The 57671-nt window shown below is 68.1% G+C and carries 53 protein-coding genes and 1 tRNA gene (2 of these 54 cut by a window edge); 33 read left to right on the top strand and 21 right to left on the bottom strand.

Annotated features, from left to right (window positions below):
- The 3 genes from A5624_RS23830 to A5624_RS23820 all read left to right on the top strand — a co-directional run.
- On the top strand, positions 1-86 hold the end of the coding sequence (locus A5624_RS23830) for an ATP-binding protein (RefSeq protein WP_066871985.1). It extends 1309 nt beyond the left edge of the window; 86 of the gene's 1395 nt are visible here — the last part of the coding sequence; its start codon lies beyond the left edge, outside the window; its stop codon occupies positions 84-86.
- Positions 79-2115: a VWA domain-containing protein gene (locus A5624_RS23825; protein ID WP_082990645.1), complete on the top strand. Its 2037-nt coding sequence runs from the start codon at positions 79-81 to the stop codon at positions 2113-2115. Before A5624_RS23830 ends, A5624_RS23825 begins: the two co-directional genes overlap by 8 nt.
- An 82-nt stretch (positions 2116-2197) precedes the next feature.
- Positions 2198-3046, top strand: a complete 849-nt coding sequence (locus tag A5624_RS23820; RefSeq protein WP_066871979.1) for an aldo/keto reductase — start codon at positions 2198-2200, stop codon at positions 3044-3046.
- 9 nt (positions 3047-3055) lie between these two features.
- Here the strand turns inward: A5624_RS23820 and A5624_RS23815 are convergent, their stop codons facing one another.
- The 7 genes from A5624_RS23815 to A5624_RS23785 all read right to left on the bottom strand — a co-directional run bounded on the left by A5624_RS23815 (position 3056) and on the right by A5624_RS23785 (position 12186).
- On the bottom strand, positions 3056-3658 hold the full coding sequence (locus A5624_RS23815; RefSeq protein ID WP_066871977.1) for a DUF1707 domain-containing protein: 603 nt from the start codon (positions 3656-3658) through the stop codon (positions 3056-3058).
- A gap of 133 nt (positions 3659-3791) precedes the next feature.
- Positions 3792-4571, bottom strand: coding sequence for an enoyl-CoA hydratase family protein (locus A5624_RS23810; protein WP_066871975.1), 780 nt, complete (start codon positions 4569-4571; stop codon positions 3792-3794).
- Positions 4571-5737, bottom strand: coding sequence for an acyl-CoA dehydrogenase family protein (locus A5624_RS23805; protein ID WP_066871971.1), 1167 nt, complete (start codon positions 5735-5737; stop codon positions 4571-4573). Before A5624_RS23805 ends, A5624_RS23810 begins: the two co-directional genes overlap by 1 nt.
- Positions 5734-7713, bottom strand: coding sequence for a biotin carboxylase N-terminal domain-containing protein (locus A5624_RS23800; protein WP_066871968.1), 1980 nt, complete (start codon positions 7711-7713; stop codon positions 5734-5736). The genes A5624_RS23805 and A5624_RS23800 overlap by 4 nt, the downstream gene beginning before the upstream one ends.
- Positions 7714-7718: 5 nt before the next feature.
- Positions 7719-9308, bottom strand: a complete 1590-nt coding sequence (locus tag A5624_RS23795; protein ID WP_156749163.1) for an acyl-CoA carboxylase subunit beta — start codon at positions 9306-9308, stop codon at positions 7719-7721.
- A 2-nt stretch (positions 9309-9310) separates the two neighbouring features.
- Positions 9311-10459, bottom strand: a complete 1149-nt coding sequence (locus A5624_RS23790) for an acyl-CoA dehydrogenase family protein (protein ID WP_066871962.1) — start codon at positions 10457-10459, stop codon at positions 9311-9313.
- Positions 10456-12186, bottom strand: coding sequence for an acyclic terpene utilization AtuA family protein (locus A5624_RS23785; protein WP_066871959.1), 1731 nt, complete (start codon positions 12184-12186; stop codon positions 10456-10458). The genes A5624_RS23790 and A5624_RS23785 overlap by 4 nt, the downstream gene beginning before the upstream one ends.
- Before the next feature lie 286 nt (positions 12187-12472).
- Here A5624_RS23785 and rpmF point away from each other — a divergent pair, with 286 nt between their 5' ends.
- The 5 genes from rpmF to A5624_RS23760 all read left to right on the top strand — a co-directional run bounded on the left by rpmF (position 12473) and on the right by A5624_RS23760 (position 17248).
- Positions 12473-12646, top strand: coding sequence for a 50S ribosomal protein L32 (gene rpmF, locus A5624_RS23780; protein ID WP_003872812.1), 174 nt, complete (start codon positions 12473-12475; stop codon positions 12644-12646).
- A 169-nt stretch (positions 12647-12815) separates the two neighbouring features.
- A complete protein-coding gene (mprA, locus tag A5624_RS23775; protein WP_066871956.1) occupies positions 12816-13502 on the top strand; it encodes a two-component system response regulator MprA in 687 nt (228 codons plus the stop codon).
- Between the two features lie 16 nt (positions 13503-13518).
- On the top strand, positions 13519-15087 hold the full coding sequence (locus tag A5624_RS23770) for a HAMP domain-containing sensor histidine kinase (protein WP_066871953.1): 1569 nt from the start codon (positions 13519-13521) through the stop codon (positions 15085-15087).
- Between the two features lie 71 nt (positions 15088-15158).
- Complete coding sequence (locus tag A5624_RS23765) at positions 15159-16691, top strand: S1C family serine protease (protein ID WP_066871949.1); 1533 nt, start codon at positions 15159-15161, stop codon at positions 16689-16691.
- 59 nt (positions 16692-16750) lie between these two features.
- A complete protein-coding gene (locus A5624_RS23760) occupies positions 16751-17248 on the top strand; it encodes a molybdenum cofactor biosynthesis protein B (RefSeq protein WP_044487196.1) in 498 nt (165 codons plus the stop codon).
- A 34-nt stretch (positions 17249-17282) separates the two neighbouring features.
- Here the strand turns inward: A5624_RS23760 and mscL are convergent, their stop codons facing one another.
- From mscL to A5624_RS23740, 4 genes are all read right to left on the bottom strand, one after another.
- Entirely contained in the window at positions 17283-17741 is a 459-nt protein-coding gene (gene mscL / locus A5624_RS23755; RefSeq protein ID WP_066871946.1) for a large-conductance mechanosensitive channel protein MscL, read from the bottom strand.
- Between the two features lie 66 nt (positions 17742-17807).
- Positions 17808-18488: an SAF domain-containing protein gene (locus A5624_RS23750; protein WP_066871944.1), complete on the bottom strand. Its 681-nt coding sequence runs from the start codon at positions 18486-18488 to the stop codon at positions 17808-17810.
- Between the two features lie 64 nt (positions 18489-18552).
- Positions 18553-18894, bottom strand: a complete 342-nt coding sequence (locus tag A5624_RS27745; protein ID WP_082990644.1) for an FmdB family zinc ribbon protein — start codon at positions 18892-18894, stop codon at positions 18553-18555.
- Positions 18895-18982: 88 nt separating this feature from the next.
- Complete coding sequence (locus A5624_RS23740; RefSeq protein ID WP_066871938.1) at positions 18983-19582, bottom strand: 5-formyltetrahydrofolate cyclo-ligase; 600 nt, start codon at positions 19580-19582, stop codon at positions 18983-18985.
- A 76-nt stretch (positions 19583-19658) separates the two neighbouring features.
- Here A5624_RS23740 and A5624_RS23735 point away from each other — a divergent pair, with 76 nt between their 5' ends.
- The 5 genes from A5624_RS23735 (at position 19659) to A5624_RS23715 (ending at position 24070) form a co-directional block, all read left to right on the top strand.
- Positions 19659-20570 carry a UTP--glucose-1-phosphate uridylyltransferase gene (locus tag A5624_RS23735; protein WP_066871935.1) on the top strand — a complete coding sequence of 304 codons (912 nt, stop codon included), beginning with the start codon at positions 19659-19661 and terminating at the stop codon, positions 20568-20570.
- Positions 20571-20704: 134 nt separating this feature from the next.
- Positions 20705-21994 (top strand): gephyrin-like molybdotransferase Glp, encoded by a 1290-nt coding sequence (glp, locus tag A5624_RS23730; protein WP_066871932.1) that lies wholly within the window; start codon positions 20705-20707, stop codon positions 21992-21994.
- Between the two features lie 20 nt (positions 21995-22014).
- Positions 22015-22668, top strand: coding sequence for a GNAT family N-acetyltransferase (locus A5624_RS23725; protein ID WP_197498223.1), 654 nt, complete (start codon positions 22015-22017; stop codon positions 22666-22668).
- 216 nt (positions 22669-22884) lie between these two features.
- Positions 22885-23946 carry a gephyrin-like molybdotransferase receptor GlpR gene (gene glpR, locus A5624_RS23720; protein WP_066871927.1) on the top strand — a complete coding sequence of 354 codons (1062 nt, stop codon included), beginning with the start codon at positions 22885-22887 and terminating at the stop codon, positions 23944-23946.
- Positions 23947-23997: 51 nt separating this feature from the next.
- Positions 23998-24070 (top strand) — tRNA-Ala (locus A5624_RS23715).
- 163 nt (positions 24071-24233) lie between these two features.
- Here the strand turns inward: A5624_RS23715 and A5624_RS23710 are convergent.
- Positions 24234-24836: a TetR/AcrR family transcriptional regulator gene (locus A5624_RS23710; protein ID WP_066871925.1), complete on the bottom strand. Its 603-nt coding sequence runs from the start codon at positions 24834-24836 to the stop codon at positions 24234-24236.
- Between the two features lie 189 nt (positions 24837-25025).
- Here A5624_RS23710 and A5624_RS23705 point away from each other — a divergent pair, with 189 nt between their 5' ends.
- Both A5624_RS23705 and A5624_RS23700 read left to right on the top strand, forming a co-directional pair.
- Positions 25026-25787 carry a hypothetical protein gene (locus A5624_RS23705; RefSeq protein ID WP_066871922.1) on the top strand — a complete coding sequence of 254 codons (762 nt, stop codon included), beginning with the start codon at positions 25026-25028 and terminating at the stop codon, positions 25785-25787.
- A 113-nt stretch (positions 25788-25900) separates the two neighbouring features.
- Positions 25901-26710 carry a DUF1906 domain-containing protein gene (locus A5624_RS23700; RefSeq protein WP_066871919.1) on the top strand — a complete coding sequence of 270 codons (810 nt, stop codon included), beginning with the start codon at positions 25901-25903 and terminating at the stop codon, positions 26708-26710.
- Positions 26711-27123: 413 nt separating this feature from the next.
- Here the strand turns inward: A5624_RS23700 and A5624_RS23695 are convergent, their stop codons facing one another.
- Positions 27124-27732: a TetR/AcrR family transcriptional regulator gene (locus A5624_RS23695; RefSeq protein WP_066872020.1), complete on the bottom strand. Its 609-nt coding sequence runs from the start codon at positions 27730-27732 to the stop codon at positions 27124-27126.
- Between the two features lie 58 nt (positions 27733-27790).
- Between A5624_RS23695 and A5624_RS23690 the strand changes: the two genes are divergently transcribed.
- From A5624_RS23690 to A5624_RS23655, 8 genes are all read left to right on the top strand, one after another.
- Positions 27791-28993, top strand: a complete 1203-nt coding sequence (locus tag A5624_RS23690; RefSeq protein ID WP_066871916.1) for an aromatic ring-hydroxylating dioxygenase subunit alpha — start codon at positions 27791-27793, stop codon at positions 28991-28993.
- A gap of 74 nt (positions 28994-29067) precedes the next feature.
- Positions 29068-30201 carry a M42 family metallopeptidase gene (locus A5624_RS23685; protein WP_066871912.1) on the top strand — a complete coding sequence of 378 codons (1134 nt, stop codon included), beginning with the start codon at positions 29068-29070 and terminating at the stop codon, positions 30199-30201.
- 141 nt (positions 30202-30342) lie between these two features.
- Positions 30343-31359: a GHMP kinase gene (locus A5624_RS23680; RefSeq protein ID WP_066871909.1), complete on the top strand. Its 1017-nt coding sequence runs from the start codon at positions 30343-30345 to the stop codon at positions 31357-31359.
- Positions 31347-31964 (top strand): SIS domain-containing protein, encoded by a 618-nt coding sequence (locus A5624_RS23675; protein WP_197519022.1) that lies wholly within the window; start codon positions 31347-31349, stop codon positions 31962-31964. The genes A5624_RS23680 and A5624_RS23675 overlap by 13 nt, the downstream gene beginning before the upstream one ends.
- An 8-nt stretch (positions 31965-31972) precedes the next feature.
- The gene (locus tag A5624_RS23670; protein ID WP_066871907.1) at positions 31973-32527 is read left to right on the top strand and encodes an HAD-IIIA family hydrolase; all 555 of its coding nucleotides are present in this window, start codon (positions 31973-31975) and stop codon (positions 32525-32527) included.
- 227 nt (positions 32528-32754) lie between these two features.
- Positions 32755-33705: a GNAT family N-acetyltransferase gene (locus A5624_RS23665; RefSeq protein ID WP_112710124.1), complete on the top strand. Its 951-nt coding sequence runs from the start codon at positions 32755-32757 to the stop codon at positions 33703-33705.
- A 155-nt stretch (positions 33706-33860) separates the two neighbouring features.
- Entirely contained in the window at positions 33861-34550 is a 690-nt protein-coding gene (locus A5624_RS23660; protein ID WP_066871901.1) for a DUF5642 family protein, read from the top strand.
- Positions 34551-34577: 27 nt separating this feature from the next.
- Positions 34578-35228, top strand: a complete 651-nt coding sequence (locus A5624_RS23655) for a DUF5642 family protein (RefSeq protein WP_066871898.1) — start codon at positions 34578-34580, stop codon at positions 35226-35228.
- A gap of 61 nt (positions 35229-35289) precedes the next feature.
- Here A5624_RS23655 and A5624_RS23650 read toward each other — a convergent pair whose 3' ends face one another.
- The gene (locus tag A5624_RS23650) at positions 35290-35886 is read right to left on the bottom strand and encodes an alpha-ketoglutarate-dependent dioxygenase AlkB (RefSeq protein WP_197498220.1); all 597 of its coding nucleotides are present in this window, start codon (positions 35884-35886) and stop codon (positions 35290-35292) included.
- Between the two features lie 93 nt (positions 35887-35979).
- Here A5624_RS23650 and arcA point away from each other — a divergent pair, with 93 nt between their 5' ends.
- Positions 35980-37191, top strand: a complete 1212-nt coding sequence (gene arcA / locus A5624_RS23645; RefSeq protein WP_066871891.1) for an arginine deiminase — start codon at positions 35980-35982, stop codon at positions 37189-37191.
- Positions 37192-37199: 8 nt separating this feature from the next.
- On the opposite strand, the gene A5624_RS23640 is transcribed toward arcA, so the two are convergent.
- Positions 37200-38744, bottom strand: coding sequence for a dolichyl-phosphate-mannose--protein mannosyltransferase (locus A5624_RS23640; RefSeq protein WP_197499557.1), 1545 nt, complete (start codon positions 38742-38744; stop codon positions 37200-37202).
- Between the two features lie 82 nt (positions 38745-38826).
- Between A5624_RS23640 and rsmI the strand changes: the two genes are divergently transcribed.
- The gene (gene rsmI / locus A5624_RS23635; RefSeq protein WP_066872014.1) at positions 38827-39663 is read left to right on the top strand and encodes a 16S rRNA (cytidine(1402)-2'-O)-methyltransferase; all 837 of its coding nucleotides are present in this window, start codon (positions 38827-38829) and stop codon (positions 39661-39663) included.
- Here rsmI and A5624_RS23630 read toward each other — a convergent pair.
- The 3 genes from A5624_RS23630 to A5624_RS23620 are packed head-to-tail and all read right to left on the bottom strand — an operon-like array spanning position 39660 to position 43059.
- Positions 39660-40910: an aminodeoxychorismate synthase component I gene (locus A5624_RS23630; protein WP_066871885.1), complete on the bottom strand. Its 1251-nt coding sequence runs from the start codon at positions 40908-40910 to the stop codon at positions 39660-39662. The two genes, rsmI and A5624_RS23630, sit on opposite strands and share 4 nt — an antisense overlap.
- 59 nt (positions 40911-40969) lie before the next feature.
- Positions 40970-41881 carry an RNA polymerase sigma-70 factor gene (locus A5624_RS23625; RefSeq protein WP_066871882.1) on the bottom strand — a complete coding sequence of 304 codons (912 nt, stop codon included), beginning with the start codon at positions 41879-41881 and terminating at the stop codon, positions 40970-40972.
- Positions 41878-43059, bottom strand: a complete 1182-nt coding sequence (locus A5624_RS23620) for an NAD(P)/FAD-dependent oxidoreductase (protein WP_066871879.1) — start codon at positions 43057-43059, stop codon at positions 41878-41880. Before A5624_RS23620 ends, A5624_RS23625 begins: the two co-directional genes overlap by 4 nt.
- Before the next feature lie 391 nt (positions 43060-43450).
- Here A5624_RS23620 and A5624_RS23615 point away from each other — a divergent pair, with 391 nt between their 5' ends.
- Together A5624_RS23615 and A5624_RS23610 are read left to right on the top strand one after the other, a co-directional pair.
- Positions 43451-45127: a hypothetical protein gene (locus tag A5624_RS23615; RefSeq protein WP_066872012.1), complete on the top strand. Its 1677-nt coding sequence runs from the start codon at positions 43451-43453 to the stop codon at positions 45125-45127.
- A 205-nt stretch (positions 45128-45332) separates the two neighbouring features.
- The gene (locus A5624_RS23610) at positions 45333-47198 is read left to right on the top strand and encodes a bifunctional diguanylate cyclase/phosphodiesterase (RefSeq protein ID WP_066871875.1); all 1866 of its coding nucleotides are present in this window, start codon (positions 45333-45335) and stop codon (positions 47196-47198) included.
- 7 nt (positions 47199-47205) lie between these two features.
- Here the strand turns inward: A5624_RS23610 and A5624_RS23605 are convergent, their stop codons facing one another.
- A complete protein-coding gene (locus A5624_RS23605; protein WP_066871873.1) occupies positions 47206-48000 on the bottom strand; it encodes an FkbM family methyltransferase in 795 nt (264 codons plus the stop codon).
- 318 nt (positions 48001-48318) lie between these two features.
- Between A5624_RS23605 and A5624_RS23600 the strand changes: the two genes are divergently transcribed.
- The 6 genes from A5624_RS23600 to A5624_RS23575 all read left to right on the top strand — a co-directional run bounded on the left by A5624_RS23600 (position 48319) and on the right by A5624_RS23575 (position 56779).
- Positions 48319-49998: a hypothetical protein gene (locus tag A5624_RS23600; RefSeq protein WP_231998334.1), complete on the top strand. Its 1680-nt coding sequence runs from the start codon at positions 48319-48321 to the stop codon at positions 49996-49998.
- 140 nt (positions 49999-50138) lie between these two features.
- On the top strand, positions 50139-51602 hold the full coding sequence (locus A5624_RS23595; protein WP_066871867.1) for a polysaccharide biosynthesis tyrosine autokinase: 1464 nt from the start codon (positions 50139-50141) through the stop codon (positions 51600-51602).
- Positions 51603-51655: 53 nt separating this feature from the next.
- Positions 51656-53095, top strand: a complete 1440-nt coding sequence (locus tag A5624_RS23590; protein WP_231998335.1) for an O-antigen ligase — start codon at positions 51656-51658, stop codon at positions 53093-53095.
- Between the two features lie 21 nt (positions 53096-53116).
- On the top strand, positions 53117-54133 hold the full coding sequence (locus A5624_RS23585; RefSeq protein WP_066871861.1) for a glycosyltransferase family 4 protein: 1017 nt from the start codon (positions 53117-53119) through the stop codon (positions 54131-54133).
- 16 nt (positions 54134-54149) lie between these two features.
- Positions 54150-55076, top strand: coding sequence for an aldo/keto reductase (locus A5624_RS23580; protein ID WP_066872009.1), 927 nt, complete (start codon positions 54150-54152; stop codon positions 55074-55076).
- Complete coding sequence (locus A5624_RS23575; protein ID WP_066871858.1) at positions 55073-56779, top strand: FAD-dependent oxidoreductase; 1707 nt, start codon at positions 55073-55075, stop codon at positions 56777-56779. Before A5624_RS23580 ends, A5624_RS23575 begins: the two co-directional genes overlap by 4 nt.
- On the opposite strand, the gene A5624_RS23570 is transcribed toward A5624_RS23575, so the two are convergent.
- Complete coding sequence (locus tag A5624_RS23570) at positions 56748-57623, bottom strand: hypothetical protein (protein ID WP_066871856.1); 876 nt, start codon at positions 57621-57623, stop codon at positions 56748-56750. The genes A5624_RS23575 and A5624_RS23570 overlap by 32 nt on opposite strands.
- Positions 57620-57671, bottom strand: partial view of a Gfo/Idh/MocA family protein gene (locus A5624_RS23565; protein WP_066871852.1) — the 3' end only. Its footprint extends 1064 nt past the window's final position; only the last 52 of its 1116 coding nucleotides appear in the window; its start codon lies off the right edge, out of view; it ends in the stop codon at positions 57620-57622. The genes A5624_RS23570 and A5624_RS23565 overlap by 4 nt, the downstream gene beginning before the upstream one ends.

Below are 57671 nucleotides of genomic sequence, written 5' to 3'. Positions count from 1 at the left end.
CGGCGCTGGAACTGGCGCTCGAGGCGCTGTATCTGGCCAAGCGCATCGACAAGGTATCCGGGGAGGGTCAAACCGTCTATGGCTAGGTCTGATGGTGACGACCCGCAGCGCCCGGCTACGCCGCGCTCGCGATCGTCACGAGGGCATTCCTCGCGCTACTCGGCGTACACCGGCGGGCCGGACCCGCTGGCCCCGCCGGTGGATCTGCGCGAGGCGCTCGAACAGATCGGCCAGGATGTCATGGCCGGCACGTCGCCGCGGCGCGCACTGTCCGAGCTGCTGCGCCGCGGCACCAAGAACCTGCCGGGCGCGGACCGGCTGGCCGCCGAGGCCAACCGGCGGCGACGGGAGTTGTTGCGGCGCAACAACTTAGACGGGACTCTGCAGGAGATCAAGAAGCTGCTGGATGAGGCCGTGCTGGCCGAACGCAAGGAGTTGGCCCGCGCGCTCGACGACGACGCCCGCTTCGGTGAACTGCAGCTCGATGCGTTGCCGTCATCGCCGGCCAAGGCCGTCCAGGAGCTCTCCGACTACAACTGGCGCAGCGCCGAGGCCCGCCAAAAGTACGACCAGATCAAGGATCTGCTCGGCCGCGAGATGCTCGATCAGCGCTTCGCGGGTATGAAGCAGGCGCTCGAAGGCGCCACCGACGAGGATCGTCAGCGGGTCAATGACATGGTCAATGACCTCAACGAGCTGCTGGACAAGCACGCCCGCGGCGAGGACACCCAGCAGGACTTCGAAGACTTCATGGACAAGCACGGCGAGTTCTTTCCGGAGAACCCGCGCAACGTCGACGAGTTGCTGGACTCGCTGGCCAAGCGCGCCGCCGCCGCGCAGCGGTTCCGCAACAGCCTGAGCGCCGAGCAGCGCGCGGAGCTGGATGCCCTGGCGCAGCAGGCTTTTGGCTCGCCCGCTTTGATGCAGGCGCTGAACCGGCTCGATGCGCACCTGCAGGCGGCGCGACCGGGCGAGGACTGGAGCGGCTCCGAGCAGTTCTCCGGTGACAACCCGTTCGGGATGGGCGAGGGCACCCAGGCGCTGTCCGACATCGCCGAGCTGGAGCAACTGGCCGAGCAGCTCTCGCAGAGCTATCCGGGCGCGACCATGGACGACGTCGACCTCGACGCGCTGGCCCGTCAGCTCGGCGACCAGGCGGCCGTCGACGCCCGCACGCTCGCCGAATTGGAACGCGCACTGGTCAATCAGGGCTTCTTGGACCGCGGTTCCGACGGGCAGTGGCGGCTGTCGCCGAAGGCGATGCGCCGGCTCGGTGAGACGGCGCTACGCGATGTGGCGCAACAGCTTTCCGGGCGACGCGGTGAGCGCGACCACCGGCGCGCGGGCGCGGCGGGCGAACTCACCGGGGCCACTCGGCCCTGGCAGTTCGGTGACACCGAGCCGTGGAACATCTCCCGCACATTGACCAATGCCGTTCTGCGGCAATCGGGAACCGCCACCCTGGACGGACCCGACGGGCGGTTGAAAATCACCGTCGACGACGTCGAAGTCTCCGAGACCGAGACGCGGACCCAGGCCGCGGTCGCGCTGCTGGTCGACACCTCGTTCTCCATGGTGATGGAGAATCGCTGGCTGCCCATGAAGCAAACGGCGCTGGCACTCAACCACCTGGTGTGCACGCGATTTCGTTCGGATGCCTTGCAGATCATCGCCTTTGGCCGCTACGCGCGGACGGTGACCGCCGCCGAGCTCACCGGCCTGGAAGGGGTCTACGAGCAGGGCACCAACCTGCACCACGCGTTGGCGTTGGCGGGGCGCCATCTGCGTCGGCATCCCAACGCGCAGCCCGTCGTGCTGGTGGTGACCGACGGGGAGCCGACCGCGCACCTGGAGGACTTCGACGGTGACGGCGGTTCTGCTGTGTTTTTTGATTACCCACCGCACCCTCGGACCATCGCCCATACCGTGCGCGGCTTCGACGAGATGGCCCGCCTGGGCGCCCAGATCACCATCTTCCGGCTGGGCAGCGACCCGGGCCTGGCCCGGTTCATCGACCAGGTCGCCCGACGTGTCGAGGGACGGGTCGTGGTGCCCGATCTCGACGGACTGGGAGCGGCCGTGGTCGGCGACTACCTGCGGTCGCGCCGCCGTTAGCCGTCGCGCCTGCGCGGTGGCGCCGGTCGGGGGATTGGTGTTTTCTCGACGGGGTACAGGATTTGGAGAAGGAGGAGACGTAATGAGCCAGGTTCCCACGATCGAACTCAACGACGGCGTCAGCATTCCGCAGCTGGGTTTCGGGGTGTTCCAGATCAAGCCCGACGAGACCGCCGCGGCGGTGAAGACGGCGCTCGAGATCGGATACCGTCACATCGACACGGCCGAAATGTACGGCAACGAAAAGGAAGTGGCGCAGGGCATCCGCGACGCGGGCCTGGACCGCGGTGAGGTCTTCGTCACCAGCAAGCTCAACAATGGATTTCACAAACCCGACGACGCGCGCCGCGCCTTCGACGAGACGCTGAAGAAGCTGGATTCGGACTACGTCGACCTGTTCCTCATCCACTGGCCGCTGCCCACCCTCTACGACGGCGACTTCGTGTCGACGTGGAAGGTCTTCGAAGAGTTCGCGCGGGACGGACGCGCCCGCAGCATCGGTGTGTCCAATTTCCAAGTCGCACATCTGGATCGGCTCGCAGCCGAAACCGACACCGTGCCGTCGGTCAACCAGATCGAGGTGCATCCGTACTTCGGCAACGAACAGGTCCGGGCGTACGGACGCGAGCATGGCATCGCCACCGAGGCATGGGCGCCCATCGCGCAGGGCAAGGTGCTCGACGATCCGGTGATCAACCGCGTCGCGCAGGCCCGCGGCAAGTCGGCGGCGCAGGTGGTGCTGCGCTGGCACATCCAGCGCGGCGACATCGTCTTCCCGAAGTCGGTGACACCGGAGCGGGTCAAGGAGAATTTCCAGTTGTTCGACTTCGAACTGGACGACTCCGACATGGACGCGATCTCGACGCTGGACCAGGGCGAGGCCGGACGCAACGGGCCCAACCCCGACACGTTCGATTACGTGCCCGGCTGAGGGCTACGGCTAGCCGCGTGGCCGTCGGGGCTTGCGGATGATCCCCACACCGCCCCACAGGGAGAAGCCGCGAATGTGCACGGTCGGCGCGCCGGGCGTGCCCTGTCCGTCCACCACGCGGTCGAAGTTTCCCATCACGCCGCGGCCGTGCACCTCGACGTTGACTTCGGGCGGCAGCAAAATGTTTTGCACGCCCATGATCGACATCGCATGGATGTCGACCTCGGTCGAGGTGAAGTCGGCGTAGCGCAGATCGACCACCCCGCTGCCCCACAGGGTGAAGGTGGTGAGCTTCTTCGGAACGTTCCACCGGCCGCGGCGCTCGAAGCCGCTCATCAAGGCCAGCAGTAGCGTCGAGGGCGCCGGATTGGGCTTGCCGCCGCGGCGCGGGCTGATCGGAGCCCCCGGCAGATCGGCCCGCAATTGATCCAGTTCCTCGTACGTCGTGGCCGCATAGGCCCTGGTCAAACGGTCTTCGTAGTCGTTGAGCTGCAGGCGCCCCTGTTCGGCCGCATACGCAAGCAACTGGGCAATCTGGATGCGGTCGGTATCAGCCGCGCGCGACGGCTCGCCGCGCGTGTCCTCCGCATCCCGTTGCGTTGAGTTGCTCATCACCCACGAGCCTACGACGTACAGCTTTTGCTGCAAGAGGATTGGCTAAACTGCAACCTTGCGCCGGCCCGCGCCGCACTGCCGACCGTTCGGCCGGACCCTTTGTTTGACATCTGGCTAACTTCCCGGCTGGCTAACTCGTCCAGTTGGGCGCGCGCTTCTCCAGAAACGCCAGCATGCCTTCGCGGGCCTCGTCGGACACGAACAGCCGCGCGGACTCCTCGGCGAGCCGTTCGGCGTCGCGGTCGAACCCTTCCAGCACCGCGGTCGTGGTCAGCGCCTTGGATGCCGCGAGGCCCTGGGGCGAACCACAGCCGATATCGGAGACCAGTTCGTCGACCGCGGCGTCGACGTCGTCGGCGGCAACGGTGATCAGTCCGATCTCGGCCGCCTGGGCGGCGCCGAACTTCTCGCCGGTCAGGTAGTAGCGCGCCGCGGCCCGCGCCGACAGCTTCGGCAGCAGCGTCAACGAGATGATCGCCGGGGCGACGCCGATGCGGGCCTCGGTGAGCGCGAAGGTACTGCGCGGACCCGCGACCGCGATATCGCAGGCGCCCACCAGGCCGAAGCCGCCCGCGCGGACGTGCCCGTCGATGGCGGCGATCACCGGCAGCGGCGAGGAGACGATGGCCCGCATCAAGGCGACCATCTCCCGGGCGCGGGCCACCGCCATGCTGAAGGGATCGCCCCCGCCGGACTCACTCAAATCCGCACCGGCACAGAAGGTTCCACCGGTGTGGCCCAGCACCACGGTCCGTACCGCCGGGTCTGCCGAGGCGTCGCGCAACCCCTGGTGCAACTGGTTGACCAGTGTGGTGGACAGCGCGTTGCGGTTGTGCGGTGAATTCAGGGTCAGCCGCGCGTAAGGTCCGCCCGTGTCGGCGGGTCCGGCGTATTCGACGACGGGGTCCATCAGTAGCTTCGGGGCAGGCCCAGCGATGTCTGCGCGACGAAGTTCAGCACCATCTCACGGCTGACCGGGGCGATGCGGCCCAGCCGGGCCGAGGCCAGCATGGCGGCCAGGCCGTACTCCTTGGTCAGTCCGTTGCCGCCCAGTGACTGCACCGCCTGATCCACCGAGCGCGTGGCGGCTTCGGCCGCAGCGTATTTGGCCATGTTCGCGGCCTCGGCCGCGCCCATGTCATTGCCGGAGTCATAGAGGGTGGCGGCCTTCTGCAGCATCAGCTTGGCCAGTTCGACCTCGATGTGGCACTGCGCCAACGGGTGGGACAGCCCCTGGTGCGCACCGATCGGCGTGCCCCACACCTGCCGGGTTTTGACGTATTCGGCGGCCCGGCCCAGCGCGTACCGTCCCATCCCGACGGAGCTCGCCGCGCCCATGATCCGTTCGGGGTTCAGGCCGGCGAAAAGCTGTGCAATGGCGGCATCTTCGGCGCCGACGAGTGCGTCGCTAGGCAGCCGCACGTCGTCGAGGAAGACCTGGAACTGCCGTTCGGGGCTGATCAGTTCCATTTCGATCGGGGTGTAGGTGAAGCCGGGCGCGTCGGTGGGCACCACGAACAGTGCGGGGCGCAGCTTGCCGGTCTTGGCCTCCTCGGTGCGGGCCACCACCAGCACCGCCTGCGCCTGGTCGATGCCGGAGATATAGACCTTCTGGCCCTTCACGATCCAGTCGCTGCCGTCCCGGCGGGCGGTCGTGGTGATCTTGTGCGAGTTAGAGCCGGCGTCGGGCTCGGTGATGGCGAACGCCATCGTCAGCGTCCCATCGGCGATGCCGGGGATCCAGCGCTTCTTCTGCTCCTCGGTGCCGAACTTGCTGATGATGGTGCCGTTGATGGCGGGCGAGACCACCATCAGCAGCAGCGCGCTGCCCGCGGCCGCCATCTCCTCCATGACCAGCGACAGCTCGTACATTCCGGCGCCGCCACCGCCGTACTCCTCCGGCAGGTTCACCCCGAGGAAGCCGAGTTTGCCTGCCTCCGACCACAATTCGTCGGTGTGTTCCTGTGCGCGGGCCTTGCGTAGGTAGTACTCGCTGCCGTAGTTGGCTGCCCAGGCCGCCACCGACTTGCGCAGGGCCTGACGCTCCTCGCTCTCGATGAAGCTGGTGTCGGTCATGCTGAATCCCCTTCTGATTGTGGCGCTTCCACTCTTGCCAGCACAGCGCCCACTTCGACTTGCTGACCGGTCTTGACGTTGAGTTCGGCGAGCACCCCGTCCACCGGGGCGGCGATGGTGTGTTCCATCTTCATGGCCTCTAGCCAGATCAGCGGCTGGCCAGCGGTGACCGTGTCGCCGATCGCGGCACCGAGCCGGATCACGCTGCCCGGCATCGGCGCCACCAGCGAGCCCTTTTCGACGGTCGAGCCGGGCTCGGGGAAACGCGGCTGCGCGGTCAAATGCACCGGCCCGCGCGCGGAATCGACGTAGACGTCGGCATCGTAGCGCCGCACCGAGAAGCCGTGCTCGACGCCGTCCACCCGCAGCACGACGGCTTTCGCCGTGGCCGACACCAGCTGCACCGACGGGTCGTCGGGAAGCGTCAAACCGGTTCTGGTGAAGCGATATTGGACCCTGATCTCGTCGCCCGCATCGTCGTGATAGTCCCTGACCTGGTAGACCGACGGCAGGTTGCGCCAGCCGCTGGGAACGGCGCGCAGCACCGGCGCCACGGCCCGGTTATGCGCGGCGTCGGCGAGTGCCGCGGCGATGGCGGACAGTCGGACCACCGCGGCATCGCCCAGCGGCGCCGCGAGGCGGGCCAGGTCGTGGGTATCGAAAAACGCTGTGTCGGTCGCACCGTCGAGGAATGCGGGATGCCGCAGCACGTTCACCAAAAGGTCCCGGTTGGTGCGTACGCCGTGCACGCGGGCGCGCGCCAGCGCGTCGGCGAGCACCAGCGCGGCCTGGCGTCGCGTCGGGGCGTAGGAGATGACCTTGGCCAGCATGGGGTCGTAGTGGATCGAGACCGTGAACCCGTCGACGATGCCCGAATCCAGCCGGATCCCGGTCCGGTGCCCCAGGGAACCGAACTCCGCCCGAACCGAGGGCACCTCGAAGCCGCGGACCAGGCCGGCCTGCGGCTGCCAGTTCTTGGCGGGGTCCTCGGCGTAGAGCCGGGCCTCGATCGAATGCCCTTGCGCGGCAGGAGGGTCCGAGTCCAGGCGGGCGCCGTCGGCGACGGCGAGCTGCAGCTCGACCAGATCGAGTCCGGTGGTCTCTTCGGTCACCGGGTGTTCGACCTGTAGCCGGGTGTTCATCTCGAGAAAGTAGAACTCGCCGTCGTCGTCGGCGAGGAACTCCACCGTCCCGGCGCCGGTGTAGCCGATGGCTTCGGCGGCCAACCGGGCCGCGTCGAACAGCTTGGCGCGCATGCCCGGTGTGCGCTCCACCAACGGCGAGGGCGCCTCCTCGATGATCTTCTGGTGGCGGCGCTGAATCGAGCATTCGCGTTCGCCGACCGCCCACACCGTGCCATGGGTGTCGGCCATGATCTGGACCTCGATGTGGTGTCCGGTGGGCAGGTAGCGCTCGCAGAACACCGTCGGGTCCCCGAAGGCGGACTGGGCTTCGCGGCGCGCCGCCTCCACTTCGGCTGGCAGGGCGGACAATTCGCGCACCACCCGCATGCCGCGTCCGCCGCCGCCCGCGGAGGCCTTGACCAGCACCGGCAGCTGCGCCTCGGTGACGGTGTCGGGGTCGAGCTCGTCGAGCACGGGCACCCCGGCCGCGGCCATGAGTTTCTTGGACTCGATCTTGGAGCCCATCGCGCGCACCGCATCCACCGGCGGGCCGATCCACGTCAGGCCGGCGTCGGCGACGACGGCCGCGAAGTCGGCGTTCTCCGAGAGGAATCCGTAACCGGGGTGGATCGCGTCGGCGCCCGCGGCGCGGGCGGCGGCAATGATGGCCTGCGCGTTGAGGTAGTCGTTGGTCTTGTCCAGCCGCACCCGGGCGTCGGCCTCGGCGACATGCGGGGCGCCGGCGTCGGGTTCGGTGTAGACGGCGACGGTGGTTAAGCCGAGCCGGCGGCAGGTGGCGAACACCCGCCGCGCGATCTCACCGCGGTTGGCGACCAGTACTCGAGTGACCATGGGGCTCACATCCGGAAGACGCCGAAGTTCGACGTCCCCTTGATCGGGCCATTGGCGATGGCGGACAAACAGATTCCCAAGACGGTGCGGGTATCTCGCGGGTCGATCACCCCGTCGTCGTAGAGCATCCCGGACAACACCAGCGGCAGCGACTCGGCTTCGATCTGGCCCTCGACCGCGGCCCGCATCGCCGCGTCGGCCTCCTCGTCGACCTGCTGGCCGCGCGCCTCGGCGGCCGCACGGGCCACGATCGACAGCACACCCGACAACTGGGCGCCGCCCATCACCGCGGACTTCGACGTCGGCCAGGCGAACAGGAACCGCGGATCGTAAGCGCGCCCGCACATGCCGTAGTGGCCCGCGCCATAGGAGGCGCCGATCAGCAGCGAGATGTGCGGGACCGTGGAGTTGGACACGGCGTTGATCATCATCGAGCCGTGCTTGATCATCCCGCCCTCTTCATAGTCCTTGCCCACCATGTAACCGGTGGTGTTGTGCAGGAACAGCAGCGGCGTGTCGGACCGGTTGGCCAGCTGGATGAACTGGGTGGCTTTCTGCGACTCCTCGCTGAACAACACGCCGCGCGCGTTGGCCAGGATGCCGATCGGATACCCGTGCAGCCGGGCCCAGCCCGTCACCAGCGACGAGCCGTACAGCGGCTTGAATTCGTCGAAGTCGGAACCGTCGACGATGCGCGCGATCACTTCGCGGGGATCGAACGGGATCCGCAGATCCGCGGGCACGATGCCGATGAGTTCCTCGGTGTCGAACAGCGGCTCGGTGACCGGCTTGGGTGTCGGCCCGTGCTTGGCCCAGTTCAACCGGGCCACGATGCGGCGGCCGATGCGGATCGCGTCGAGTTCGTCGACGGCGAAGTAGTCGGCCAAACCGGAGACGCGGGCGTGCATTTCGGCGCCGCCGAGCGACTCGTCGTCGGATTCCTCGCCGGTGGCCATCTTCACCAGCGGGGGACCGGCCAGGAAGACCTTGGAACGTTCCTTGATCATCACCACGTGATCCGACATGCCCGGGACGTAGGCACCGCCCGCGGTGGAGTTGCCGAATACCAGTGCGATGGTGGGGATTCCGGCCGCCGAGAGCCGGGTGAGGTCGCGGAACATCCGGCCGCCGGGGATGAAGATCTCCTTCTGCGTGGGCAGATCCGCGCCGCCGGACTCCACCAGCGAGATCACCGGGAGCCGGTTCTCGAAGGCGATCTGGTTGGCTCGCAGGATCTTCTTCAGGGTCCACGGGTTGCTGGTGCCGCCTTTGACCGTCGGGTCGTTGGCGACGATCATGCATTCGACGCCTTCGACCACCCCGATGCCGGTGACCGTGCTGGCGCCGACCTTGAAGGCGCTGCCCCAGGCCGCCAGCGGGCTCAGTTCCAGGAACGGCGAATCCTGGTCGACCAGGGATTCGATGCGTTCGCGTGCCGTCAGCTTGCCCCGGTCATGGTGACGCTCAACGTATTTGGCCCCGCCCCCGGCCAGCGCGTTGGCCAGCTCGGTGTCGATCTCCTCGAGTTTCGCAATAGCCGCCGAAGCCGCGTCGGCGAAGGCGGTGGCATCGGCATCGAGGGTGGACTGCAGCACGGTCATGATTGGAATCCCAGCAGTTTGGCGGACAGTGCGGTCAGGATTTCGGTGGTTCCGCCGCCGATGCCCAGGATCCGCATGTCCCGATATTGGCGTTCGACCTCGGACTCGGCCATGTAGCCCATGCCGCCGAACAACTGGACGGCTTGGTTGGCCACCCATTCGCCGGCCTCGACGGCGGTGTTCTTGGCGAAACACACCTGCGGAATCAGGTTGGTCTCGCCGGCGAGTTGCTGCTCCACCACGTGGCGCGAGTAAACCCTGGCGACGTCGATGCGGCGCGCCATCTCGGCCAACGTGTTCTGCACCGACTGCCGCGATATCAGTGGGCGACCGAATGTTTCGCGGTCGCGACACCATTGGACCGTCAGATCCAGGCAGCGCTGGGCGCTCGAATAGGCCTGTGCGGCAAGGCCGATGCGTTCGGCGACGAAGGCCTGGGCGATCTGGGCGAACCCGCTGTTCTCAGGGCCGACCAGGTTGGTGACCGGGACGCGGACGTCGGTGTAGGACAGCTCGGCCGTGTCCGAGGAACGCCAGCCCATCTTGTCCAGCTTGCGGCTCACCTCGAAGCCGGGCGTCCCCTTCTCGACCACCAGCAGCGAAACCCCGCCCGCGCCAGGGCCTCCGGTGCGTACCGCGGTTACCACGTAGTCGGCGCGGACCCCGGAGGTGATGTAGGTCTTGGCGCCGTTGACGATGTAGTGGTCACCATCGCGCACCGCGGAGGTACGCAGGTGCCCGACGTCGGAACCGCCGCCCGGCTCGGTGATGGCCAGCGAGCCGATCTTCTCACCGGCCAGTGTCGGCCGGACGAACTCCTCGATGAGCCGCTGATCGCCCGACGCGATCATGTGCGGCACCGCGATGCCGCAGGTGAACAACGACGCGAACACGCCGCCCGGGGCCCCGGCCTGATGCATCTCCTCGCAGATGATCACCGCGTCGGCGCCGTCGCCGCCACCGCCGCCAACCGATTCGGGGAAGCCCGCACCCAGCAGCCCGGCGTCCCCGGCGCTGCGGTGCAATTCGCGCGGCAGCTCGCCGCTGCGCTCCCACTCGTCGACGTGGGGCAGGATCTCGCGTTCTACGAACGAGCGCACCGTCTTTCGCAGCTGTTCGCGCTCGGGTGTGGTCCAAAGGTTCACAGCAGACTCTCCGGGATGTCGAGGTAGCGGCCGCGGAGCCATTCGCCCAGCCCCTTGGCCTGGGGGTCGAATCGGGCCTGGTAGGCGACGCCCTGGCCGAGGATGCCGTCGATGACGAAGTTGACCGCTCGCAGATTCGGCAGCAGGTGACGGGTGACGCCGAAGTCGGCCGCTTCGGGCAGCAGTTCTCCGAGGAGCTCGACGGTCAACGTGTTGGCCAGCCATCGGAATTGCTCGTCGGTGCGTACCCACACCCCGATGTTGGCGGAGCCGCCCTTGTCGCCGCTGCGCGCGCCGGCGATGCGGCCCAGCGGCACGCGCCGGGTCGGCCCGTCCGGCAGGGGTTCGGGAAGCGGTGGCTCAGCGGCGGGGGAGAGCTCCAAAGTGTCCGTGGCGCAAGGGATGTGGACGCGGGTGCCGTCGGCGTGTACCGCAACGTGCGGTACCTGATCGGCGGCGACGTAGCCCGGGGTGAACACGCCGTAGACCTGGCCGTCAGCCGGGGGTGCGGTGACGTGGAATCCCGGATAGCTGGCCAACGCCAATTCGACGGCGGCCGAAGAGAATTGGCGTCCCACGTTGGCGGGGTCGGGGTCGCGTACGACGCAGTGCAGCAGCGCACTGGCGGCTTCCTCGGTGTCGGCGTCCGGGTGGTCGGTGCGTGCCAAAGTCCACTGCAGTTCGGCGGGCTTGACGGTGAGCGCGGCGTCGAGTTGTTGGCGCACCAGGTCGGCCTTGGCCTCGATGTCCAGGCCGGTCAGCACGAACGTCATCGAGTTGCGGAACCCGCCGATGCTGTTCATCGACACTTTGTAGGTGGGCGGCGGGGCCTCGCCACGCGCACCGCTGATGCGCACCCGATCCGGCCCGTCGGACGACAGCTCGACGCTGTCCATCCGGGCGGTCACGTCGGGGTTGGCGTAGCGCGCCCCGGTGATCTCGTAGAGCAGCTGCGCGGTGACGGTGTCGACGCTGACCAGGCCGCCGGTGCCCGGGTGCTTGGTGATCACCGAGGATCCGTCGGCGTGGACCTCGGCGAGCGGGAAGCCGGCGTGGGTCAACTCGGGAACCTCGGTGAAGAACGAGTAGTTACCGCCGGTGGCCTGGACCCCGCACTCGATGACATGGCCCGCGACCACCGCGCCGGCGAGCGCGTCGTAGTCGGTGCGGCCCCACCCGAAGTGCGCAGCGGCCGCCCCGACGATCACCGAGGCGTCGGTGACGCGGCCGGTGACGACGACGTCGGCGCCGTCGACCAGGCAGTCGACGATGCCCCAGGCGCCCAGGTAGGCGTTCGCCGTCAACGGACTGCCCAGCCCGAGGTCGGCGGCACGTGACAACAGGTCGTCACCCTCCACGTGGCCGACCCGCGCGTCGATGCCCAGCCGCTGCGCCAGCGCGCGTATCGCGTCGGCCAGCCCGGATGGATTGAGGCCGCCGGCGTTGGCGACGATGCGGACCCCCCGGTCGCGGGCCTCGCCCAGGCAGTCCTCGAGCTGGGTCAGAAAGGTCTTGGCGTAGCCGCGCTCGGCATGCTTCATCCGGTCGCGGCCCAGGATCAGCATGGTGAGTTCGGCGAGGTAGTCGCCGGTCAGGTAGTCGACTTCGCCGCCGGTGAGCATCTCGCGCATGGCCGACAGCCGGTCGCCGTAGAAGCCCGAGCAGTTCGCAATCCGGACGGCGCCGGAGCTGCCCAGGGCGCCAGCGGCGCCGGAAGCAGAGGCCATGCCTGTCCTCCATTCGGGGATTCACCGGGTCGGACCTACCAACCAACCGGTAGGTTAGCGGGTGCCGTCGGTGTCACGTCAAGGATCCCACTTTGGAGGCGCCCGCCCTGGCGCGCCCAGCGGGCGGCCACTCGGCGGGCGGGCGTGCATTTTGGCCACAAGCGGACCAGCGACTATCCTGATGTGCGATCGTCGCCCGTTCGGCTCACCAGCCACGCCGCGCGACATGCCGAACTGCAAGTCCCACGTCGAATTACCGAAGCAACACGAGGAGTTAGGCCCGACCATGGCCGTACCCAAGCGCAGAATGTCGCGCGCGAACACCCGTAGCCGGCGCGCGCAGTGGAAGGCCGAGAAGACCGAACTCGTCGGTGTCACGGTCGCAGGTCAGCGCCACAAGGTGCCCCGGCGGCTGCTCAAGGCGGCCCGCCTCGGTCTGATCGACCTCGACCGCCGCTAGCCCGAATGGCGGCGGCCCACGGCGCCCGGCTTCGCCGCGCTTGTGACCGCCGCTAGCCCGAATGGCGGCGGCCCACGGCGCCCGGCTTCGCCGCGCTTGTGACCGCCGCTAGCCCCCGCCCGGCGCGCCTCTCAGGTCCGTCTCAGGCGGTGGGACGAAACTAGGGGTCGTGCGAATACTGGTCGTCGACGACGATCGCGCTGTGCGCGAATCGCTGCGTCGGTCCTTATCCTTCAACGGCTACTCCGTCGAGCTGGCCCATGACGGGGTCGAGGCCCTCGAATTGATCGCCAGCGATCGTCCCGACGCGCTCGTCCTCGATGTGATGATGCCGCGCCTGGACGGCCTCGAGGTGTGCCGTCAGCTCCGCAGCACCGGTGACGATCTCCCCATCCTCGTGCTCACCGCCCGCGATTCGGTGTCCGAGCGGGTCGCCGGGCTCGACGCCGGCGCCGATGACTATCTGCCGAAACCATTCGCCCTGGAAGAACTGCTAGCCCGGATGCGTGCACTGCTGCGCCGGACCAAGCCGGAGGACGACGCCGAATCCGTGGCGATGACGTTCTCCGACCTGACGCTGGACCCGGTGACCCGCGAGGTCACCCGCGGCCTGCGCCGAATCAGCCTGACCCGCACCGAGTTCGCGCTGCTGGAGATGCTGATCGCCAATCCGCGCCGGGTGCTGACCCGCAGCCGCATCCTCGAAGAGGTGTGGGGATTCGACTTTCCCACTTCGGGCAACGCGCTGGAGGTCTACGTCGGCTACCTGCGGCGCAAGACCGAAGCCGATGGTGAGCCGCGGCTGATCCACACCGTGCGCGGGGTTGGATACGTCCTGCGGGAGACGCCACCGTGACGATGCGGGTCCACCGATGATCCGGTTCCCCCGGCCCCAGCGTCCGCCGCTGCGCCCGCCGTTGCGCGCGACACCCTCGTTGTCGCTGCGGTGGCGGGTGATGCTGCTGGCGATGTCGATGGTGGCCATGGTGGTGGTGCTGATGGCCTTCGCCGTCTACGCCGTGATCTCCGCCGCGCTGTACAGCGACATCGACAACCAACTGCAGAGCCGCGCACAGCTGTTGATCGCCAGCGGCTCGCTGGCCGCCGACCCGGGCAAAGCCATCGAGGGCACCGCCTACTCCGACGTCAACGCGATGCTGGTGAACCCGGGGCACGCGATCTACACCGCCCAGCAGCCGGGCCAGACCCTGCCGGTCGGCGCGCCGGAGAAGGCGGTCATCCACGGCGATCTGTTCATGTCGCGGCGCACCGCCGGTGACCAACGGATCCTGGCCGTGCACCTGCAGAACGGCACGTCGCTGCTGATCTCCAAGAGCCTCAAGCCCACCGAAGCGGTGATGAACAGGCTGCGCTGGGTGCTGCTGATCGTCGGCGGGGTCGGGGTGGCGGTCGCGGCCGTGGCGGGCGGCATGGTCACCCGGGCCGGGCTGCGCCCGGTGGCACGCCTGACCGAGGCGGCCGAGCGGGTGGCACGTACCGATGACCTCAGGCCCATCCCCGTGTTCGGCAGCGACGAATTGGCCAGGCTCACCGAGTCGTTCAACCTGATGCTGCGCGCACTCGCCGAGTCCCGGGAGCGGCAGGCTCGGCTGGTCACCGACGCCGGCCACGAATTGCGCACCCCGCTGACCTCCCTGCGCACCAACGTCGAGTTGCTGATGGCGTCGATGGAGCCGGGAGCGCCGCGCCTGCCCGAGCAGGAGATGGTGGATCTGCGCGCCGATGTCGTCGCGCAGATCGAGGAATTGTCAACGCTGGTAGGCGATTTGGTGGATCTGACCCGCGACGACGCCGGCCAGGTGGTGCACGAGCCCGTCGACATGGCCGAGGTGGTCGATCGCAGCCTGGAGCGAGTCAGGCGGCGGCGCAACGACATTCACTTCGACGTCGACGTCACACCCTGGCAGATGTACGGCGACGCCGCCGGGCTGTCGCGTGCCGTGCTGAACCTGCTGGACAACGCCGCCAAGTGGAGCCCGCCCGGGGGCCATGTCGGTGTCACCATGCGCCAGCTCGATCCGTCGCACGCGGAGCTGGTGATCGCCGATCACGGCCCCGGCATTCCGCCGCAGGAGCGCCGGCTGGTGTTCGAACGGTTCTACCGGTCGACGACGGCGCGGGCGATGCCCGGCTCCGGCCTCGGGCTGGCGATCGTCAAGAAGGTCGTGCTCAACCACGGCGGACTGCTACGCGTCGAGGACACCGTTCCGGGCGGCCAACCCCCGGGTACCTCCTTCTATGTGCTGCTGCCCGGCCGGCCCATGCCCGCCTCGACGTACTCCACCGCCGCCGGCGAGCCGCAGACCGACCAGGTAGACGCCGCGGCCGACCACGCCACGGCGCCGGGTGGCGACCAGGCGAACTCTCGGGAATCGGCGAACGTAATCTCAGTGGACTCTCAGTCCGCGCGGGCAAGGTAGGTCTGCGGCTACTGTTGAACCAGCCGTCGACTTGCCGAAACACTGAGATAGAGGAAGAGCGACTTAGCGACATGACGAATGACCCGAGGTATTCGCCACCGCCGCAGCAGCCGGGATACCCGCCCGCGCCGAATCAGCCTGCGCCCGTCCCGAGCCATGCGGGGTCCTCCGGCTATGCCCCGGGACACCAGCAGCCGTACAACCAGCAGTACGACTGGCGCTATCGGTCGCAGCCCTCATCGTCGCCGACGGCGCAGTTCCGTCCACCTTACGAGCCCTTCAGCAACACCGGTCCGGGCCGGATTCCCGGCGGAACCGGGGTGGGCCCGATTCCGGGCGGCACCGGCAGCGGCCCGATTCCCGGCATGCTGCCCGGGATGCCCGGCCCGCCGGAACCCCAAAAGCGTTCTCGCACAGGACTATTGGTGGTCGGTGCGTTGGCCATCGCGGTGGTGTCGGCCGGGATCGGCGGTGCCGCCGCGACGGCGGTCGAGCTCGGCACCCACACCACGGGGAACGGCGGCGGCCGGGTCATCGGGGCGGCGCCCAGCGTCCCGGCCGCCAACATGCCACCGGGCAGCGTCGAGGGAGTCGCCTCCAAGGTGGTGCCCAGCGTCGTCATGCTCGAGACCGACATCGGGCGACAGTCCGAGGAGGGCTCGGGCATCATCCTGTCCACCGACGGGCTCATCCTGACCAACAACCACGTGATCGCCGCCGCGGCGGGACCGCCCAAGGGTCCCGCCGCCCCGCCGGGAGCTCCGCCTGGGGCCCCCGTGCCGCCGAGCCCGCCGGGCGGACCGGGCGGCCCGGGCGGCGGCGGTGCCGGCGCGCCGACGGCGAAGACCACGGTGACCTTCTCTGACGGTCGCACCGCACCATTCACGGTGGTCGGCGCCGACCCCACCAGCGACATCGCCGTCATACGCGTGCAGGGCATGTCCGGGCTCACGCCCATCTCGCTGGGCTCCTCGTCGGACCTGCGCGTCGGCCAGCCCGTCGTCGCGATCGGCTCGCCGCTGGGCCTGTCGGGCACCGTGACCACCGGCATCGTCAGCGCGCTGAACCGGCCGGTGTCCACCACCGGTGAGTCGGGCAACCAGAACACCGTGCTGGACGCGATCCAGACCGACGCCGCGATCAACCCCGGTAACTCCGGGGGCGCCCTGGTCAACATGAACGGCCAACTGGTGGGCGTCAACTCGGCCATCGCCACCCTGGGCGCCGACTCGCCGGACGCCCAGAGCGGGTCGATCGGTCTGGGCTTCGCGATCCCGGTCGACCAGGCCAAGCGCATCGCCGACGAACTGATCGCCACCGGCAAGGCATCACACGCCTCGCTCGGCGTTCAGGTGACCAACGACAAGGGCACCCCCGGCGCCAAGGTGGTCGACGTCGTCGCGGGTGGTGCGGCCGCATCGGCCGGCGTCCCCAAGAACGTCGTCGTCACGAAGGTCGACGACCGGCCGATCAACAGCGCCGACGCGCTGGTCGCGGCCGTGCGGTCCAAAGCACCCGGCGACAAGATAACGCTGACATTCCAGGATGCCGCCGGTGGCGGCAGCCGCACCGTGCCGGTCACCCTCGGGAAGGCGGATCAGTAGTGAGAGTGGACGAACCCTCGGCGACGGGATTGTCTGAGCTCGGATATACGGTTGCACCCATGGAAACGGGTGCGGAATTGGTAGTTGGCCGGGCTCTGGTTGTGGTGGTCGACGATCGCACCGCGCACGGGGACGAGGACCATAGCGGTCCGCTGGTGACCGAGCTGTTGACGGAGGCGGGCTTCGTCGTCGACGGTGTGGTCGCGGTCGCCGCGGACGAGATCGAGATCCGCAACGCGCTGAACACCGCGGTGATCGGCGGGGTGGACCTGGTGGTCTCGGTCGGCGGGACGGGCGTCACCCCGCGCGACGTCACCCCGGAGGCCACCCGCGAGATCCTGGATCGCGAAATCCTCGGCATCGCCGAGGCCATCCGCGGCTCGGGGCTGTCGGCGGGGATCATCGACGCCGGCTTGTCCCGCGGTCTGGCCGGGGTGTCCGGCAGCACGCTGGTGGTCAACCTGGCCGGGTCCCGCTATGCGGTGCGCGACGGGATGGCGACGCTGAATCCGTTGGCGGCCCAGATCATCGGGCAGTTGTCGAGCCTGGAGATTTAAACCCGGGTCGCGGGCCAAGCCCCGAATTGGCGGGCTATTTCGATTCGGCTTCCGCGCGGGGTCCGTACTCCGGTGGGGGCGTGGTGGCCACACTGCCGTGCTTGCCCGACGAATCGCCGTTGGTCTGCGCGAGTAGGTCCCGGATCTCCTTGAGCAGCACGACCTGCGCGTCGTCGGCCGGCTCGACCTCGCCCCGCTTGCGCAGCGTCGTGTAGGGCAACACGACCAGGAAGTACACCACCGCGGCGATGATCACGAAGTTGATGGCGGCTGACAGCACGTTGTTCAGGTCAATGGTCTGACCGCCGCCGATGCTGATGCGCAGGATGCCGATATCGGACTTCTGGTTGACGCCGATGCGGTTGATCAACGGCTTGATGATGCTGTCGGTGAATGTGGTGACCAGGGCGGTGAAAGCAGTACCGATGACGACCGCGGTGGACAGGTCGATGATGTTGCCCCGCGAGAGAAACTCCTTGAACCCTTTGAGCATTGGGATGGCCTTTCTGGGACTGGACAGAGTTTGCCGTCGGCCAGCAGACGAACAACGGCCAGGCACTCAGTGCAGGGTGAGCGTCACAGTCTGGCCCAGCGCCGACCCTGCCACCGTGTTCGCCACACGAGCCGGCAGCGCAACCAACACTACGCGGTCGCTATCGGCGGCCTGAGCCTTTTCTTTGGCCGATACCAGCACCACCACGGCGTCGGTGGCCACCACCTTCGGGGCCGCGTGCGAATTGTCCGGCGCACCGCTGGCCGGCGCCGCCAGCACGTCGACCACGTCGCCGACCCGCACCAGGTCGATCAGGGCGCTGTCCGCCAGATGCAGCGGCACGATGCGGGCATCCGGGCCCGCCTTCGACCCGACGGCGGCCTCCGCCAACCGGCTGCCCAGCAGCCGGACGTCGGTGAGCACCTCACCGCGGCGCGCCGGGCCGGCCAGCGTCGACCCCACGACCGTATCCAGGTCGGCTCGTGCCCCATCGGGAACCGTTGCGGCCAAACGCTTTTCGAGCCGGACATCGGCGGAAGTCAGCGCGGCGCCGGGCCGTAGGTCGTGGTCGGCCACCACCACCTGCGCATAGTCATCGGCGGGGTTGGACCGCAGCGTGGCGATTCCGGCCAGGACGACGAGCCCGCCCGCGGCGACGCGGCGCGCCAGCACGGTACGAGTCCAGTCCGGGCGCAGCCACAGCGTCAGCCGACTCAAAGGGCTTGGGTTCAGCGATGATTCGCCCACGCCGCAACGGTAGGCGCAACCCGGTGGACAGGCTGCACGCCGGCATCGCCGGTGTGGATAACCGTCAGTTGGTCGCAGCGGCGGCGGAAGTGGCGGAGCTGCTCGACTTGTCGCTCGAGCTGGACTTCTCACTGGAGCTGGAGCCGGACTTTTCGCTGGAGCTCGAGGCGCTCGATCCGGAATCACTCGACGAGGAGCCGTTGGTCGAACTCGGCGACTTCTTGCCGGACTCGCGGCTGTCGGTGCGGTAGAAGCCGCTGCCCTTGAACACCACGCCGACGGAGTTGAAGCGCTTGCGCAGCCGCCCGGAGCAGCGTTTGCAGGTGGTCAGCGCGTCGTCGGTGAAGGCCTGCACGATGTCGAAGCGATCGTCGCACTCGGTGCACTGATAGCTGTAAGTCGGCACGAAAACCTCCGGATGATTGCAAACCTGGTTAGCACTCTAGCGTCTCAAGTGCTAGAACCGCCACGTGACATGTCTCATTCCCGACATGTCAGCGCCCAACGAGCTCGACCAATCCCTGCCGGGGCGTGAGCGCATGGGTCATGGGGACGTCGTGCGGATCGGCCGGTAGCTCGTCGAGCAGTTCGGCGTCGCGGACGACCGCGATCAGCCGCGCCTGCGGGTCGCGCCCGCCCAGCGAGCGGTCGTAGAAACCCCGGCCCCGCCCGAGTCGCACCCCGCGGCGGTCCACCGCCAGCGCCGGGACCAGCACCACCGCGGCTTCGGCCAGGGCCGACGGCGGCAGCCACGGTTGCGGCGGTTCCAGCAATCCCCAGCGCCCGGTGGTCAGCGTGCCGGGCCGGTATTCGCCCCAGGACAACGGTATGGGCGTGTTGTCCGCGGTGGTGCGCGCTACCGGCAGCAGCACCCGCCCGGTGCGCCGCAGCAACGCGTCCAGCATCGCGGCCGAGCCCGGCTCGGTGCCCACCGGAACGTAGGCGCACACGGTGCTGCCGCTGGTCACGATGCTTTCGGAGGCTTCCAGCCGCTCGCACAGGTGCTGGGCCTCGGCGGCGCGAACGTCGTCGGCAACCCGGCGCCGGGCGGCAAGCAGCTGGTCACGCAGTGCGGCTTTGCTGGCGGTCGCCATGGCTCAACGATGACAGCCAGGTGTTTCCCCGCGCCACATCGACTCGGCATAGTGGATGCGGGTTATCGTGTGAACAATGTCAAGCCCAAACGTGGTGGTGCCACGCACTGCGGTCGTGCCCGCCGCCGGTCTCGGGACGCGCTTCTTGCCGGCGACCAAAACGGTCCCCAAGGAGCTGTTGCCGGTCGTCGATACGCCGGGCATCGAGCTGGTTGCCGCCGAGGCGGCCGAGGCCGGTGCCGAGCGCCTGGTGATCATCACCTCGGAGGGCAAGGACGGCGTCGTCGCGCACTTCGTCGAGGACCTCGTGCTGGAGAGCACGCTGGAGGAGCGCGGCAAGACCGCGATGCTGGACAAGGTCCGGCGCGCCCCGCAGCTGATCAAGGTCGAGTCCGTGGTGCAGAGCGAGCCGCTGGGCCTGGGGCACGCGATCGGCTGCGTCGAGTCGCGGTTGGCCGACGACGAGGACGCCGTGGCGGTGCTGCTGCCCGACGACCTGGTGCTGCCCACCGGTGTGCTCGGGACGATGTCGAAGGTGCGGGCGCACTACGGCGGCACGGTGTTGTGTGCCATCGAGGTAACGCCCGAAGAGGTCAGCGCCTACGGGGTTTTCGACGTCGAGCCGATCCCCGACGACGACAACCCGGACGTGCTCAGGGTCAACGGCATGGTCGAGAAGCCGAGGCCGCAAGACGCCCCGTCGCTGTTCGCCGCGGCCGGTCGCTACGTGCTCGACCGGGCCATCTTCGATGCGTTGCGCCGCATCGAGCGTGGGGCGGGCGGCGAGGTACAGCTCACCGACGGCATCGCGTTGCTGATAGCGGAGGGCCATCCGGTGCACGTGGTCGTGCATCGCGGATCTCGACACGACTTGGGAAATCCTGGCGGCTACCTCAAGGCTGCGGTTGACTTTGCATTGGATCGTGATGACTACGGCCCGGATCTGCGGCAGTGGTTGGTGGCGCGATTGGGCCTGGCCGAGCAGTAGCCCGGCGGTGACCCGGCTGGCGGACGACGGCGGACCGGTGAACGCGTAGCGGTCCCGGGCGGGGATGACCCGCCCGCGCAATGAGCGGGTCGCCTACGGCGGCGCCCGCCGGGTTGAGGGCAGAGAGGCGCGCTGTGCGTTCGGTGGAAGAGCAGCAGGCCCGGATCACCGCGGCCGCGGTGGCCCCGCGACCGATACGTGTGGCGATCGCCGAGGCGCAGGGACTGATGTGCGCCGAGGAAGTGGTGACCGAGCGCCCGATGCCCGGCTTCGATCAGGCCGCGATCGACGGCTATGCGGTGCGCAGCGTGGACGTCCTCGGCGTGGGCGAGGTGGGCAGCGACAGCCTTCCCGAGCCGTTCGACGACTCCGGCGAGAACGACCGGCGCGAGGGCCTGGTGCTGCCGGTGATGGGCACGGTCGAGGCCGGCTCGCGTACCCCCAGCCGGCTGCAGCCGCGCCAGGCCGTGCGCGTGCAAACCGGGGCCCCGCTGCCCACGTTGGCCGACGCGGTGCTGCCGTTGCGATGGACCGACGGCGGGACGCAGCGGGTGCGGATCCTGCGGGGCGCCCCGTCGGGCGCCTACGTGCGCCGCGCCGGCGACGACGTCCAGCCCGGCGACGTCGCGGTGCGCTCCGGGACGGTCATCGGTGCGGCGCAGGTCGGGCTGCTGGCCGCGGTCGGCCGCGAACGGGTGCTGGTCCACCCGCGGCCGCGGGTGACGATCATGGCGCTGGGTGGCGAGCTGGTCGACATCTCGCGCACCCCGGGCAACGGGCAGGTCTATGACGTCAACTCCTATGCGCTGGCGGCTGCGGCCCGCGACGCCGGTGCGGAGGTCAACCGCGTCGGCATCGTCGGCGGCGGCCCCCGCGAGCTCCGCGAGATCGTCGAGGGCCAGATCAATCGCGCCGAGGTGATCGTGATCGCCGGCGCGGTCGGGGGCGCCGCGGCCGAGGCGGTGCGGCGGGTGCTGTCCGAGCTCGGCGAGATCGAGGTCGTGCGGGTGGCCATGCATCCGGGCTCCATCCAGGGTTTCGGGCAGCTGGGCCGGGAGGGCGTCCCGACGTTCCTGTTGCCGGCCAACCCGGTGAGCGCGCTGGTGGTGTTCGAGGTGATGGTCCGTCCGCTGATCCGGCTGTCGCTGGGCAAGCGTCAGCCGATGCGCCGGATCGTGCAGGCGCGCACGCTGTCGCCCATTACGTCGGTGGCCGGGCGCAAGGGTTTCCTGCGCGGGCAGCTGATGCGCGACCAGGAGAGCGGGGAGTATCTGGTGCAGGCGCTCGGCGGCGCGCCCGGCGCCTCGTCGCACCTGCTTGCCACCCTCGCCGAAGCGAACTGTCTGGTGGTGGTGCCCAGCGGCGCCGAGCAGATTCGTACCGGCGAGATCGTCGACGTCGCCTTCCTGGCCCAGCGCGGCTGAGCGAAACGACTGCACGCACGGTGAACCTGTTGCGCTCCAATTCCCGCCATCCAGGATGGCCCATGAGCGTTGGGCCGCTTCGGGTTCCGGCCGGCGTCGTCCGGTTGCGGGCGGTGCGGCTGCGCGACGGCGCGCAGTGGAGCCGCATCCGGCTGACCGATCGTGCGCACCTGGAACCGTGGGAGCCCAGCTCCGAGGGCGACTGGACGGCCCGGCACGCGGTGGCCGCCTGGCCGGCGCTGTGTTCCGGGCTGCGCGCCGAGGCGCGGCAGGGCCGCATGCTGCCCTACGTCATCGAACTCGACGGCCGGTTCTGCGGCCAGCTGACCATCGGCAACGTCACCCACGGCGCGTTGCGGTCGGCGTGGATCGGCTACTGGGTGCCGCGGTCGGCCACCGGAGGCGGCGTGGCCACCGCGGCGCTGGCGCTGGGCCTCGACCACTGCTTCGGCCCGGTCATGCTGCATCGGGTGGAGGCCACCGTGCGTCCGGAAAACGCCGCCAGCCGGGCCGTGCTGGCAAAAGTGGGATTCCGCCAGGAGGGCCTGTTGCAGCGCTATCTGGAGGTCGACAAGGCGTGGCGTGATCACCTGCTGATGGCCATCACCGTCGAAGAGGTCAGCGGATCGGTGGCCTCGACGCTGGTCCGCGCCGGAAACGCCAGCTGGGTGTGACCGGCTCTCGCTAGGTCATCCGGCTTTCGTCGTCCGCTTTCGCGGCGGCTCGCCGGGAGTCCGAATCGTTGCCATTCTGGGACTAGCGCGACACGAGTGACTCATGGTGCTTGTGAGAGGCAAATTACAGGTGTGTAATTGTCCTGGTCGTACGACCGGGCCGCGTTGGCCACCAGTGGCTTCGCGGGGGATGGACACCGAAGAGAGCAGGTCATCATGCCAAGCATCCCGCAGTCATTGTTGTGGATATCGCTCGTGGTGCTATGGCTGTTTGTCTTGGTGCCGATGCTCGTCAGCAAACGCGACGCGGTGCGGCGCACCAGCGACGTGGCCCTGGCGACCCGGGTGCTCAACGGCGGGGGCAACTCCCGGCTGGTCAAGCGCAGCGGCCCGGCCGCCGGTCACCGCAGCGATCCGAACTGGACGCCGCCGCAAGACTCGACCGACCTCGACGACGAACACGACCTCGCCGACGATGACGACCACGAATCCGACGACGACCCCGAGACCGACGAGCTGAGCCGCCGGCGCCCGGTGGTGATGAGAATGGCCGTCGCCGAGGCAGGCGAGCCCTCCGAGCCCGACTACCTCGACGTCGACGTCGTCGAGGATTCCCACGTCCTTCCGGTAGGGGCCAGCGAGTCTGCCGGCGAGGCGGAGATCGCCGACACCGAGCCCGTCGAAGACGGCGAGGTCGACACCGAGGCCGTCGCCAAAACCGACGATGCCGACGAGGACGGCTACGAGTACGTCGAGGACTCGTCCGGCCTGGAGCCCGCCGCCGAGAGCGACGAGCCCGACGACTCCGACGCGCCGGCACCGCTGCCGCGCAACGCCTCGCGGCGGCGCCGGTTCGACAACAAGACCGCCGCCGCCGTCAGCGCCCGCAAGTACGCCTTCCGCAAGAAGGTCCTGATGGTGATGGCGGTCGTCCTGGTCGGCTCGGCCACCGCGGCCTTCAAGATCTCGCCGAGCGCCTGGTGGTTGTGCGGCACCGCCACCGCGATCACCCTGCTGTACCTGGGGTACCTGCGGCGCCAGACGCGCATCGAGGAGAAGGTGCGCCACCGGAGGATGAAGCGGATGGCGCGGGCGCGGCTCGGCGTGGAGAACGCTTACGACCGCGGCTACGACGTCGTCCCGTCGCGGCTGCGGCGCCCGGGCGCGGTGGTTCTGGAGATCGACGACGAGGACCCCGTGTTCGAGCACCTGGACTACGCGATGGCCATGCGGACCTTCGGTTGGCCCAGGGACTTGCCGCGCGCCGTCGGCGAGTAGTGCTGGCAGTTCGGTAGTTGGTGCCGCGACTGGTAGCCTGCTTAGCGATCAGGGGCTATGGCGCAGTTGGTAGCGCGACTCGTTCGCATCGAGTAGGTCAGGGGTTCGATTCCCCTTAGCTCCACAACGTTTGGCCAGGTAACGGCTTGAGTGCTGTTAGCCGGCATCGCGGCTGGAACGTGCCGCCGGTAGCGGTCTCGGCACACCAGAAATGTGAGGGGTTGCAGCGGCTAGCCGACGCGGCGACGAAGCTCATCTTCCGCCGAGTGGTCGCCGGAACCAATGGCTTAGCCAAGTTCTTCGAGCAGTTTGACCATTGCCTTCTGGGCATCTTTGGTGGTTAGCGGAGGCGTGGCGAACATTTCGGCGAGCATCATCGCTACCGGTGTTGTCCACAGCAGCATGCCTAAAGCGATGGCATGTTCATGGTCGGCCACGGTGTTCAGACGGGCGACCAACGCCGCCAGGGCCGCACCGAGACGTTGCATCTGTTGTCCACCAAGACTGCCGCGCAGGTCCTTGGCCGCAATGAGGATCTCCAAGCCTGCCATGGCCTTTGGGTTGGCGAATGCGTCCCACGTTGCCCGCACCAAGTGTTCGGTGTCCATTACCCGGTCAGGATCGGCCAGCACCTCAAGTGAGGCGACGAGGCGGTCAACGGCATCTTCTATGACCGCTGTCAACAGGCCGTCGCGATCCCCGAAGTGATGCTGAATGACGCCCCAACTCACGCCGGCGCGTTCAATGATGTGCCGAGCACTAGCTGCGGAAAAGCCTTCTTCGCGAACGCAGCGAACCGTCTCGTCGATCAGCAGTTCTCGGGTCCGGTCGCCGCGCTGTTGTCGACCAGCGACCGGGCGACGCGGAGCGGTGCGTCTGCTCGCCGTCACAGCCGCAATCCGCCCTGCTCACCGGGTTGCTTCATCAAAATTAGCTTAAGGCACTCGTCGAAGTTCCCGGGTCGTCAGCACAGCGGGTGCTCGCTCTCGCGTTTACCGCTTAGCGACCCTTGCTACAAAAACATGGCGCGTGCCATGCTTTTGGCATGCAGCTAACCGTTCCCGCTGAAAGCCAACTCCATGACTGAGACAATCAGTGCCGACGACCGGCAGGTTTCCTCGGCGAAGCCCGGACTCTCGTCACTGCAAAAGTCGCTGTTTGGCGTTCTTGCGTTCTTCTTCGTCATCCACGTTGTGTTCTGGTACCTCGAATTTCATGCCGGGGTTTCCCACGTCGTCGCGTCGACCACGCTGGTCGCCTTCGTCGTGGGCTGTTTTGTGACCGCACTCGCGCTGCCGTGGCTACCGCTTCCCGGCCAACGTGACCGCACCAAGGCGGAACGGCTCAGTGCAATGGTCATCGTCTGGGTCTTTATTGCCCTGATCCCACGATTCATCTGGGAACTACCGTGGCTTTTGTTCTTCGACCAGATCAAGACCGGCGTCCACCACGGCGCGCTCTGGACGTACATGTGGTCGCCCATCCTGCTCGGCGGCGACGCCCGCTACCTCAACGGCGACCCGCTCATCGTCGTCCTTGAGTGGGTCGCCTTCTTCATCGGACTCTTCGAGGCGTATGCGATGGTCCAGTTCTTCCGCAACGGCAAGCGGTTTACCAACACCCAACTCTCTTTCATCATGGGCGGGATGATCGTCGAGGTGACGCTGCCAGCGGTCTACTTCGGGGTAGAGATAGCCAACAACCTGCAAAGCATGACCAGCCCAGTCGAGATGTGGATCAAGTTCGTCGTCCTGAACCTGTTGTGGTGCACCATGCCATTCGTCACCTATTTCTGGGGGGTTCGTAGGCTGGCGCACCAAAACCTCGCGGTGAAGTTCTAACCGTCGTCACCGCTTCAGCCGTTGACTCAGGTCGGTGAACCGTAAAGACCGATTTGATATCGAATCCTTCACGTCACTTCTACTAGCAAAGTCCACAAATTTAACATCACGCGATGCAGGAATTGTCGGGAAATGTGCGCCTCCCGCGATCACGCACCATGCACCGGCGCGACGTATTCCGTTACGCCATCGCCATGTCTGTGCTGCCAGGGCTATATGCGGCATCGGCAAATGTCAGCGTTCCTGCGACGGCTGCCGCCACTCCCAGATTGATCGACTTCGCCATGCGCCAAGTTCCAGCGGAGCAGATTCGAGCTGCCGGCTACTCCGGTGTCATCAATTACGTGTCGCTATCGCGTCCCGGCTCGTCCATGGGCGCCAAACCGATCACCCGGCGTTACGCCGAGCAGCTGACCGCTGCCGGGCTGATGATCGTCAGCAATTACCAGTACGGCAAGCCGGGCGGGACGGCGCCATCGGACTTCAGGCGCGGGTTCGAGGGCGGCGTCTCCGATGCGCGCACCGCCTGGGCGCTGCATTCCGCGGCTGGCGGCGGTCAGAGTGCCCCGATTTTCTTCAGCGTCGACGAGGACATAAACCGCGACACCTGGACCAATTTGGCGCTCAAATGGTTTCGCGGAATCAATTCGGTGTTGGGAGTACAGCGCACCGGAGTCTATGGCGGTAGCGATGTCTGCAAATGGGCCGCCGACGACGGCGTCATCGGAAATTCACGGACCCCCGGCCACCGGTGGGCGTGGCAAACGCGGTCCTGGTCCCACGGGCGCATCGAGCCCACCGCGGTTCTCTACCAACGCGTGGTGAGCACGGCGTCGAATCCGGGCCCGGTGGTGGGGGGACTCGAAGTGGACGTCAACGACGTCCTCGCCGAGGATTGCGGTCAGTGGAACCTGCATCCCTGAGCCTGGGGCCAATCGCCCTGAGGTGACCAACGCTATGGGGCTAAGGGGAATCGAACCCCTGACCTACTTGATGCGAACGAGTCAACATGGGTGTTTGTAATCGCCTACCGTTCTGGCGGAGCGTGAACGTCGGAGCTAATGCGGTTGGGCGCGTTGATAGATGGCGAGGGCTGTCGGAGCTACTGCGACGGACTACGGACGCAAAGTTCTCCAGAGCAAGAGTGGGCGCTGGGTTGTATAAGGCGGCGAGTAAACACGACAGGGGCCACCCCCACCCCCTCGTTTCCCTGCCGGACCGCACCGTCAAGCGGGCTTCCTGTCGGTTCAGCGTTCGAGGTGGTTCGCTCCGCTGACCCAAAGAAGGGCGGGCCGCCTTCGCCGCCAGACGTGAACCGCGATTCACGGGCCGGTAACTAGCGCTCAACGGCGGCATGCGCGCGCACCGACGGCGCGATCCAGTCCGTCAAAAAGCGTCGTAGCTCCGGTCCGGTGCGCGTCGGCCGGCCGGGATCCACGATCAATGACTGCAGCATCCGCAGCATGACCTCGACCAGTTCGTCGAGCCTGTGGTCGGCGAATCCCGCTGCGGCCCAATCGACATCGAATCGCCGCAGGATCGTCCGGCCGAACGAAATGGCCTGATCCGAGGTGACCCCCGCGGTGAACGCGCTGGCCTTGCCGGGTTGGAATACCAAACTCAGGTACTTGTCATGCGCGAGTTGCTCGAACGTGTAGGCGATGCCCTCGACCACCGCTTCGGTGGGATCGGTGATCGAACCCAGGTGCGCCGCAAGGCGATCCAGGAACCCGTCGACGGAGGCTAGGGCCGTGGCGCCCATCAGTGCCTCATGGGTGGGGAAGTACCGGTAGATCGTCTGCCGCGTCACGCCGAGCGTCGAGGCGACCTCGGAAACGCTCACGGTCCCGCGCGCGTCGATGGCCGCCCGCGTCGCCGTCAGGATGCGCGCGACGGCCTCGTCGTCGTCCGCCGGGATGTCACCCGACCAGCCATGCCGGCGCATTGCGTGATCGTCGCACACGCCGGCCCCGCGCCTTGACAATACAAACGATAGTGATTGTATGGTCCGAAGTGTTGGACCGAAGGAGGCCAGGGTGACGACGATCGACCGACCGGTGCCCGGCACCGACGCGACGCTGACGCGGCGCGGCCTGCGTCATGCCCTGGACAAGACGACCGACCTGGCCGAGCACGAACTGCGGGTGCCGCTGCACTACTACCGCGATCCCAAGATCACCGAGATCGAGGAATCGCAGATTCTGCGCCGGGTACCGCTGGCCATCGTCCCGTCGGCGCAGGTGCCGAACAAAAACGACTACGTGGTGCGCTCGGTGCTGGGGGATTCGCTGCTGGTCACCCGCGATCGCACCGGCGCCAGCCACGTGTTGCTCAACTACTGCCGGCACCGCGGCGCGATGCCGGCCTGCGGCTCGGGCAACGCCTCGCGGTTCGTCTGCCCGTATCACGCCTGGACCTACCGCAACACCGGCGAATTATTCACCGTCCCGGGCAAGGCCGGCTTCGACTCGATGGACACCAAGGACTACGGCCTGGTGGAGCTGCCCTCCGAGGAGCGGTACGGCTTCATCTGGGCGGTGCTGACCGCCGACGCGACCATCGACCTCGACGCACACCTGGGCGAGTTCGGTGCCGAACTGGAGCTGTGGAACTACGCGGCCTACGGCTATCACACCCAGCGCGAATTCACCTCCGACGTGTCCTGGAAGGGCGCCCTGGAGGCGTTCGCCGAGGGCTACCACTTCCCGTACGTGCACGGCGAGAGCCTCATCGGGCAGAACACCCTGGCCAACACGATGGTCTACGACGAGTTCGGCAAGCATCACCGGATCGGCTTCCCGTTCACCTGGATCACCAACGCCGACACCGATTCCACGGCGTCGCTGGACCCGGTGGCGAACATGGGAGTGATCTATTGGGTGTATCCGAACCTCATCCTGGCCAACAGCCCGGTGGGCGTGGAGATCATCGACATGTTGCCCGCCGGTGAGCCGACCCGCTGCACGGTCCGCCACAGTTGGATGGGCCGCATCCCGGCCACCAACGACGAGATGAGGGCCGCGTACGACGCGGTCTTCGAGGGCGTCCATGCGGCCGTGCGCGACGAGGACTTCGCGATGCTGCCGCAATGCGGCGAGGGCGTCCGGCACGGCCAGCACGACCACATGATCATCGGGCGCAACGAAATCGCCGTACAACACATGATCAGGGTGTTCGCCCAGGAACTGGGCGTGGCGCTGAGCTGACATATTCGGGCTTTCGGCGTAGTCGCAGGCCGGGGCGGGTACTGATCCTCTGACCCCACGATGGAGAGGATCTGATGGCGCATCGCGACCGCGATTCCACCGACGAGTTGTTGCAAGAGCTGTTGTTGACCTATGGGCCGTGCGGGCAGGAGGACGCCGTCCGCGAAGTCATCGCCCGCGAACTGCAACCGGTGGTCGACGACATGTGGACCGACGACGCCGGCAATCTGATCGGATACGTCGCCGCCGATCCGTCCGCCGGCGACAGTGGGGCACCCAACCACCGCCACCGCACCGAGGCCATCCCCGGTACCGCGACACGGGTAATGGCGCACATGGACGAACTGTCCATGATCGTCAAGCGCGTAGAACCCGACGGCACACTGCATTTGACGCAGCTGGGCACCATGTACCCGGGAAACTTCGGACTGGGCCCGGTCTCCGTCCTCGGCGACAACGAAACCCTCACGGCCGTACTGACTCTCGGCTCCGAGCACACCACCCAGGAAAGCTCGCGGATCTGGGAGACCAAGCCCGATCAGGGCGACCGCGCGCTGGACTGGGATCACGTCTACGTTTTCACCGGCCGCACCGCCGACGAGCTGACTGCCGCCGGGGTGCACCCAGGCACCCGAGTCTGCATGGACCGCAGCAAGAGATCGATGGTCGAGATCGGCGACTACGTCGGCGCCTATTTCCTCGACGACCGCGCCGCGGTGACCGCGCTGCTGAAGGCCGCGCGGCTGCTGCGCGAGCGCCAACAACGGCCCGCCGACGACGTCTACCTGGTGTTCACCACCAACGAAGAGATCGGCGGGGTGGGCGGCACCTACGCCAGCGCCACCCTGCCCGGCGACCTCACCCTCGCGCTGGAGGTCGGCCCCACCGAACGCGAATACACCACCAGCGTGACGGGCGGCCCGATCATCGGCTACAGCGACGCGCTGTGCGTGTACGACAAGAGCGTCGCCGACCGGCTTCTGAAAATTGCCACCGACCGCGAACTGTCACCGCAGGCCGCCGCGCTGGGCGCCTTCGAATCCGACGCCTCGCACTCGAAGGCCAGCGGGCTGACCGCGCGCGCCGGCCTGCTGTGCCTGCCCACGCTGAGCACCCACGGCTATGAAGTCATCGCCCGCCGCGCGATCGACGACATCGCCGCGATCGTCGTCGATTTCGTGCTGGAGCCCAGTCGGAAGAAGTCCTGAAAACCCGCCGATCGCGCTGGTCAGCCTGTTAGGCTGGCGACGCTTCACTGTCCCCGGATGATGGGATTAGCACGTGGCGGGCGTGGCCTCTCGGAAATCGCTATCCGGTTGGTTGAGTGAACCAATCGAAGGCCAATCCCCGTGACGCGTCCCCGAATTCGCGCACGAGCGCCGCTGCGGATCTCGTTCGCCGGGGGCGGCACCGACGTGCCGCCGTTCCCGACGACCGAAGGCGGCTGCGTCCTTTCGGCGACCATCGACCGCTACGCCCAGGGATCGCTGGTGCCCCGCACCGACCGCCGGGTCAGCATCGAATCGGTGGACTTCAAGACCACCCACGAGATGACGCTCGACAGCGAAATCCTCTACGACGGCAGCCTCGATCTGATCAAGGCCGCGGTGCGCAGATTCGGCCGCGACGGCACGGACGGCTACGACCTGGTGCTGCGTTCCAGCGCACCCCCCGGCTCCGGGCTGGGTTCGTCGTCGACGATGATGGTCGCCCTGACCGGCCTGCTGGCCGAGCATTACCGGGTCCCGATGGGCGAGTACGAGACCGCCCAACTGGCGTGTGCCATCGAGCGTGAAGACCTGGGCATCGCGGGCGGCATGCAGGACATGTACGCCGCGACGTTCGGCGGATTCAACTTCATCGAGTTCACCGACCGCGTGATCGTGAATCCCCTGCGGATCCGGGACGAGACCGCCTTCGAGCTCGAACTGAGCCTGCTGCTGTGCTACACCGGCATCACCCGTGACTCCGCGCGGGTGATCGAGGACCAAACCCGGCGCGCCACAACGGGTTCGGATGACACCCTGGCCGGCCTTCGGGCCCAGAAGGACCTGGCGGTGGCGATGAAGGCGGCGCTGCTGACCGGAAAGCTCAACGATTTCGGTGCTCTGCTCGGCGAAGCCTGGACCCACAAGAAACGGATGTCGCCCTACATCACCAACGAGCGCATCGACGACCTCTACGATCTCGCGCTCAAGAACGGCGCGCTGGGCGGCAAGCTCACCGGCGCCGGCGGCGGGGGATACATTTTGCTGTTCTGCGACTTCGCCAAGAAACACCGTCTCATCGAGGCCCTCGAGGGTGCCGGGGCCACCGTCACCGAATTCGCCTTTGAGAGCAAGGGATTGACAACATGGTCGGCATGACCGGGCCGGACGTCGTGTCACCGAGCGTCGAGCTGGTCCAGCGGCGGCTGGCCGAGACCATCGCGGTCAAGCAACAAATGCAGCAGGGCGACTTCGCCGCACGGACCGTCGAAGTGGCGCGGGTGATCATCGCCTCGCTGCGCGCCGGCGGCAAGGTGATCTTCTTCGGCAACGGCGGCTCTGCGCAAGATGCCGGACACCTGGCGGCGGAACTCATGGGCCGCTTCGCTTTTGACCGCCCCGGACTCGCGGCGATCAGCCTTCCCGACGCCACCGCGGCCATGACGGCGATCGGCAACGACTACTCCTATGACGAGGTGTTCGCCCGCCAGGTCCTGGCCGCCGGGCGTCCCGGCGACGTGGTGGTCGGCCTGACGACATCGGGCAACTCGCCCAACGTCGTTCGTGCGCTCGAGGTCGCCGGCCAGGCGGGGATGACGACCGTCACGCTCACCGGCGCCCTCGGCGGCAAGGCGGCCGACGTCGCCGAGATCTGCATCCGGGTGCCCAGTCACGACACCGGGCGAATCCAGGAAGCATGCCTGCACCTGGGCCACTCCATCTGCGAAATGGTCGAGGCGGCATTGTTTCCCAGGCCCTCCTGACTTCGACGATGGCCGCACCCGATCTGAGCAACGTGCGCACCGTCTTTCTGGACCGGGACGGCACCATCAATGTCAAGGCCGCCGACGGCGAGTACATCCGATCGCCGGACGAGTTGGTGCTGCTGCCGGGCGCGGCCAAGGCGGTGGCCGCCCTGAACGCCGCCGGTCTGCGGACGGTGCTGGTGACCAACCAGCGGTGGCTCTCGGAAACGCCCGCCGAGCCAGGGTGTTTCACGACCATCCAGCAGCGGCTGCACCAACTGCTGGCGAACGACGGCGCCCGGCTCGATGCCGTCTACCACTGTCCGCACGCGGCGAACAGCTGTGAGTGCCGCAAGCCCCTCGCCGGGATGTTGGTGCGCGCGGCGCAAGAGCACGGCTTCGAGCTGGCCGAGTCGGTCATGATCGGCGACTGCGACACCGACATGATGGCGGGCCGGACGGCGGGAACGGCGACCATCCTGCTGCGCACGGGTGGCCACCGGACCGTCGATGCGGACTTCGTGGTCGACGACCTGGCCGGCGCGGTGCAACTGGTCTTGAGCGCCCGAGCGTCGCTTTAGGTCGGTTCAAGAACACGCCGCGCATCCTTGCCGCCGCCGCCACCGGCTCATAACCTGGGCAACATCCGACCGCAGCCGGGTTCCTCGGGCCGGCGCGGTAGACGACGGCAAGCAGGCGGGCAGGTCATGGCATCACCGCGACGCACCCAGTGGTGTCGCGGTGCTGCGGGCGGCGGTCCGTAGCGGTGGCCGGACTGACCGGCGCCCGGGTGGACGAGCTGGCGACGATGGACATCTTCCAGGGATGTCCCGCCGAAGACCTCGCCCCGCTGGCGGGCCGCCTGCAGCCCCTGCGCGCCGCGCCCGGCCAGGTGCTGATGCGCCAGGGCGAGCAGGCCGTCTCCTTTTTGCTGATCTCCTCGGGTACCGCCGAGATCAAACACGTCGGCGACGACGGTGTCGTGATCGTCGAGCACGCGTCCCCGGGCATGATCGTCGGCGAGATCGCCCTGCTGCGCGACATCCCCCGCACCGCGACGGTGACCACCGCCGAACCGCTGACCGGTTGGATCGGTGACACCAGAGCCTTCGCCAGCTTGGCGCACATCCCCGGCATCACGCCGCGGCTGCTGCGCACCGTGCGCCAGCGTCTCGCCGCGTTCATCACGCCGATCCCGATCCGCGTTCGGGACGGCACGCTGCTCCTGCTGCGCCCGGTGTTGCCCGGCGACAGCGAGCGCACCGTGCACGGCCACATCTACTTCTCCAGCGACACGCTGTATCGGCGCTTCATGACCCCGCGGCTGCCGACCCCGGCTTTGATGCACTACCTGTCGGAGGTCGACTACGTCGATCACTTCGTGTGGGTAGTCACCGACGGCAGCGACCCGGTGGCCGATGCGCGCTTCGTGCGCGACGCCAACGACCCGACGGTCGCCGAGATCGCCTTCACCGTCGCCGACGCCTACCAGGGCCGCGGCATCGGCACCTATTTGATCAGCGCGCTAGCCATCGCCGCCGACGTGGACGGCATCGAAAGGTTCTCGGCGCGAATGCTTTCCGACAATGGGCCGATGCGCGCGATCATGGATCGCTACGGCGCCGTCTGGCAACGCGAGGACATCGGCGTCATCACCACCGTGATCGACGTTCCCCATCCGCGTCACCTGCCGTTCCGGCGTGACGAGGCCGAGCAGATCAAGCGCGTCGCCCGCCAGGTGATCGAGGCCGTCGGCTAAGACGGCGAAGTGCTTTGAACCGGGCGCCTGTCTCCGGACCATGAGGTGACTTCCAAATCCGCTGGCGCATGCGCTAGCACGTTTGGCAATTCCGACCGGACCCGGCGCTGGCGTGGGGCAGCCGGTATGGCGCTCTGCTGTGCTATCAACTCCTCATGCGGCCGTTCGGGATTGGCCCGGCGGTGACCACAGCGCTCGCGTTGGCCGTCGCCGGGTGCGCTCACCCACCCGCGCCCAAACCGCCGCCCGTTGCGGCGAAATCGCCGCCGAGCACCACCGCGGCCGTCAATCCCGTCAACATCAAACGGGTCGTTCGCGACCTGCCGCCCGGTTACGAGGTGACCACCGGTATCCCCAGCGCGGCCTCCCCGAGGGTGATCTGGAGCCTGGGGGACGATCTGCAGGCCAAGCCGGCCAGGTGCGGGGCGCTAGCCGACCCCGGGAACGGGCGCGACCAATCGGCGCAGGGCGTGTCGGGCTCAGGCAGTGGCGGCATTGTCAACGCGGTGGTGGTGGCTTTGCCGGGACCGGTCGATTTCCCCGACGAGCTGGTCACGGCGTGCGCCCAGTGGTCGGAGACCGCCGGGAACACCGTGGCGCATGTCCACCTCACCGACGCGCCGCACGTCGAAGGCGTCCAAACCGTCGGCATGGTGGCCGACGTCAAGTCATCGGTCGAGTCCGGCACCGAAATAGATTCGCGCATTTATACTTTCACCGCCTACCTGGGCAGCTACTACGCGTTCACCACGCTGACCACCGATCCGGGCTCGGCGCTTCCGGTGCTGCCGCCGCAATTCGCCGCGGACCTGCTCGCCAAAACGGTGTCCACGTTGCGCAGCTGAGCTCTCCGCTTGGGTAGATTGGCCACGATGTCCAAGATGTTGCTCGCGGTTGCGGCCGTCTGCGTTTTGGCCGGCTGCTCACCGCCCACTCACCCGGCGAAGGTCGACATCAACAAGGTCGTCGACGTGAAGTCCAGCTTCGGAGCCGACTATCAGGTCAGCGAAATCAGCGAACGGGGAATAGACCCCAAGCTGCTGGCCGGCCGCAAACTGCCCGACGGGTTGACGTTCGACCCGGCGAACTGCGCGAAAGTGGCGGCCGGGCCGGACATGCCGGCCGATCTGCAGGGCAACATGTCCGCGGTCACCGCCGAGGGCCGCGGCAACCGGTTCGTGGTGATCGCGCTGGAGACCTCAAAAGCGTTGCCCCTCAACGATCCCGGGAAGGACTGCGCCAAGGTGACCTTCGCCGGCCCGCAGCTGCGCGGCGGCGTTCAGGTGGTCGAGGCGCCGCAGATCGCCAGCACCCGCACGCTGGGTGTGCATCGCGTGATGCAGGCGTTGACGCCGGGCGGTCCGCGCACCGGTGAGCTGTACGACTATTCGGCCGCATTCGGCGACTACCAGGTGATCGTCATCGCCAACCCGCTGGTGATTCCGGATCAGCCCGTCGCCCCCGTCGACACCCAACGCGCGCGCGACCTGCTGGTCAAAGCGGTGTCGGCGGTGCGCGCCTAAACCGCTCAGCTTGATGGCGGCGGCCCGCCGCGCCCGGCTCCGCCGCGCTTGCGGCCGCCGCTCAGCGCACGCCGCGCGGCCGGAACTGAATGCTGACCCGCGGACCCACGGCCGCCGTCGTCTTGGGCACGGAGTGCTCCCAGGTGCGCTGGCACGATCCACCCATCACCAGCAGATCGCCGTGCGCCTGCGGCAACCGCAGCGACGGGCCGCCGCCGCGGCGGCGCATCGCGAAGGCGCGGGTGGCGCCCAGGCTCACGATCGCCACCATCGTGTCCTCGGAGCTGCTGCGGCCGATGGTGTCGCCGTGCCAGGCGACGCTGTCCGAGCCGTCGCGATAGCAGCACAACCCCACCGTGGTGAAGGGCTCACCGAGTTCACCGGCGTAGATGTCGTTGAGCCGGCGGCGCAGCCGGGCCAGCTCAGGGTGCGGCGGCTCGTCGACCGCGAGGTCGTGAAAGCTCACCAGCCGCGGCACGTCGACCACCCGGTCGTACATCTGCCGGCGCTCCTCGCGCCACGGCACCGTCGACAGCAAGGCCTCCAGCAGGTCATCGGCGTCGGTGAGCCAGCCGGCACGGATCTCGATGAACGCGCCGTCACCGAGTTCTCGGCGCTCGGTGTGCTGGAACAGGGAGCCTTGGACCGCGATCTCCACGCCACCGAGTTTATCGCACATCCGTTCGATGGCACGGGGCGCGCGCTGCGCGTGTGGCGGGACGGTACGCCCCGGCGCCGCTACGGTTGAGCTGTGGGTGTTGTCGAGCTGGGCACCAATTCCGAGGTCGGCGCGCTGCGCGTGGTCATCCTGCACCGCCCCGGTGCCGAGCTGCTCCGGCTGAACCCGCGCAACGTCGACCAGCTGCTGTTCGATGGCCTGCCGTGGGTCGCTCGCGCGCAAGACGAGCACGACCAGTTCGCGGCGCTGTTGCGGTCCCGCGGCGTCGAGGTGCTGCTGATGTCGGATCTGCTCACCGAGGCGCTCACACACAGCGGAGCCGCGCGGATGCAGGGCGTCGCGGCTGCCGTTGACGCGCGACGGCTCGGACTGCCGTTGGCGCAAGAACTTTCGGCATATCTGCGGGGGCTCGAGCCGGCCCGGCTGGCCCAGGTACTGATGGCCGGGATGACGTTCAACGAGTTACCCGCCGACACCCGGACCGACGTCTCGCTGGTGCTGCGCATGCACCACGGCGGTGACTTCGTCATCGACCCGCTGCCCAATCTGGTGTTCACCCGCGACTCGTCGATCTGGATCGGGCGGCGGGTGGTGATCCCGACGCTGGCGCTGCGCGCCCGCGGGCGCGAGGCGTCGCTGACCGATCTCATCTACGCCCACCATCCGCGGTTCACCGGCGTGCGCCGGGCCTACGAGTCGCGCACCGCCCCCGTCGAGGGTGGTGACGTGCTGCTGCTGGCGCCCGGCGTGGTCGCCGTCGGGGTGGGGGAGCGGACCACCCCCGCCGGCGCGGAAGCCTTGGCCCGCAGCCTGTTTGACGACGACCTGGCGAACACCGTGCTGGCGGTGCCGATCGCGCAGCGGCGTGCCCAGATGCACCTGGACACGGTGTGCACGATGGTCGACACCGACACGGTGGTGATGTACGCCAACATCGTGGACTCGTTGTCGGCGTTCACCATTGCGCGCACGCCCGACGGGGTGGCCATCAGCGACGAAGCCCCGTTCTTGGAGGCGGCGGCCAAGGCGATGGAGATCGACAAGCTGCGGGTCATCGACACGGGGCTGGATCCCGTTGTCGCCGAACGCGAACAGTGGGACGACGGCAACAACACGCTGTCGCTGGCGCCCGGTGTGGTGGTCGCCTACGAGCGCAACGCCCAGACCAATACCCGCTTGCAGGACGCCGGCATCGAGGTGCTGACCATCGCCGGATCGGAACTGGGCACCGGCCGCGGCGGCCCGCGGTGTATGTCCTGCCCGGTCGCCCGCGACCTGTTGTAAGTAGCGCGCTACCGCCAGCTGGGCAACCAGATCTCCATGTTCCACGTCTGCTGCGAAATCGGCAGGCCGGTGAGCACCGGGAATAGCCACGCGAAATTCGTCACCACCAGCGCCACGTAACAGCACACGGCGATCAGCCCCAGCGTGCGTCGCTCCGAATTCGCCTGCAGCTGCAGCCGCAGCCGCCGGGGTGGCGCGCCGGGGGTGTAGAGCACGTCGCCGCAAATCAGCGCGATGGCCATCACCAAAAAGGGAGCCATCGTCGCCGCGTAGAAGAAGTACATCTGCCGGTCGATGTCGGCGAACCAGGGCAGCCAGCCCGCGCAGTAGCCGACCAGCACCGCGGCGTAGCGCCAGTCGCGGCGGACCAGCATGCGCCACAACGCGAAAACGAGCACCGGCACCGCCAGCCACCACATCGCCGGCGTGCCCACCAGCATCTCGGCCTTGACGCAGGACTGGGCGCCGCACCCGGGGACGTTCTGCTCGTCGATGGCGTAGAGCACCGGCCGCAACGACATCGGCCAGCTCCACGGTTTCGATTCCCAGGGGTGGTAGTTGCCCGCGGAATTCGTCAGGCCCGCATGGAACTGGAACGCCTTGGCGGTGTAGTGCCACAGCGACCGGATGGCATCCGGCAGCGGCACCAGCGAGCGGGGGCCGATCGTCTGGCCCACCTCGTGCCGGTCGATGGCGGTCTCGGAGGCGAACCACGGTGCGTAACTGGCCAGATACACCAACACCGGAATGACGCCCAGCGCATAGGCGGTGGGGATGAGGTCGCGGCGCAAGGTTCCCAGCCAGGGCCGGGTGACCTGGTACTGGCGCCGCGCGGCCACGTCGAACGCCAGCGACATGGCCCCGAAGAACAGCACGAAATACAGGCCGGACCACTTTGTGCCACAAGCCAATCCGAGCAGGATCCCGGCGCCGAACCGCCACCACCGCACGCCCAGCCGCGGCCCCCACACCGTGTCGGCGTGGCGGCCGTCGGCCAGCGCGGCGTGCATCCGCTGCCGAACCTGGTCGCGGTCGACGATCAGCGCGCCGAACGCCGCGACCACGAAGAAGGTGAGTATGCCGTCGAGCAAGGCGGTCCGCGCGGCGACGAAGCTGACGCCGTCGCAGATCACCAGCACGCCGGCGATCGCGCCGATCAACGTCGAGCGGCTGATCCGCCGGACGATCCGCATCACCAGCGCCACCATCACCACGCCGAGCAACGCGCCGGTGAACCGCCAGCCGATGCCGCTGTAGCCGAAGACCGCCTCGCCGAGGGCGATCAGTTGCTTGCCGACCGGCGGATGCACGACCAGGCCGAACCCGGGGTTGTCCTCCACGCCGTGGTTGTGCAGCACCTGCCAGGCCTGCGGGGCGTAATGCTTTTCGTCGAAGACCGGGGTGCCGCCGTCGGTAGGTGAGCCGAGGTTCAGGAAGCGGGTGATCGCCGCCACCAGCGCGATGATCCCGGTCACCACCCAGCCGCGGACCTGATCGGTCGGGCCGAAGTCGGCCACCGGCACCAACGGTCCGGGGCTGACGACGGGCACCACACGTTGCGTCTCGGCACCCTCGATGGTCGGGGGGGATTCGCGGGGCGGGGCGGTCATCGGTGTCGATCGTAGGCTGTCGGTCATGACCACCGGCCGCCTGTTGCTGGGCGCGACCCCGCTGGGCCAGCCGTCGGATGCCTCACCCCGCCTGCTGGACGCCCTGGCCCGAGCCGAGGTGGTGGCCGCCGAGGACACCCGGCGGGTGCGCACTTTGGCCAAGGCCCTCGACGTACGCATCACCGGCCGGGTGATCAGCATGTTCGACCAGGTCGAGAGCTCCCGGGTGGATTCGCTGGTCGAGGCGATCCGCGCTGGCGCGACGGTGCTGGTGGTCAGCGACGCCGGTATGCCGCTGATCAGCGACCCCGGCTATCGGCTGGTGACGGCCTGCGTGGAGGCCGACCTGCCGGTGCGCTGCCTGCCGGGCCCGTCGGCGGTGACGACCGCGCTGGCCGTGTCCGGTCTGCCGGCCGAGAGGTTCTGCTTCGAGGGATTTGCGCCGCGCAAGAAGGGGGCGCGGCGGAGCTGGCTGGATTCGCTGGCCGACGAGCGGCGCACCTGCGTGTTCTTCGAATCCCCGCGGCGGTTGGCGGCGTGTCTGCAGGACGCCGTCGAGCGGCTCGGCGGTGCACGCCGCGCGGCGATCTGCCGGGAGCTGACCAAGGTGCACGAGGAAGTGGTGCGCGGCTCGCTCGACGAGCTGGCGGCCTGGGCGGCCGACGGGGTGCTCGGTGAAATCACCGTGGTGCTGGCCGGCGCCACCCCGCGCGCCGACCTGCCGGCGCTGGTCGCCGAGGTCGAGGAGCTGGTCGCCGGCGGCGCCCGCATCAAGGACGCCTGCGGCGAGGTGGCCGGCATGCATCCGGGGGTGCGTTCGCGCCAGCTCTACGACGCGGTGCTGCAGTCCCGCCGCGACTAGCCCGCCGCGCTGGCGGCGGCGATCGGCGGCAGCCCGACGACCGGGGACGCCTTGTGCAGGCATTCTTTCCATTCGGCGTCCGGGTCGGAGTCGGCGGTGATGCCGCCGCCGACGCCCAGCACCGCGCCACCCGCGGCGTCGAATTCGACGGTGCGGATCGCGACGTTCAACTCGCAGCCCGCCACGGGTGAGGCCAATCCGATTGTCCCGCAATATATTCCGCGGCGGTTGGGTTCCCACTGCGAGAGCAGTTGGCGGGCACGGTGTTTGGGGGTGCCGGTGACCGAGGCGGGAGGGAAGGTGGCGTCCAGCAGCGCCGAAGTCGGCAGCTCGGTGGGGACCTGCGCGGACACCGTCGAGACCAGGTGCCACACGCCCGGCGCCCGGCGCACCACCAACAACTCGGGCACGGTCACCGTGCCGACGATCGCCACCCGGCCAAGGTCGTTGCGGACCAGGTCCACGATCATGATGTTCTCGGCGACCTCTTTGGCCGACGCGCGCAGCGCCGACGGCCACGCAGCCAGCGGCAGCGTGCCCTTGATCGGGCTGGACGCCACCACCGTCCCGCGCCGCCGCAAGAACAGCTCCGGGGACAGCGACGCCACCGCACCCCAGGCGCCGGCGACGTAGGCCGCCCGGGCGGGGGAGGTGCGGGCGACGCCGTCGATGAAGAAGTCCAGCGGGGCGCCGGTGACGGCACCGGTGAACTGCGTGCACACGCAGGCCTGGTACACCTCGCCGGCGCGGATCGCCTCCAGGCAGGCCAGCACGCCGTCGCGATGCGCCGCCCGGTCGGCGATGCCCCACTCGATGTGGCACTCGCGCGCGGCGGCCCTCGGTCTGGTCAGCGCGGTGGTCAGCCAGTTCGGCATCGGCGCACCGGAGAGGCTCTCGTACCACCAGTGGCCGTCGCGGTCGCGGCGCAGCACGCAGTCGGTCCAGCCGCCGGCGGCCTCGGGAATCCGGTGGGGCTGTGCGTCGGCGCCGGCGTCCGGATACGACAGGTAACCGATCCAGCCGCCGCCCACCGCGCGCGGCTCCGGCGTCCGCGCTACCGGGACCGCGAAGACGTCGTCGACGTGCACCGGGTGCACCGACAGGCTCGGCGCGATCACCGCCAGGGCGCCGAACCACTCACCGGTCAGCGCGGCGGGCGGGGGCAGGCCGAGCCGGCCGGTGGCGTCACCCACTGCGCGCAGCACCTGAGGTGCGGCGCCAAGATCGCCGAGCCGGTCGATGCGCACCGCTCTAGCTTGTCAGAGCGGCGGCGTTTCGCATCCCCCGCGGCACCGGGCGGATGGGCTCACCCGCGGCTGATGTCGCGGGCGGTGGCCAGCGCCGCCAGCTTCTGCGGGTTGCGCATCACGTAGAAGTTGGTGATCTTGTCGCCGGTGATCTCGAGCGTGATCACGCCTTCGAGCTGGTCGCCGAGGTATAGCAGCACCGCCGGGGCACCGTTGCAGGTCACCATTTCCACCCGCGTCGCGCCCATGGTGGCGGCCCGGCGCATTAGGCCGACGATGGCGCGGGCCACCTTCTGGGCGCCGACCACCGGTCGGCGGGCGGCGCTCACCACACCGCCGCTGTCGGCGGTCCAGGTGGCATCGGGGGCGAGCATGGACATCAGCGCCTCCACGTCGCCGCCGGCCGCGGTGGCCAGGAACTGCGCGGTGATCTCGGCGTTGCGTTCGGGGTCCACCGTGTCGAACCGCTTGCGCCGGGCGCGGACATGTTCGCGTGCCCGGTGGGCGACCTGCCGGACGGTGGGCGCCGGCCTGCCCACCGCCTCGGCGATCTCGCCGTAGTCGAAACCGAACACCTCGCGCAGCACGAACACGGCCCGCTCGTCGGGACTCAGCGTTTCCAGCACCACCAGCATCGCCATCGAAATCGACTCCGCCAGAACGACATCGGCGGCGGGATCCTGCTCCTCGAGCAGCAGCGGCTCGGGCAACCACGGCCCCACGTAGTCCTCACGCCGGCGCGCACCGGCCCGCAGCGAGTTCAGCGCCTGGCGGGTTACCAGCTGGGCCAGGTACGACTTGGTGTCGCGGACCGTCGCCAAGTCGACCGCCGCCCACCGCAGATAGCTGTCCTGCAAGACGTCGTCGGCCTCGGTCGCCGAACCCAGCATCTCGTAGGCGATGGTGAACAGCAGTGGCCGCAGCATGGTGAACCGTTCGGCGTGCTCGCTGCCGGTCGGTGCCTGCGTCATCGCGCGGCGACCTCCTCGGGTGACTGTGCGGGCCGCTTGCCGCCCTTGATCCAGCGATACGAACCGGGCTTGGCGGCCTCGCGCCGGATCGACCACAGCGTGCCCTTGCAGATCGCTTCCTTGAGCGACGCCGCCGCCCGGCCACCGAGGTACATGTTCACCGGGGTGTCATCGGTGCGCGCCATCTGGAACGTGGCGTGCGTGCGGCCCAGGCTGATGCACTGCCCGACGAACGCCTGGCTCAGCGCCGCCGGGACCTCGCCCGCGATGCGGCTGAGCACGGTGTTGGCGGCCTGGGCACCTAGCGGGCCGGCGGCCTGGCAGCTCATCCGCAACGGCTGACCCGACGGCGCGGCGGCGTCCCCGGCGGCGACGATGCGCTCGTCGTCGATGCTGGTGAGCGTCTCGTCGGTGAGCAACCGGCCGATCGGGTCGGTGTGCAGGCCGCTGCGCGTGGCCAGGTCCGGCACCGCGAACCCGGCCGTCCAGATGGTCGCAGCGCTGGGCAGCACCACGCCGTCGCTGAGCACCACGGCATCCCAGCGCACCTCTTCCACGGCCACCGATTCCAGCACATTGACCCCCAGGCGGCGCAGCCGCTTGGCCACCGAGCGCCGGCCCCGCTTGCTCAGCGACGGACCGAGGACGGGACCGCACACCAGGGTCACCGGGCGTCCGCCCTCGGCCAGCTCGGAGGCGGTCTCGATGCCGGTCAGCCCGCCACCGACCACCGTGATCGGCGCGGGCAGCGGCAGATCGGTGAGCGCGTAGTGCAGCCGCTGCGCGCTTTCCAGGTCGGCGACCGAATGCGCGTATTCGGTGTAGCCGGGCACCGTCGACCCTGGCGCGCCCGTGCTTCCCACGGCGTAAATCAGGTAGTCGTAGTCCAGCTCGGCGCCCGAGGTCAGCAGCACCCGGCGGTCGGCGGCCTGGATGACCTCGACGCTGTCGACGATCAACCGGATGCCCTCGCCGAGCAGCGTCGCGTAGTCGGCGGTCGCCGTGCCGGTGTCGGCAACCAGCTGGTGCAGCCGGATGCGCTCGACGAAGACCGGTCGGGGGTTGACCACGGTGATGTCGATGTCCGGGCGCTGGCGCAGATGGTTGGCGGCGAGGGTGCCGGCGTATCCGGCGCCGACAACGACGACATGGGTTCGTTCGGGGACCGACTTGGTCATGGCTGTCTCCTATTCGTGAGGACCTGTGCCCTTGAGACACCGCAGACCCGACGAGCGTGACAGGCTCGCCCGCAATTGTGACCCGTCTCACTGCCCGTCATCGGCGCCACCGGTCAACCGACCGCCCGAACCCCGCTGAGCTGCGACGACGCCACGCCGACAGGCGCGTGATACGCTGCGCTACGCCAATTCGTGGCCTGCCCCGGACCGGATGCACGCACCACTGGAAAGCGCGAAATTTGGGGCCACTTACCCGCGCACGGGTGTGTTTGGGGGAAGCAACCTTGACGACGACCTTCGCTGTGACTGGGCCCGGCGCCGCGCCGGCACCGGCTCAGTCGCGCAGCCCTCGCGGGCCGCTGTCGTCGGTCGCGATCTGACGCCGGTGGCCATCGTGTGCTCATTGAGGAAACGCGCGCTGGCCGCTCTCGCGTGCGCGGTGGTGGTGGTGCTCGGCGGCTGCGGCGACAAGAGCGATCCCGGACCGCTGTCGGCGATGGTCAGTCCGGCCATCCCGCCCACCGCGCAGGAGATCCCCAACCCGCTGCGCGGCCAGTACGAGCAGATGCTGAATCCGCTTTTCCCGCAAGGCAACCCGGCTCAGCAGCGCTACTCGGCATGGCCCGCGTCGTACGACGCCAGCCTGCGCGTCTCCTGGCGGCAGTTGCAGCCCGTCGATCCGCGCACGTTGCCCCCCGATGCGCCCGACGACCGCAAGTTCGATTTCAGCTCGATCGACGACGCGCTGACCAAGCTCGGTAGCCGCAACATGCGCCTGACCCTGGGCGTGTACGTCTACAAGTCCTGCTGCAACGACTCGTATTCGGACAACACCAACATCGCGATTCCGGACTGGCTGCGCCCCTCGGCCGCCAGTTATCCCGCGCCGCCGACCGGTTCGGCCCCGGGCGTCACCCATGTGGTGCCCAACTTCAACGACCCCGACTACCTCAACGGCGTCAGCCAGCTGCTGGCCGCGCTCGGCCGTCGTTACGACGGCGACGAGCGCGTGTCGGTGTTCGAGTTCTCCGGGTACGGCGACTTCGGTGAGAACCAACTGGGGTACCTGCGCGATTCGCTGAGCGCGCCGGGCCCCACTCCCGACGAAAGCGCCGCAAAGCTGGGCTATTACAGCCAGTTCCGCGATCAGAGCATCACCAAGGCCTCCATCGCGCAGTTGGTCACGGCCAACGTCAACGCCTTCCCGCACACCCAGCTGGTCGTCGCTCCGCAGAATCCGGAGATCGTCCGCGAACTGTTCGCCGACGACGTCACCAAGAAATTGGCCGCGCCGGTCGGGATCCGCGCGGATTGCCTCGGCGTGCAGGCGCCCCTGCCGGAATGGGCCGAGGCCAACGACTCGCACTACGTCCGCTCCAACGACGCGGTCGTCAACGCCATCAAGCAGCGGCTGATGACGGCGCTGGTGATCAGCCAGTGGTGCCGACTGCCGAGCGGGGCCGACGCCCGGTCGTATTACGAGAAGGGCCTGCACGACGTCATCCGGTATCACGTGTCGATGACGTCGAGTGCGGATTTCCCCGACCGCGATGCGACGTCGGCGATGGATCCCAAGCTGTTCCAGGTGTGGGCCCAGGCCAATACCGCTGCCGGTTACCGGTATTCGGTCGAGGCGAAGCCGGGATCGCAATCGATCCAGGACAAGGTGGCGACCATCTCGGTGGTGTGGACCAACTATGGCTCGGCGGCGGCCACCGAACGCTGGGCGCCCGGCTACAAGCTGGTGGACTTCTCCGGCGCGGTGGTTCGCACACTGTCGGCCACGGTCAATCTCAAGACGCTGGTGCACGACGAGTCCAGCCAATCGCGTGAGGAACCGGTTGCGGAGTCGGCCAGCGAGTCGGTGCATGTCGACGTGACCGGCCTCGCGCCCGGGCATTACACGCTGCGCGCCTCCGTCGAATGGCAACAGCACACGCCGGGCGCCTCACACGTGGTGAACTATGCGCCCATGGCCCTGGCCCGCGACGGGCGAGACGGCTCCGGGCTGTATCCGATTGCCACACTTGACATCCCGAGCGACGCGGCCTCAGCAAACGGTCAGTGACCCGCCGCGGCGCACGCCGTGCACCGCCCACCGACATCTCGTCGTAAGACCTGATGGAGCCGGATCTGCGTGTTACCGTTTCCAGACGGATTTCGGCCGCGCCGCGGCGCGGTTCGAAATGCAACCAGCAAACAACCGAGCGAACTATCGGACCCCTTCGACGGGTACTCGAACGGGTCGCCGTGTGCCCCGTATCGGAGGACCCGTGCCGCGCAGCTTGAACCTGGTGGTCACCTCCGTCGCCACCCAGCTGATGGAGGCCACGGCGTCCACGGCGACCCGGGTCAGCGAAAGGGTCCTCGCGCAGCTCGTCGAGCAATTCGATGTGGACGCCAGCTTCCTGCGTCACCACGAGCCCGACGCCGCCGCCTCGGTGTTGGTGGCCGAGTGGCCGCGACGAGCCGGCGCCGCCGATCCGGATCCGATGGCCGATCTAGAGTTGGACGGCGCCGAGTCGGTGCTCGCCCGATGCGAACGCGACAGGAAGCCGGTGGTGACCCGCCCGAACCAGTCCGCCGGCGGGCTTCGCCGCTGGCTCAACCAGCGCACGGCACCGGTCACGCCCTCGCTGGCCGTCGCGCCGCTGGTGTCCGCCGACGCGACGACCGGTGTGCTCGGCTTCGTCAAGTTCGGCGCCCGCCGGTGGAAACAAGAGGAGATCAACACCCTCGAGGCGGTCGCCGCCCTGTTCGCTCAGTTGCAAGCGCGCATCGCCGCCGAAGAACGGCTCCGCTATCTCGCCGAACACGACGACCTGACCGGCGTCTACAACCGTCGGGCGCTGGTCGCGCACCTAACCGAACGGCTCGCGGCCGACAGCCCCGGGCCCGTCGCGGTCTTCTACCTCGACCTGGACCGGCTCAAGCCGATCAACGATTACCTCGGCCACACCGCGGGCGACTGGTTCATCCGCATGTTCGCCCAACGCATCGAGGAGTGCGCGGGCAGCGAGAGCATGATCGCCCGGCTGGGCGGCGACGAGTTCGTGGTCATCCCGGACCGGCCGATGTCGTCGGAGGATGCCGAGGCGTTCGCGCGTCGCCTGTCGGCGATGCTGTGCGACCGATTGACCATCGGCGGGCACGTGATCAGCCGCACCGTCAGCATCGGGCTGGCGATGGGCGCGCCGGGGACCGACAACTGCGCCGATCTGCTCCGGCGAGCCGACGAGGCCGTGCTGACGGCCAAGCGCGCCGGCGGTAACCAGACCGCGGTGTCCACCGACGACATGTCGCTGAAACGCGCCTTCCGCAACGACATCGAGCTGCACCTGCAGGGCGATATCGAAAGCGAAGGCCTGATCCTGCACTACCTGCCCGAGGTGGACCTGTGGACCGGCGCCGTCGTGGGCGCCGAGGCGCTGGTGCGCTGGCGCCATCCGGTCTGGGGGCTGCTGTTGCCCGACGCGTTCATCGGGGTGGCCGAATCGACCAACCTGGCCGCGGAGCTGGGCAGCTGGGTGATGCGCAGCGCCTGCGCCGAATTCAGCGGGTGGCGCGCCATCGGCGTCGGCCAAGGCGCCATGCTGCGCATCAACGTGTCACCCATTCAGCTGATCAGCCGCGGCTTCGTGGAAAGCGTCGCCGACACCATCGGCGAGTTCGGGATCGATGCCGAATCGGTGTGCCTGGAGATCACCGAGCGCGCGGTGGTGCACGACATCGACACCACGCGAAAGACCTTGGCGGAGCTCAAGGACGTGGGCGTGCAGATCGCCATCGACGACTTCGGCACCGGCTACGCCGTCCTGTCACACCTGAAGTCGCTGCCGGTCGACATGCTCAAGATCGATGCCGGCTTCGTGCGCGACGTCGGCACCAACGCCGGCGACCTGGCCATCGTGCGCGCGATCATCGGGCTGGCCGAGGCCTTCGGCCTCGAAGTGGTGGCCGAAGGGGTCGAGACGCCCGCTGCCGCACTGACTTTGATGCAACACGGGTGCCACCGGGCGCAGGGCTTTTTGCTCTCGCGTCCGCTGCCGGGTGACGCGATGGAAGCGCTGCTGTCCGCGCGGTGGATGCCGATGCCGTTTCTCGCCGATCACGAGTCGTCGTCGATGGGATCGCTGTAGCAGCCCCTCAGGCGCCCTCGGGCACGAAGACGAAGTTGTTGACATAGACGCCGCGACCCGCCCAACCGTCTTCCTGGCTGCCAACGTTGGCCGGATCCTGATGCTGGGCCGGGTCGAACTCCGCGATCGGCCGCCGAACGCCATCGAGATCGAAGTAACCCGCGTAGCCCAGTCCCTGCAGCAGTCCGGTGATCTCGGCGACCGAATTGGGATGATGGCGTTCCTCGGCCTCCAGCACGATGACCGGGCGCTGCTGTGTGAGTGTCTTTGTGGCGCCGTGCAACACGGCGAGCTCGTGGCCTTCGACGTCGATCTTGATCAGGCCGATGTCGGTGAGGCCGAGATCATCGAGGCGTCGGACCGGCACCTCGATGCTGCGAATCGTGCCGTCGCTGACGTCGCCCAGTGCGTTGCCGGCCTCGATTGTGCTGCGGCCCGGCTCGGACGCGACCACCCGCATGGTCATCACGCCGGGCTCATCCGACAACGCCACCGCTTCGACTTGCACCGCGGCGCCGACCGCGTCGAACATCGATGCCAGATCGCGGGCCTGGGCCGGTCGCGGTTCGAACGCGATCACCGACCGCGACGAGGCCAACATCGCGATGGTGAACTCGCCGAGGTCGGCCCCGATGTCCACGGAGATCCGGCGCGGATCGCACAACGACGCCACCAGCTGGATGTCCGGGCGGGATTGCCCGAGGCCCTGCAGGATGCGGAATTTGCGCCGCCAGAACCGGCGCGGTGCGAGTTTCTGTGCCGCAGGTGCGAGCCAACGTTTGACCGAGCGTGCGACAGCCATCTTCGGTGATCTCCTGCCCGATTCGCGGAGCCATCAGCTTAGTCGACCCGCCGGCGGCCCCGGGTGCGGTGAAAGAACTGACCACCCGGATTTGCCGGTGCGCTCCGGGTGTGGGCTATAGCCTGTTGTAACCCTTGACATCCCACACCACCATGCGACGTCAGCCAACGGGTCAACGACGGTAGCGAAACGCGAACCACCAGAGAGGTAGCAGTCGATGCGTTTGATCCAGACGGTGCATGCCGGCCGGTGCATGCCGATGTCGTTGCTCGCCTACCGCGAGCCGTTGTCGCCCGACGCGGTTTAGCGAAAGACATCATGGTCCGGACAAATCGACACCGGAAGATCCTTGTCGTCGCCGTGTGCCTGGGGTTGGTGCTGAGCGGATGCGGACGCGGCGGTGACCCTTCGCCGCTGACCGCGATTGGCAGTCCCGCCATACCGTTGTCGGTACAGGACGTATCGAATCCGCTGCGCGGCCAGTATGAGGATCTCTTGCAACCGCTGTTCCCGCAAGGCAATCGCGCGCAGCATCGGTATCCGGCGTGGCCCGCATCGTTCGACGCCAGCTTGCGGGTGCCGTGGCGACAGTTGCAGCCCACCGACCCGAGCACGTTGCCGCCCGACGCTCCCGACGAGCGCAGGTTCGATTTCAGCGTGATCGATGACGCGCTGGCCAAGCTGGCCGGCCGCAACATGCGGTTGACCCTGCGGGTGGTCGCCTACAACTCGTGTTGCGACAACACCTATGCGAACAACACCAACATCGCCATGCCGGACTGGCTGCGCTCGGCGGCCACCAATTACACCGGTCCACAACGCTATTGGTGGACGCCCGGAGTCACGCATGTCGTTCCGAATTGGAACGACCCGAACTACCTCAACGCATTCGGTCAGTTGCTGGCCGCGCTGGGCCGCCGCTACGACGGGGACGAGCGGCTGTCCGTTTTCGAGTTCTCCGGCTACGGCGATTTCAGCGAGAACCACATCTCGTATCTGCGTGACACGTTGGGTGCGCCCGGCCCGGCGCCCGACGAGAGCGTCGCCAAGCTCGGCTATTACAGCCAGTTCCGCGACCAGAACATCACCGCCGGCTCCATTCAGCAGTTGGTCGCCGCCACCGTAAACGCCTTTCCGCACACACAATTGGTGACGACGGCGCTGAACCCGGAAATCGTGCGCCAACTGCTCGCCGACGATGTCACGAAGAAACTGTCCGCGCCGGTGGGTATCCGTGCTGATTGCCTCGGGGTCCAGCCACCGCTGCCCGCCTGGGCGGAAAAGGACGGCTCGCACTATGTGCAGTCGAAGGATCCGCTGGTTGGCGCACTGAGAAACCGGATGGCCTCGGCCCTGGTGATCACCGAATGGTGTCAACTGCCTGACGGGACCGATCCACGCACCTATTACGAAAAGGGCCTCGACGACGTCGTCAAGTACCACGTGTCGATGACATCCAGTTACAACTTCCCGGCCGTGGACGCCACCGCTCCGATGGACCCCGGGTTGTACCTGCTGTGGGCGCAAGCCAACGTCGTCGCCGGATACCGATATTCGGTGGAGGCGGGTCAGGGATCGCAATCGGTGAACGACGGCAAGGCGACACTGACCGTCACCTGGACGAATTACGGCGCCGCCGCGGCCACCGAGAACTGGGTGCCCGGCTACCGGCTGGTCGATTTCTCTGGGGCGGTGGTGCGTTCGATTCCCGCGACGGTGCCGCTCAAGACGCTGATCCAATCCCAACTCGGGGATGGCTCACGCAGGGAGCCCGTCCCGACGTCTGCCACCGAGTCCGTGCACGTCGACCTTTCGGGCTTGGCGCCGGGGCACTACACGTTGTGCGCGGCGGTGGATTGGCAACAGCACAAGCCGGGAGCCACCCATGTGGTGAACTATCCGCCCATGCGGCTGGCTCGCGACGGGCGCGACGGTGCAGGTTGTTATGCGCTTGCGACGCTCGACCTGCCGCGGGATGCGCAGACTCGCGCGAGTTGATGCACCGGCAAGGCGCGGCTGGCGATTTCGGCAATGCGAACGTGACGATGCTGCATAATCTGCAGTGGGTAAGCGCGGCCGGTGCTAGAAATCGCGAGCGACGCAATTCGCGCCTGAGGTTTTAGAGAGGTTATCAGCCGATGGATTTCCGCACCTTTGTCCGGATTCTCGGCCTGCATTGGAAACTCGCACTCACCGCCTTATTGGCCTGTACCGTCGGCGCCGCATTCGTTACGGCGTTGCAGACGAAGCACTACCAGTCGTCGGCCACGGTCCTGATTTCGTTTTCGGGTGCGACCGACCTGAACGAGTTGTACAGCGGCACAGAGGCGGCACAAGAACGGTTGTCGTCGTATGCTCAGATCGCCGGCGGCCGCATTGTGGCCGAGCGCGCGATCCGCCAGCTTCAGCTTCCCCTGAGCACCGACGAGGTGCTGAGCCAAACGCAGGTGAAATACACTGCGAAATCGGTGCTCTTCACGATCAGCGTCAAAGACACCGATCCGGCCCGGGCCGCCGCGCTGGCGGGCGCGATGGCCAATCAGTTCGGCGTGATCGTCCCGACGCTCGGTCAGGCCCCCGTCCCCAACGGCGTCAGCGGTCCGGTGACCCCGGTGCAGCGCCCCGAGCCGGCTGAAGCGACCGCGCCGCCGACCCCGTCGCCGGACGTGCCGGCAACGACGGGCCCCACCGGGAAACCATGGCCGGCGGCCCGAGCGACGGTGGTCGAGCCGCCCCGGGTGCCCACCGTTCCGGTCTCGCCGGTGCCGATGCGCAACATGGTGATCGGGTTCATCGCCGGTGTCCTTCTGGCCATCGCGGTCGCGCTGACCCGCGAGGCCAGCGACCGCACCATTCGCACCCGCGAGAAGCTGGAAGGCGTTTCAGGCCTGCCGATTTTGGCGGAGCTGCCCGGAAAGCGCGGCACCGTTCCGCGCTTCGGCACCGACGCGGCATCCGACGATGCCGTCCGTGGCCTGCGCACCCGGCTGCTCAGGGCGGTAGGACCGGAGGCCCGCCGGGTGCTGGTGACCGGGCCGTTCGGCGGCGAAGGCACGACGACGACGGCGATGAACCTCGCGCTCGCGCTCGCCGAAATGGGCGAAGACACACTGCTTGTCGAGGGCGACAGTCGCCGGCATGTGCTGGCGGGCCTGCTGCGGGTCGAATCCGGCGAGGGACTGGGCAACGCGTTGGCCAACCCCGCCATCGCCGCGGAAGCCGTGAAGCCGACGCCGATTTCGCGGCTGTTCATCCTGGCGTCGCGGTCCGCGCGCCGCGAGAGTTTGCCCGCCAGTGCCTATTTGCCGGAAGTGCTCGACCGGGTCCTGCAGGAATTGTCGTCGCGCTTTGATCGAATCGTGGTCGACGGTCCCCCGGTCCTGGCGACGGCCGACGCCGGGCTGCTGGCCGGTGCCGTCAACGCGACGGTGTTGGTGGTGCGGGCGCGGCGCACCACGGCCGACGAGCTCAACGATGCGCTGACCGCTCTGCGTGCCGCCGGCGCGCACGTCGTCGGGACCGTGTTGGTCGATGCGCGCCAATCCCTGCACATCAGGGCGGCGGACCGCGCCTACCGATCGAAGGCCAGCGGGTCGGCGTGAACCTCTACCTGCGGGCTCGTCATCGCCTGGCGGTGGAGGGAACGCTGCTGGCGATGTTCGTGTTCGGGTGTTTCGCGTTCGGCGTGTTCTCGGTCCGCCGAACCACCGAGGGAGTGCTGCTGACCGCCGCGTTGTTCTGCGTGGTCGTCTACTGGGTGAAACCCGAAGGAATGGTGGCGGTCACGCTCTTCGGTGCCTTCGCGGCGCTGCCCGAAGGCCTGCACGTCGGCAAAGTCATTGGCCCCGTGACCATCTACGCCTACCACGTGGCCGCGGTGCTCGCGATCTGCTACCTGATCCCGACCGTGCGTCCGCGGGCCCATGATTTCTTGTTGCCGGGGCTGTTGGTGCTCACCGTGGTCTGGTCCACCGTCACCGGGTTCGAAACCGGCCATGCCGACCTGGTGGTGATGCGCGAATCGACCACCATGATCGAAATGGCCATCGGATTCGTGTTGGCGTTGTTCGTCGTCTACGGCGGTCACGTCAAATTCTCGATCCGGGTGATGATCGTGATCCTGTGGTTTTCCGCGGGCATGGCGATTGTGAGTTCGCTGTTCGCCATCCGGCTGGCCGGCCGCGCGGAAAGCCTGGAGGGCGCCACGGGTGCCGGCCAGGCCGTGCGCATCATCCTCTCCACCCAAACGCCGGCCACCGCCATATTGTCCGCCCTGGTCGCTGCCCCGATCGTCGGACGAGTAAGGCCCGCAATGTATTTCGCACTCGGCCCGCCGGCGCTGAGCATCTCGCTGTTATCCTTCTCCCGCAACACGCTGATCTCCATGGGGGTGGCGGCCGGCGTGGCGTTGGTCGGCAGCCTGAGCTGGGCGGCGGTGCGGCGCACGATCACCACCGCCACGGTCGGATTGGCCATGATCGCGGTGACGGTGCCCGGGTCGCTGTTCTTGCTGCAACGCTCGAAAACCGGGGCGTGGCTCAGCGATCAATACGCCGCCTTCAATCAGCGGGTGCTCGGCGGGGTGACGTCCAGCGCACTGGCAGTGGACGATTCGGCGTTGGAACGATTACGGGAAATCAATCTGCTCAAGGAGACCATCGCCCAGGCCCCGGTGTTCGGCCATGGCCTGGGCTACGTCTATCAGCCACCAACCGGGGACGACGAGTTCCACCTGTACCTCTATCCCGCCTACTCCCACAACTTCTACCTGTGGTGGCTGGCCAAGGCAGGAGCGGTGGGCATGGCGGTGTTCGCGATATTCGCGCTCACACCCGTGATCCTGGCGCTGCGCTGCGCGCCGGCCGCGGCGAAAATCAGCGCGGCGGTCGCCGCCGGACTCCTTGCGATATCCGCCGTCTGGCCGCTGCCGGAGATGCCGATGGACGCGCTGGGCCTGGGTGTGGCCTTGGGCGCCGCAATGGGATACGCCGGCCTGCGGCGCAGGAGCGGTGACGCGGCCCCGACCGACGCCGACCCCGCGCCGACGTCCGGTCCGACCGATCATGCCAATGCCGGCATCGCCACGGCCCGCTGACCGCGCCCGCGCGGGCCGAACATGATCGCGGTGACGCACGTGGGGCCCGACATGTACAGCATCGGCGGGACGCAGTCGGTGATCCGGGTGATCCGCGACAACAGGATCGGCGCCGACGAGATCCGGGTCCTGTCCACGTGGGCGGGCCCGCACCACCACGTCAGGAGCCTATTGCTCACCGCCCGTGCGGGGTTGGTGCTGTCGCGAGCACCCCGCGCCACCATCGTGCACTTTCACATCTCCAACGGCGGCGCGTGGTTGCGGGAGGGATCCCTGATCCGCCTGGCCAGAGCGCGCGGCCTGCGGGTGATCGTCACGGTCCACGGCTCGGACTTTCCCGAGTTCGCCCAAGCGAATCCGCGGTTCGTGGGCGCCACGTTGCGCCAGGCGGACCATGTCATCACCCTGTCGCAGGACGCGGCCGCCGCGGTTGCCGGGGTGGCGCCCAGTACGGCAACCACCATCGTGGCGAACCCGATCGTCGTTGATCGGGACGCCCCCGGGGCCGGCTCCACGCCGCCCGTGGTGCTTTTCGCCGGCGCCGTCGGGCGGCGTAAAGGAGTCGACAAACTCGTCGCGGCGTGGCGGCTGCTGCTCGCCGAGGGGATCGAAGGCTGTTGTCGCATAGTCGGTCCCATCGACGACTACACGCCGCCGCCGACGGAGCGGCTGACCGTCGAAGGCCCGGTGCATCCCGACGCCGTCCGTGAGCTGCTCCGCGCGGTTCGCGTGGTCGCGCTGCCGTCGTCCGCCGAGGGCATGCCGATGATCCTGACCGAGGCCCTCGCCGGCGCGCGACCGTTTGTGGCAACTCCCGTCGGCGGGACGGCGCAGATTGCCCCGGATCCGAGCATGATCGTCCCGCTCAACGACGTGCCCGCACTGGCCGCGGCGATCGGACGCTATTTGCGCGACCCGGATTTGGCCGAGCGCGACGGGCGGCGCGGACAGCAGCACGTCGCGGCCACCCGGAGCCCCGCGGTCATCGATGCGCGGCTGCGCCAGATCTACGAGGGCTGTGGCATTGCGGCGGGTTGAACTTCAGGGACCGCAATTGGCGGTCAGCGCAATCGGTTTCGGATGCGGCTCGTTGATGCAGTCGCCCTCGCGGAAGCAGCGGATGGCCGTGCTGGCCAGCGCGCTGGCCGCCGGCATCACCCATTTCGACACCGCGCGGATGTACGGCCTGGGCAGGGCGGAGGCCGAGCTGGGAGCGTTCCTGCGCACGGTCGACCGCGACACCGTGACCATCGCGACCAAGTTCGGCATCGACGTGGGCGGCGCGGCGCGCCGCCTCGCCCGATTCCAAAGTCCCGCACGGGCTTTGCTCCGGAAGGCGCCCGCGCTGCGCCGCTCCGTCAAGCGGCGCCAGGCGCCACCGCAGACCGCCCGCGTGTACGACGCGGCCATCGCGGCGCGCAGCCTGGACCAGAGCCTCGCGGCGCTCGGCGTCGACTACGTCGACATCCTGTTCGTGCACGCCCCGCGGCCCGGCGACACGATGGCCGGCGACGAACTCCGCGAATTCTTCGAACGCGCCCGCCGGCAGGGCAAGATCCGCGCCTGGGGCGTCTCGCAGGACGAGGGGCTCGACACTGACTTTGCCCGGACCTTCGCCCCCGACGGGGTGAGCCAGCTGCGCAGCGACCTGCTCAACCCGGCGCCGCGACCCGCCGACCTCGCCTTCGGCGTCCTGAGCGCGCCGTACCGACAACTCACGGCAGCGTTGCGGGCCGACCCGGAGTTGGCGGGACGCTGGCGCGAAGCCCTGCAGACCGATCCGCTGGCTCCCGGCACGCTTTCCACGCTGATCCTCGGATCGGCCGCGGCCGCAACCGGGTGCCCGGCGATTCTCTACAGCAGCACCAGGCCCCGCCGCGTCGCCGAGGCCGCGACGGCCGTCTCGTCGCCGCCGGACGCGCAGACCGTGTCGCGATTCCTGGCTCTGGTCAAGGAGTTTCGTGCGGGGGCGGCCGCGTGATGCGCGGCGTGGCCGACTTCGCTCCCGGCATCGCCATCGAGACCGACGTGGCGATCGTCGGGGCCGGCCCGATCGGCATCGCGACCGCGCTCGAGCTGGCGGCGGCGGGCGTGCAGGTGACGCTCATCGAAAGTGGCCTCGAGCGCATGGACCGGGCGGCGCAGGAATTGTCGAGCTTCGATTCGCGCCAGGACGACTACTTCCATTCGCGCAGCGAACTCACGGTCCGCCGGCAGGTCGGAGGGACCTCGGCGCTGTGGGGCGGGCGCTGTGTCAAGTTCGACCCCATTGATTTCGCGGATCGGCCCCTCACCGCGCAGGCGCCCTGGCCGATCGGGCACGACGACGTCGAGCCGTATCTACAACGCGCCTGCGATTGGGCGGCCTGCGGCCGGGCGGCTTTCAACGCGCGCGATATCCCCGAAATCGCGCACCACGACATGATCCGTGGACTGCCCGACGGCCGGGTGCGCACGACGGACCTCGAACGCTGGGCCCTGCCAACGCGTTTCGGTCGCGAATACCGCACCGCGCTGCGGGACGCTCCCGGTTTGACGTTGTGGACCGGTCTCACCTGCACCGAAATCGTGACGCCGCCGTCCGGTGACCGCGTCGATCATCTGGTGGTCAAGACGCTCGACGGCCGGCAGGGCACAGTGGTCGCGACGGACTACATCGTTGCGACCGGCGGCTTGGAGGCCACCCGTCTGCTGCTGGCGTCGGACCGCCATCATCCCGGCGGGCTGGGAAATGCGGGCGGGCACCTGGGTCGGTGGTACATGGCTCACGTCGAGAGCCGGGTGGCGCGTGTGCAGTTCAACACCGACCAGATCCTCTATGGGTACGAACGCGACAACGACGGTGTCTACGTTCGCCGGCGCTTCACCTTCGACCCGCACCTGCTGCGTGAATCCGGAATGCCCAATGCCGCAGTCTGGCTGGTGAATCCGCCGATCAGCGATCCGGGCCACGGAAGCGGCATTCTGTCGGGGGTTTATCTGACCCTCATCTCGCCGCTCGGCCGGTTCCTGCTCGCCGGCGCCATTCGTGAGGCACACACGAAGACGGACGGACCGCGGCGCATCGTCGCGCACCTGCGCAACATCGTGCGAGACCTGATCGGATCGATCCGCTTCGCGTTCGAGTTCTGTTACGCCCGGTTCCTGCGCAAGGGCAGGAAGGCACCGGGATTCTTCGTCAAGAGCGCCGACAACCGCTACCTGCTGCAGTACCACGGCGAGCATCTTCCGCACTGGGAAAGTCGCGTCGAGCTGACTGACGAGCGAGATGCCCTGGGCATGAGGCGGATTCGCACCCATATGCACTTCTCCGAGGCCGACTACCAGAGCGTGCGCAAGGCGATCGTCGCGATCGACGAGCACCTACGTCGCCACGGCGCGGGCTACGTGGAGTGGCTGACCGACGACGTCGAGGCGTCGGTGCGTGCCTACATGGCGAAGCGGACCGGCTTCCACCAGGCGGGAACCACCAGGATGTCGGATTCGCCGCAGGACGGCGTCGTGGACCCGCAACTGCAGGTGCACGGCGTCCGCGGCCTACACGTGGCCAGCACGTCGGTGCTGCCGACGTCCAGTCAAGCCAATCCGACACTCGTCGGGATCGCGTTGGGCGTCCGCCTTGCCCGGCGCCTTGCGGACGCTCGCGGCGCGGTCACGTCGCCGTTGCCCACATGTCGTCGATGAGGGACTTCGTCTGCGCGATGTTGGCGCGGCTGGACGCGCCGAACACGATCGACTGGATCTGCGGCTGGCTGCAGACGTACTCGATCGCCTCGCGCGGCGGGATCGCGCCCGAGGCGAGGACGGACATCGCGATCAGCCGGCACCGGCGGTCGCGGACGGTCTTCTCGTAAAGCTCCACACCGCCGCACATCCGGAAGCCGATCTTGTTGAAATTGGCGCACACGATCGGGTTTTCGATGCCCTGCCTGTCGAGCGCATCGAGGAGCCTGGGCAGGTTCATCGTGATGAAGCCCGGCTCGGCGTCGTACTTGAGCCTGACATGGTCGGAGAACAGCCGGAAGGCCTCGTCCATTCCGAGCCCGAGCAGCAGGTCGGTCACCACGTTCTGGATGAAGATGACGGGCGTCGACAGTCCGGCGAACATCTTCATCTCGGCATCGACCAGGAGCTGCATCAAGGGCTCGACGTCCTTGCTGGCGATCGCGACGCCGCCCTTGAACATCGATCTGACGGCGCCGTTGTCGGGCAAGAACTTCCGCAGCGCCTCAACGATGCCGAATTCGGTCACGGCGTTGGCGTATTTGTGCGCGTACGGCATGCACGGGTAGAAGACGTAGTCGGGGTATTCGGTACGGTTGGCGCGGAAGTGATCACAGATCTCACCGACCCGGTCGTGGGTGGTGCAGACGAAGGTGCGGATGCCCTCCCGATAGGCGTCGTCCAGCGTCGCGAGCACGGCGGGCAGATGCTGGAAGCGTATCGCCTGTGCCCGTGCCTTGTCCTCGGACATGTGATTGACACCGAAGAACTGGTTGTCTCCGAAAAGCACGCGGTCCATGGTCACGATGCCTTCGAGGTGGCGAGTCTCTTGATGCGCGCGACGATCTCGCGC

The sequence above is a fragment of the Mycobacterium sp. 1482292.6 genome, assembly GCF_001672995.1.
GTDB lineage: Bacteria > Actinomycetota > Actinomycetes > Mycobacteriales > Mycobacteriaceae > Mycobacterium > Mycobacterium europaeum_A.
This window is presented reverse-complemented; position numbering and strand designations above follow the sequence as displayed.

Bases quoted from the DNA above. Each gene is read 5' to 3' on its own strand.
- A5624_RS23825 (WP_082990645.1), top strand. From the start codon at position 79: ATGGCTAGGTCTGATGGTGACGACCCGCAGCGCCCGGCTACGCCGCGC.
- A5624_RS23820 (WP_066871979.1), top strand. From the start codon at position 2,198: ATGAGCCAGGTTCCCACGATCGAACTCAACGACGGCGTCAGCATTCCG.
- A5624_RS23815 (WP_066871977.1), bottom strand. From the start codon at position 3,658: ATGAGCAACTCAACGCAACGGGATGCGGAGGACACGCGCGGCGAGCCG.
- A5624_RS23810 (WP_066871975.1), bottom strand. From the start codon at position 4,571: ATGGACCCCGTCGTCGAATACGCCGGACCCGCCGACACGGGCGGACCT.
- A5624_RS23805 (WP_066871971.1), bottom strand. From the start codon at position 5,737: ATGACCGACACCAGCTTCATCGAGAGCGAGGAGCGTCAGGCCCTGCGC.
- A5624_RS23800 (WP_066871968.1), bottom strand. From the start codon at position 7,713: ATGGTCACTCGAGTACTGGTCGCCAACCGCGGTGAGATCGCGCGGCGG.
- A5624_RS23785 (WP_066871959.1), bottom strand. From the start codon at position 12,186: ATGGCCTCTGCTTCCGGCGCCGCTGGCGCCCTGGGCAGCTCCGGCGCC.
- rpmF (WP_003872812.1), top strand. From the start codon at position 12,473: ATGGCCGTACCCAAGCGCAGAATGTCGCGCGCGAACACCCGTAGCCGG.
- A5624_RS23770 (WP_066871953.1), top strand. From the start codon at position 13,519: ATGATCCGGTTCCCCCGGCCCCAGCGTCCGCCGCTGCGCCCGCCGTTG.
- A5624_RS23765 (WP_066871949.1), top strand. From the start codon at position 15,159: ATGACGAATGACCCGAGGTATTCGCCACCGCCGCAGCAGCCGGGATAC.
- A5624_RS23760 (WP_044487196.1), top strand. From the start codon at position 16,751: ATGGAAACGGGTGCGGAATTGGTAGTTGGCCGGGCTCTGGTTGTGGTG.
- mscL (WP_066871946.1), bottom strand. From the start codon at position 17,741: ATGCTCAAAGGGTTCAAGGAGTTTCTCTCGCGGGGCAACATCATCGAC.
- A5624_RS23740 (WP_066871938.1), bottom strand. From the start codon at position 19,582: ATGGCGACCGCCAGCAAAGCCGCACTGCGTGACCAGCTGCTTGCCGCC.
- A5624_RS23735 (WP_066871935.1), top strand. From the start codon at position 19,659: ATGTCAAGCCCAAACGTGGTGGTGCCACGCACTGCGGTCGTGCCCGCC.
- glpR (WP_066871927.1), top strand. From the start codon at position 22,885: ATGCCAAGCATCCCGCAGTCATTGTTGTGGATATCGCTCGTGGTGCTA.
- A5624_RS23705 (WP_066871922.1), top strand. From the start codon at position 25,026: ATGACTGAGACAATCAGTGCCGACGACCGGCAGGTTTCCTCGGCGAAG.
- A5624_RS23700 (WP_066871919.1), top strand. From the start codon at position 25,901: ATGCAGGAATTGTCGGGAAATGTGCGCCTCCCGCGATCACGCACCATG.
- A5624_RS23695 (WP_066872020.1), bottom strand. From the start codon at position 27,732: ATGCGCCGGCATGGCTGGTCGGGTGACATCCCGGCGGACGACGACGAG.
- A5624_RS23690 (WP_066871916.1), top strand. From the start codon at position 27,791: ATGGTCCGAAGTGTTGGACCGAAGGAGGCCAGGGTGACGACGATCGAC.
- A5624_RS23685 (WP_066871912.1), top strand. From the start codon at position 29,068: ATGGCGCATCGCGACCGCGATTCCACCGACGAGTTGTTGCAAGAGCTG.
- A5624_RS23675 (WP_197519022.1), top strand. From the start codon at position 31,347: ATGGTCGGCATGACCGGGCCGGACGTCGTGTCACCGAGCGTCGAGCTG.
- A5624_RS23670 (WP_066871907.1), top strand. From the start codon at position 31,973: ATGGCCGCACCCGATCTGAGCAACGTGCGCACCGTCTTTCTGGACCGG.
- A5624_RS23665 (WP_112710124.1), top strand. From the start codon at position 32,755: ATGGACATCTTCCAGGGATGTCCCGCCGAAGACCTCGCCCCGCTGGCG.
- A5624_RS23660 (WP_066871901.1), top strand. From the start codon at position 33,861: ATGCGGCCGTTCGGGATTGGCCCGGCGGTGACCACAGCGCTCGCGTTG.
- A5624_RS23655 (WP_066871898.1), top strand. From the start codon at position 34,578: ATGTCCAAGATGTTGCTCGCGGTTGCGGCCGTCTGCGTTTTGGCCGGC.
- rsmI (WP_066872014.1), top strand. From the start codon at position 38,827: ATGACCACCGGCCGCCTGTTGCTGGGCGCGACCCCGCTGGGCCAGCCG.
- A5624_RS23625 (WP_066871882.1), bottom strand. From the start codon at position 41,881: ATGACGCAGGCACCGACCGGCAGCGAGCACGCCGAACGGTTCACCATG.
- A5624_RS23620 (WP_066871879.1), bottom strand. From the start codon at position 43,059: ATGACCAAGTCGGTCCCCGAACGAACCCATGTCGTCGTTGTCGGCGCC.
- A5624_RS23605 (WP_066871873.1), bottom strand. From the start codon at position 48,000: ATGGCTGTCGCACGCTCGGTCAAACGTTGGCTCGCACCTGCGGCACAG.
- A5624_RS23600 (WP_231998334.1), top strand. From the start codon at position 48,319: ATGGTCCGGACAAATCGACACCGGAAGATCCTTGTCGTCGCCGTGTGC.
- A5624_RS23595 (WP_066871867.1), top strand. From the start codon at position 50,139: ATGGATTTCCGCACCTTTGTCCGGATTCTCGGCCTGCATTGGAAACTC.
- A5624_RS23590 (WP_231998335.1), top strand. From the start codon at position 51,656: ATGTTCGTGTTCGGGTGTTTCGCGTTCGGCGTGTTCTCGGTCCGCCGA.
- A5624_RS23585 (WP_066871861.1), top strand. From the start codon at position 53,117: ATGATCGCGGTGACGCACGTGGGGCCCGACATGTACAGCATCGGCGGG.